Annotated in this window: 45 protein-coding genes, 3 pseudogenes, 2 CRISPR repeat arrays and 1 riboswitch (1 of these 51 running past the window's edge); of the genes and pseudogenes, 28 read left to right on the forward strand and 20 right to left on the reverse strand. The window is 60.5% G+C overall.

Annotation, left to right across the window (positions count from 1 at the left end):
* Nucleotides 1-26: 26 nt before the first annotated feature.
* Nucleotides 27-776: direct repeats of the CRISPR family, unit length 37 nt; unit sequence AGTTCGCCCGCCAGCAATGGCGGGCGCGGATTGAAAC.
* 395 nt (nt 777-1,171) lie between these two features.
* Nucleotides 1,172-3,711: a CRISPR direct-repeat array (repeat unit 37 nt; unit sequence AGTTCGCCCGCCAGCAATGGCGGGCGCGGATTGAAAC).
* Between the two features lie 56 nt (nt 3,712-3,767).
* A complete protein-coding gene (locus BLL52_RS06560; protein ID WP_075585919.1) occupies nt 3,768-4,820 on the reverse strand; it encodes an SPFH domain-containing protein in 1,053 nt (350 codons plus the stop codon).
* Between the two features lie 105 nt (nt 4,821-4,925).
* Here BLL52_RS06560 and BLL52_RS06565 point away from each other — a divergent pair, with 105 nt between their 5' ends.
* From BLL52_RS06565 to BLL52_RS06600, 8 genes are all read left to right on the forward strand, one after another.
* A complete protein-coding gene (locus tag BLL52_RS06565; RefSeq protein ID WP_075585920.1) occupies nt 4,926-5,732 on the forward strand; it encodes a DUF2189 domain-containing protein in 807 nt (268 codons plus the stop codon).
* 70 nt (nt 5,733-5,802) lie between these two features.
* Nucleotides 5,803-6,636: a nucleotidyltransferase family protein gene (locus BLL52_RS06570; RefSeq protein WP_241839058.1), complete on the forward strand. Its 834-nt coding sequence runs from the start codon at nt 5,803-5,805 to the stop codon at nt 6,634-6,636.
* 122 nt (nt 6,637-6,758) lie between these two features.
* Nucleotides 6,759-8,150: an aminopeptidase P N-terminal domain-containing protein gene (locus BLL52_RS06575; protein WP_075585922.1), complete on the forward strand. Its 1,392-nt coding sequence runs from the start codon at nt 6,759-6,761 to the stop codon at nt 8,148-8,150.
* Nucleotides 8,151-8,438: 288 nt separating this feature from the next.
* A complete protein-coding gene (gene paaK / locus BLL52_RS06580) occupies nt 8,439-9,764 on the forward strand; it encodes a phenylacetate--CoA ligase PaaK (RefSeq protein WP_075585923.1) in 1,326 nt (441 codons plus the stop codon).
* 26 nt (nt 9,765-9,790) lie between these two features.
* Nucleotides 9,791-9,970, forward strand: a complete 180-nt coding sequence (locus BLL52_RS06585; protein ID WP_075585924.1) for a hypothetical protein — start codon at nt 9,791-9,793, stop codon at nt 9,968-9,970.
* A 42-nt stretch (nt 9,971-10,012) separates the two neighbouring features.
* Nucleotides 10,013-11,665, forward strand: coding sequence for a thiamine pyrophosphate-dependent enzyme (locus BLL52_RS06590; RefSeq protein ID WP_075585925.1), 1,653 nt, complete (start codon nt 10,013-10,015; stop codon nt 11,663-11,665).
* Complete coding sequence (locus BLL52_RS06595; RefSeq protein WP_075585926.1) at nt 11,662-12,456, forward strand: indolepyruvate oxidoreductase subunit beta; 795 nt, start codon at nt 11,662-11,664, stop codon at nt 12,454-12,456. The genes BLL52_RS06590 and BLL52_RS06595 overlap by 4 nt, the downstream gene beginning before the upstream one ends.
* Nucleotides 12,457-12,499: 43 nt before the next feature.
* Nucleotides 12,500-13,861 carry a glutamine synthetase family protein gene (locus BLL52_RS06600; RefSeq protein WP_075585927.1) on the forward strand — a complete coding sequence of 454 codons (1,362 nt, stop codon included), beginning with the start codon at nt 12,500-12,502 and terminating at the stop codon, nt 13,859-13,861.
* 200 nt (nt 13,862-14,061) lie between these two features.
* Here BLL52_RS06600 and pip read toward each other — a convergent pair.
* Nucleotides 14,062-15,042: pseudogene (gene pip / locus BLL52_RS06605) on the reverse strand (prolyl aminopeptidase).
* 258 nt (nt 15,043-15,300) lie between these two features.
* Here pip and BLL52_RS06610 point away from each other — a divergent pair.
* The 3 genes from BLL52_RS06610 to BLL52_RS06620 all read left to right on the forward strand — a co-directional run bounded on the left by BLL52_RS06610 (nt 15,301) and on the right by BLL52_RS06620 (nt 18,667).
* On the forward strand, nt 15,301-17,628 hold the full coding sequence (locus tag BLL52_RS06610) for an NADP-dependent malic enzyme (protein WP_075585928.1): 2,328 nt from the start codon (nt 15,301-15,303) through the stop codon (nt 17,626-17,628).
* 221 nt (nt 17,629-17,849) lie between these two features.
* A complete protein-coding gene (locus tag BLL52_RS06615; RefSeq protein ID WP_241839050.1) occupies nt 17,850-18,185 on the forward strand; it encodes a guanyl-specific ribonuclease in 336 nt (111 codons plus the stop codon).
* Between the two features lie 32 nt (nt 18,186-18,217).
* Nucleotides 18,218-18,667, forward strand: a complete 450-nt coding sequence (locus BLL52_RS06620) for a barstar family protein (protein ID WP_241839051.1) — start codon at nt 18,218-18,220, stop codon at nt 18,665-18,667.
* Nucleotides 18,668-18,916: 249 nt separating this feature from the next.
* Here the strand turns inward: BLL52_RS06620 and rsmA are convergent, their stop codons facing one another.
* From rsmA to BLL52_RS06635, 3 genes are read right to left on the reverse strand one after another with little or no spacing between them, the layout of a single operon-like run.
* Nucleotides 18,917-19,684 carry a 16S rRNA (adenine(1518)-N(6)/adenine(1519)-N(6))-dimethyltransferase RsmA gene (gene rsmA, locus BLL52_RS06625; protein ID WP_075585931.1) on the reverse strand — a complete coding sequence of 256 codons (768 nt, stop codon included), beginning with the start codon at nt 19,682-19,684 and terminating at the stop codon, nt 18,917-18,919.
* A 30-nt stretch (nt 19,685-19,714) separates the two neighbouring features.
* Nucleotides 19,715-21,070 carry a peptidylprolyl isomerase gene (locus BLL52_RS06630; RefSeq protein WP_075585932.1) on the reverse strand — a complete coding sequence of 452 codons (1,356 nt, stop codon included), beginning with the start codon at nt 21,068-21,070 and terminating at the stop codon, nt 19,715-19,717.
* Nucleotides 21,071-21,076: 6 nt separating this feature from the next.
* Nucleotides 21,077-23,503 (reverse strand): LPS-assembly protein LptD, encoded by a 2,427-nt coding sequence (locus BLL52_RS06635; protein ID WP_083633824.1) that lies wholly within the window; start codon nt 23,501-23,503, stop codon nt 21,077-21,079.
* A 73-nt stretch (nt 23,504-23,576) separates the two neighbouring features.
* Here BLL52_RS06635 and BLL52_RS06640 point away from each other — a divergent pair, with 73 nt between their 5' ends.
* From BLL52_RS06640 to BLL52_RS06660, 5 genes are all read left to right on the forward strand, one after another.
* Nucleotides 23,577-24,683 carry an aminoglycoside phosphotransferase family protein gene (locus BLL52_RS06640; protein WP_075585933.1) on the forward strand — a complete coding sequence of 369 codons (1,107 nt, stop codon included), beginning with the start codon at nt 23,577-23,579 and terminating at the stop codon, nt 24,681-24,683.
* Nucleotides 24,684-24,748: 65 nt separating this feature from the next.
* Complete coding sequence (locus tag BLL52_RS06645) at nt 24,749-25,519, forward strand: 16S rRNA (uracil(1498)-N(3))-methyltransferase (RefSeq protein ID WP_075585934.1); 771 nt, start codon at nt 24,749-24,751, stop codon at nt 25,517-25,519.
* 59 nt (nt 25,520-25,578) lie between these two features.
* Nucleotides 25,579-25,884 (forward strand): hypothetical protein, encoded by a 306-nt coding sequence (locus BLL52_RS06650; protein ID WP_075585935.1) that lies wholly within the window; start codon nt 25,579-25,581, stop codon nt 25,882-25,884.
* A 151-nt stretch (nt 25,885-26,035) separates the two neighbouring features.
* Entirely contained in the window at nt 26,036-27,139 is a 1,104-nt protein-coding gene (locus BLL52_RS21330; protein ID WP_083633825.1) for an ATP-binding cassette domain-containing protein, read from the forward strand.
* Nucleotides 27,140-27,226: 87 nt separating this feature from the next.
* Nucleotides 27,227-27,649, forward strand: a complete 423-nt coding sequence (locus BLL52_RS06660) for a hotdog fold thioesterase (protein ID WP_075585937.1) — start codon at nt 27,227-27,229, stop codon at nt 27,647-27,649.
* Nucleotides 27,650-27,708: 59 nt separating this feature from the next.
* Here the strand turns inward: BLL52_RS06660 and BLL52_RS06665 are convergent, their stop codons facing one another.
* Nucleotides 27,709-28,995, reverse strand: coding sequence for an iron-containing alcohol dehydrogenase (locus BLL52_RS06665; protein WP_139313327.1), 1,287 nt, complete (start codon nt 28,993-28,995; stop codon nt 27,709-27,711).
* A gap of 119 nt (nt 28,996-29,114) precedes the next feature.
* Here BLL52_RS06665 and BLL52_RS06670 point away from each other — a divergent pair, with 119 nt between their 5' ends.
* Together BLL52_RS06670 and BLL52_RS06675 are read left to right on the forward strand one after the other, a co-directional pair.
* Entirely contained in the window at nt 29,115-31,250 is a 2,136-nt protein-coding gene (locus tag BLL52_RS06670; RefSeq protein WP_241839053.1) for a dehydrogenase, read from the forward strand.
* A complete protein-coding gene (locus BLL52_RS06675) occupies nt 31,231-32,589 on the forward strand; it encodes an ABC1 kinase family protein (RefSeq protein WP_075585938.1) in 1,359 nt (452 codons plus the stop codon). Before BLL52_RS06670 ends, BLL52_RS06675 begins: the two co-directional genes overlap by 20 nt.
* Before the next feature lie 182 nt (nt 32,590-32,771).
* On the opposite strand, the gene BLL52_RS06680 is transcribed toward BLL52_RS06675, so the two are convergent.
* Nucleotides 32,772-32,927 carry a PIN domain-containing protein gene (locus tag BLL52_RS06680; protein ID WP_320060517.1) on the reverse strand — a complete coding sequence of 52 codons (156 nt, stop codon included), beginning with the start codon at nt 32,925-32,927 and terminating at the stop codon, nt 32,772-32,774.
* Nucleotides 32,928-33,655: 728 nt separating this feature from the next.
* On the opposite strand from BLL52_RS06680, the gene BLL52_RS06690 reads away from it, so the two are divergent.
* Entirely contained in the window at nt 33,656-34,132 is a 477-nt protein-coding gene (locus tag BLL52_RS06690; protein WP_075585940.1) for a hypothetical protein, read from the forward strand.
* Nucleotides 34,133-34,195: 63 nt separating this feature from the next.
* On the opposite strand, the gene dbpA is transcribed toward BLL52_RS06690, so the two are convergent.
* Nucleotides 34,196-35,584 carry an ATP-dependent RNA helicase DbpA gene (gene dbpA / locus BLL52_RS06695; protein ID WP_075585941.1) on the reverse strand — a complete coding sequence of 463 codons (1,389 nt, stop codon included), beginning with the start codon at nt 35,582-35,584 and terminating at the stop codon, nt 34,196-34,198.
* Nucleotides 35,585-36,007: 423 nt separating this feature from the next.
* Between dbpA and BLL52_RS06700 the strand changes: the two genes are divergently transcribed.
* On the forward strand, nt 36,008-37,492 hold the full coding sequence (locus BLL52_RS06700) for a M48 family metalloprotease (RefSeq protein ID WP_075585976.1): 1,485 nt from the start codon (nt 36,008-36,010) through the stop codon (nt 37,490-37,492).
* A 203-nt stretch (nt 37,493-37,695) separates the two neighbouring features.
* Nucleotides 37,696-38,850 carry a M14 family metallopeptidase gene (locus tag BLL52_RS06705; RefSeq protein WP_075585942.1) on the forward strand — a complete coding sequence of 385 codons (1,155 nt, stop codon included), beginning with the start codon at nt 37,696-37,698 and terminating at the stop codon, nt 38,848-38,850.
* Between the two features lie 79 nt (nt 38,851-38,929).
* Here the strand turns inward: BLL52_RS06705 and BLL52_RS06710 are convergent, their stop codons facing one another.
* The 6 genes and pseudogenes from BLL52_RS06710 to BLL52_RS06735 all read right to left on the reverse strand — a co-directional run bounded on the left by BLL52_RS06710 (nt 38,930) and on the right by BLL52_RS06735 (nt 43,953).
* Nucleotides 38,930-39,199 carry an oligopeptide/dipeptide ABC transporter ATP-binding protein gene (locus BLL52_RS06710; protein WP_420852621.1) on the reverse strand — a complete coding sequence of 90 codons (270 nt, stop codon included), beginning with the start codon at nt 39,197-39,199 and terminating at the stop codon, nt 38,930-38,932.
* Nucleotides 39,190-39,432: pseudogene (gene oppB / locus BLL52_RS20310) on the reverse strand (oligopeptide transporter permease); the annotation flags it as partial. The gene BLL52_RS06710 and the pseudogene oppB, both read right to left, overlap by 10 nt.
* Before the next feature lie 115 nt (nt 39,433-39,547).
* Nucleotides 39,548-40,963, reverse strand: a pseudogene (locus BLL52_RS06720) (peptide ABC transporter substrate-binding protein).
* Nucleotides 40,964-41,131: 168 nt separating this feature from the next.
* Nucleotides 41,132-42,694: a glutamate--cysteine ligase gene (gene gshA, locus BLL52_RS06725; RefSeq protein WP_075585943.1), complete on the reverse strand. Its 1,563-nt coding sequence runs from the start codon at nt 42,692-42,694 to the stop codon at nt 41,132-41,134.
* A gap of 112 nt (nt 42,695-42,806) precedes the next feature.
* Nucleotides 42,807-43,352 carry a cache domain-containing protein gene (locus tag BLL52_RS06730; protein WP_198930607.1) on the reverse strand — a complete coding sequence of 182 codons (546 nt, stop codon included), beginning with the start codon at nt 43,350-43,352 and terminating at the stop codon, nt 42,807-42,809.
* Between the two features lie 40 nt (nt 43,353-43,392).
* A complete protein-coding gene (locus tag BLL52_RS06735; protein ID WP_075585945.1) occupies nt 43,393-43,953 on the reverse strand; it encodes an acetate uptake transporter in 561 nt (186 codons plus the stop codon).
* A gap of 160 nt (nt 43,954-44,113) precedes the next feature.
* Between BLL52_RS06735 and BLL52_RS06740 the strand changes: the two genes are divergently transcribed.
* Complete coding sequence (locus BLL52_RS06740; RefSeq protein WP_075585946.1) at nt 44,114-45,628, forward strand: AMP nucleosidase; 1,515 nt, start codon at nt 44,114-44,116, stop codon at nt 45,626-45,628.
* Between the two features lie 60 nt (nt 45,629-45,688).
* On the opposite strand, the gene purT is transcribed toward BLL52_RS06740, so the two are convergent.
* Nucleotides 45,689-46,930 carry a formate-dependent phosphoribosylglycinamide formyltransferase gene (purT, locus tag BLL52_RS06745; RefSeq protein WP_075585947.1) on the reverse strand — a complete coding sequence of 414 codons (1,242 nt, stop codon included), beginning with the start codon at nt 46,928-46,930 and terminating at the stop codon, nt 45,689-45,691.
* An 84-nt stretch (nt 46,931-47,014) separates the two neighbouring features.
* Here purT and BLL52_RS06750 point away from each other — a divergent pair, with 84 nt between their 5' ends.
* On the forward strand, nt 47,015-47,938 hold the full coding sequence (locus BLL52_RS06750; RefSeq protein WP_075585948.1) for an ATP-binding cassette domain-containing protein: 924 nt from the start codon (nt 47,015-47,017) through the stop codon (nt 47,936-47,938).
* A 97-nt stretch (nt 47,939-48,035) separates the two neighbouring features.
* The gene (locus BLL52_RS06755) at nt 48,036-48,797 is read left to right on the forward strand and encodes an ABC transporter permease (RefSeq protein ID WP_241839059.1); all 762 of its coding nucleotides are present in this window, start codon (nt 48,036-48,038) and stop codon (nt 48,795-48,797) included.
* A 28-nt stretch (nt 48,798-48,825) separates the two neighbouring features.
* On the opposite strand, the gene BLL52_RS06760 is transcribed toward BLL52_RS06755, so the two are convergent.
* From BLL52_RS06760 to BLL52_RS06770, 3 genes are all read right to left on the reverse strand, one after another.
* A complete protein-coding gene (locus BLL52_RS06760) occupies nt 48,826-49,203 on the reverse strand; it encodes a bacteriohemerythrin (RefSeq protein WP_075585949.1) in 378 nt (125 codons plus the stop codon).
* 97 nt (nt 49,204-49,300) lie between these two features.
* Entirely contained in the window at nt 49,301-50,293 is a 993-nt protein-coding gene (locus BLL52_RS06765) for a dipeptidase (RefSeq protein ID WP_241839054.1), read from the reverse strand.
* 135 nt (nt 50,294-50,428) lie between these two features.
* Nucleotides 50,429-52,030 carry a GMC family oxidoreductase gene (locus BLL52_RS06770; protein ID WP_075585951.1) on the reverse strand — a complete coding sequence of 534 codons (1,602 nt, stop codon included), beginning with the start codon at nt 52,028-52,030 and terminating at the stop codon, nt 50,429-50,431.
* A 169-nt stretch (nt 52,031-52,199) separates the two neighbouring features.
* Between BLL52_RS06770 and BLL52_RS06775 the strand changes: the two genes are divergently transcribed.
* Nucleotides 52,200-53,285 (forward strand): serine/threonine protein kinase, encoded by a 1,086-nt coding sequence (locus tag BLL52_RS06775; protein ID WP_075585952.1) that lies wholly within the window; start codon nt 52,200-52,202, stop codon nt 53,283-53,285.
* 111 nt (nt 53,286-53,396) lie between these two features.
* Here the strand turns inward: BLL52_RS06775 and BLL52_RS06780 are convergent, their stop codons facing one another.
* Entirely contained in the window at nt 53,397-53,840 is a 444-nt protein-coding gene (locus BLL52_RS06780) for an FKBP-type peptidyl-prolyl cis-trans isomerase (protein ID WP_083633828.1), read from the reverse strand.
* 292 nt (nt 53,841-54,132) lie between these two features.
* On the opposite strand from BLL52_RS06780, the gene BLL52_RS06785 reads away from it, so the two are divergent.
* Nucleotides 54,133-55,701 (forward strand): bifunctional aminoglycoside phosphotransferase/ATP-binding protein, encoded by a 1,569-nt coding sequence (locus BLL52_RS06785; RefSeq protein ID WP_075585979.1) that lies wholly within the window; start codon nt 54,133-54,135, stop codon nt 55,699-55,701.
* A 114-nt stretch (nt 55,702-55,815) separates the two neighbouring features.
* Nucleotides 55,816-56,052: riboswitch (cobalamin riboswitch) on the forward strand.
* Nucleotides 56,053-56,128: 76 nt separating this feature from the next.
* On the opposite strand, the gene BLL52_RS06790 is transcribed toward BLL52_RS06785, so the two are convergent.
* Nucleotides 56,129-56,314: a hypothetical protein gene (locus BLL52_RS06790; protein ID WP_139313328.1), complete on the reverse strand. Its 186-nt coding sequence runs from the start codon at nt 56,312-56,314 to the stop codon at nt 56,129-56,131.
* Between the two features lie 162 nt (nt 56,315-56,476).
* On the opposite strand from BLL52_RS06790, the gene BLL52_RS06795 reads away from it, so the two are divergent.
* Together BLL52_RS06795 and cobW are read left to right on the forward strand one after the other, a co-directional pair.
* Complete coding sequence (locus BLL52_RS06795) at nt 56,477-57,154, forward strand: energy-coupling factor ABC transporter permease (RefSeq protein ID WP_075585980.1); 678 nt, start codon at nt 56,477-56,479, stop codon at nt 57,152-57,154.
* Between the two features lie 224 nt (nt 57,155-57,378).
* On the forward strand, nt 57,379-57,671 hold the beginning of the coding sequence (cobW, locus tag BLL52_RS06800; RefSeq protein WP_075585954.1) for a cobalamin biosynthesis protein CobW. It continues 772 nt past the right edge of the window; the window shows 293 of its 1,065 coding nt (coding positions 1-293); its start codon is at nt 57,379-57,381; its stop codon lies beyond the right edge, outside the window.

Below are 57,671 nucleotides of genomic sequence, written 5' to 3' on the forward strand. Positions count from 1 at the left end.
GCCATCTGCCCACCAGGCATCCGCAAAGTTCGCCCGCCAGCAATGGCGGGCGCGGATTGAAACACATTCGGCTCGCAGGAGTGAGCAAAAGGCAATCAGTTCGCCCGCCAGCAATGGCGGGCGCGGATTGAAACCCTGTGCTGACCAGTGCGGTGGTGGCGACTACTAGTTCGCCCGCCAGCAATGGCGGGCGCGGATTGAAACACGCCCTTGCGCCAATGATGGGCCATTGCGCCGAAGTTCGCCCGCCAGCAATGGCGGGCGCGGATTGAAACCAGATACCGCCCCTCGCTGATCGCAATCGCCGGCAGTTCGCCCGCCAGCAATGGCGGGCGCGGATTGAAACAGGCGGGGGACATTCAAGGCAAGATGTGCGGGTAGTTCGCCCGCCAGCAATGGCGGGCGCGGATTGAAACCAGCTTTCCGGCGCGCCTGCCACCGCCATATCTCAGTTCGCCCGCCAGCAATGGCGGGCGCGGATTGAAACACCCGGCGCTCACTGTGGCGGCGCACGGTGCCTTCAGTTCGCCCGCCAGCAATGGCGGGCGCGGATTGAAACCGCCGGAACAATGCCCCGGTCGAGCAGCGCCTCGAGAGTTCGCCCGCCAGCAATGGCGGGCGCGGATTGAAACAGAAAACACCCAGTAGCCGCCCGGCTGACGCAACAGTTCGCCCGCCAGCAATGGCGGGCGCGGATTGAAACCCGTCCTACGCCTTGACCAATAACAACGCCAATATAGTTCGCCCGCCAGCAATGGCGGGCGGCGGATTGAAACGACCACGTCTGGCCCGCGACTGCCACGGCAAATCACAGTTCGCCGCCAGCAATGGCGGCGCGGATTGAACCATGTAGTTCTGCCGCCCACACACCGCCGAGCACGTTCGCCCGCCAGCAATGGCGGGCGCGGATTGAAACTCCTTGGTAATTTTGGAAGTGGATAGGTTGACCCCAGTTCGCCCGCCAGCAATGGCGGGCGCGGATTGAAACGGCACTACAATCGACTGGCGCTGCGTGAAGTGCACTGATAGTTCGCCCGCCAGCAATGGCGGGCGCGGATTGAAACATCCTGGCCATGGATGATGCGTTGGCTGCTACCAAGTTCGCCCCGCCAGCAATGGCGGGGCGCGGATTGAAACAGTCGCATGATGGGTGTCGAGGGCTCAAAATCCGAGTTCGCCCGCCAGCAATGGCGGGCGCGGATTGAAACACTTGTGTAGCCAGGTTGTCTGGTAGACAGCAGGTAGTTCGCCCGCCAGCAATGGCGGGCGCGGATTGAAACGGCGTTACAGAAACCAATCTTTGGGCGGGGCATCAGTTCGCCCGCCAGCAATGGCGGGCGCGGATTGAAACTCAATCGTCTTGGAGTACTAACATGATGCATTACAGTTCGCCCGCCAGCAATGGCGGGCGCGGATTGAAACGTCCGTATGCCATCTGCCCCACCAGGCATCCGCAAAGTTCGCCCGCCAGCAATGGCGGGCGCGGATTGAAACACATTCGGCTCGCAGGAGTGAGCAAAAGGCAATCAGTTCGCCCGCCAGCAATGGCGGGCGCGGATTGAAACCCTGTGCTGACCAGTGCGGTGGTGGCGACTACTAGTTCGCCCGCCAGCAATGGCGGGCGCGGATTGAAACACGCCCTTGCGCCAATGATGGGCCATTGCGCCGAAGTTCGCCCGCCAGCAATGGCGGGCGCGGATTGAAACCAGATACCGCCCCTCGCTGATCGCAATCGCCGGCAGTTCGCCCGCCAGCAATGGCGGGCGCGGATTGAAACAGGCGGGGGGGACATTCAAGGCAAGATGTGCGGGTAGTTCGCCCGCCAGCAATGGCGGGCGCGGATTGAAACCAGCTTTCCGGCGCGCCTGCCACCGCCATATCTCAGTTCGCCCGCCAGCAATGGCGGGCGCGGATTGAAACACCCGGCGCTCACTGTGGCGGCGCACGGTGCCTTCAGTTCGCCCGCCAGCAATGGCGGGCGCGGATTGAAACCGCCGGAACAATGCCCCGGTCGAGCAGCGCCTCGAGAGTTCGCCCGCCAGCAATGGCGGGCGCGGATTGAAACAGAAAACACCCAGTAGCCGCCCGGCTGACGCAACAGTTCGCCCGCCAGCAATGGCGGGCGCGGATTGAAACCCGTCCTACGCCTTGACCAATAACAACGCCAATATAGTTCGCCCGCCAGCAATGGCGGGCGCGGATTGAAACACCACGTCTGCCCGCACTGCCACGGCAAAATCACAGTTCGCCCGCCAGCAATGGCGGGCGCGGATTGAAACCATGTAGTTCTTGCCGCCCACACACCGCCGAGCACGTTCGCCCGCCAGCAATGGCGGGCGCGGATTGAAACTCCTTGTAATTTTGGTAAGTGGATAGGTTGACCCCAGTTCGCCCGCCAGCAATGGCGGGCGCGGATTGAAACAGGCAGGGCCAACTGCGCGCCGTGGCGGCCGGTGAGTTCGCCCGCCAGCAATGGCGGGCGCGGATTGAAACATCTGGATGCTCCTTTATTGTCGGTTTCGGTCAAAGTTCGCCCGCCAGCAATGGCGGGCGCGGATTGAAACATAATGCCGCCGCCTGCACAAACAGCGCATCAGTGAGTTCGCCCGCCAGCAATGGCGGGCGCGGATTGAAACATGGCATCGCTCTCGACATGGGACGTATTTGGGCAAGTTCGCCCGCCAGCAATGGCGGGCGCGGATTGAAACACGCTGGATTTGTTTGAGGAAGCACCGGCCACCAGAGTTCGCCCGCCAGCAATGGCGGGCGCGGATTGAAACAACTGCATGGCCGAAGGCCATCCAGCATTGAGGCAGTTCGCCCGCCAGCAATGGCGGGCGCGGATTGAAACGGCCTTCGGGCTGTTTTGCCCCCCAAACCTTGCTAGTTCGCCCGCCAGCAATGGCGGGCGCGGATTGAAACTTCGTTGCCATTCCTTAACCTCCAAGTAAGGCGCAGTTCGCCCGCCAGCAATGGCGGGCGCGGATTGAAACTTGTTCACGAACGCCGTGGCGTAAGGGGAAGCGCTGGTTCGCCCGCCAGCAATGGCGGGCGCGGATTGAAACAAACCAAATCAACCTCTAGACCTTGAGGAACAATGGTTCGCCCGCCAGCAATGGCGGGCGCGGATTGAAACCAACACACCATGACACCAGCGCAAGCCCTGGACAGGTTCGCCCGCCAGCAATGGCGGGCGCGGATTGAAACTTGCCACTGCGTTGTCGCGTTGCGGGGGTCGTACGGTTCGCCCGCCAGCAATGGCGGGCGCGGATTGAAACAGGCCAAACACCAGCGCATCGTCCCAGCCGCGCATGGTTCGCCCGCCAGCAATGGAGGGCGCGGATTAAAACACCAGCGCCGTGGCAGACTCAAGAAGCGCGCTACGGGGGGTTCGCCCGCCAGCAATGGCGGGCGCGGATTGAAACATCGCGAAGCCGTTGTAATAAACAGTGCGACCCTGGTTCGCCCGCCAGCAATGGCGGGCGGTGATTGAAAAACCCTGACGCTGGCTGACGGGCTGCCCGTTGAGGCGGTTCGCCCGCCAGCAATGGCGGGCGCGGATTGAAACCGCATTACATCAAGTGCGAGCCGTCGCTGTTTCACGGTTCGCCCGCCAGCAATGGCGGGCGCGGATTGAAATTTAAAACCCTTGGAGTAAATGCACCATGACCCACGGTTCGCCCGCCAGCAATGGCGGGCGCGGATTGAAACCACCTATGACGTGCCCATTGGCAAGTGGGTTGACGGGTTCGCCCGCCAGCAATGCTCTAAACCAGTTTCTTCAACAGCTCAACCTTCTTGCCGTCAAACTCTTGCTGCGTCAGGATGCCTTTGGCCTTGAGTTCGCCGAGTCTTTCCAGCGTGGCAATCACGTCTTCGGGCTTGACCTCGGCCACAGCCGCTAGCGGTGCCGCGGCACTGGTGGCAGAGGCCTGCAACCCGGCGGTCAGGTTTTGCGCCATCACTTGGCCCAGCGCCACACCCGCGCCCAGGCCCATCGCATCACCGGCGATGCCGCTACCGCCACCACCGCCACCTGCCCCGCCTTCGGCGAATTTTGGGATGGCCTGCGCGGTTTGGTACTGCATGAACTTGCCCATGTCGTTGCCGACCATACCCATGCCGATTTTCTGGTCGAGTACTTTTTGCAGGTCTTCAGGCAGCGAGACGTTTTGTACCGTCATGCCTTCGAGCTTGAGGCCGATTTTCTCGAACTCGGGCGCCAATTGCCTGGTCAGGGCCTGCGCAAAGCTCAGCTGGTTGGCCGCCAGGTCCAGAAAGGCAATGCCGCTGCCCGCCACCGCATTACTGATGTTTTGCAGCACCAGGCCACGCAACTGTCCGTCGATGTCTTGCACGTCATAACTCTCGCGCGTGCCCGTGATTTCGGTGTGAAACAGCTTAAGGTCGGCCACACGGTAGTTGTAGTTGCCAAAAGCGCGCAGGCGCACCGCGCCAAAGTCGGCGTCGCGAATGGTGATGGGTTGCGGCGTGCCCCATTTCTGATCCAACTGCTGGCGCGTGCTGAAAAAGTACACGTCACTTTTGAACGGTGACTCAAACAGTTTGTCCCAGTTTTTCAGGTAGGTGAGCACTGGCAGCGTCTGGGTGGTGAGCTTGTGGGTGCCTGGGCCGAACACATCGGCGGCTTTGCCCTCGTTGACAAACAGCGCCATCTGCGATTCGCGCACCACCAGTTGCCCGCCGTTCTGGATTTCCATACCGGCCATCGGAAAGCGCCAGGCCAGCGTGCCGTCGCCCGGCTCGGTCCATTGAATGACGTCAATAAACTGCTTCTTGATGAAGTCCATCAAAGCCATGTTGCGCTCCTGTTGGTCAATGTCAGGGCATGATACCCGCGCTGTTTCTTGGGTTTAACCCGAGTGATGTTGCAGCACCAGCGCCGTTAACGTTAACGTTGACGTATGAGCCAAGACATTGACGAACCACCGCCGCCTTATGTGCCGCCGCCCTCAGAAGCGCCACTCAAAGAGATCCTGAAGCTGCCCACTTTTGCGGCACTGCGCTGGCTGCAACTGGGCTGGCAAGACTTTCGCGCTCAGACCGGCATCAGCCTGTTCTATGGGGTGGCGTTTTGGGCCATGGCGATGGTCATGGGCATGGTCTTCAGAAACAAGCCTGAATACACCATGACGCTGGTTTCGGGCTGTCTGCTGGTGGGACCATTTCTTGCGTTAGGGCTGTACGAAGTCAGCCGCCGCCGCGAAACTGGACAGGCGCCCAGTTTCATCAGTTCACTGACGTGTTGGAAGACCCGCCTGCGCAGCATGGGCTTGCTGGTGGGCGTATTGGTTGTTCTGGAACTGCTGTGGGGCCGGGTCTCGCTGGTCGTGATCGCGCTTTTTTTCAATTCTGGCATGCCTTCATCGGTGGGGGTGATGCAGGCGCTCACCAATCCGGAAAATCTGGAGTTTGTGCTTGCCTACTTGGTTGTCGGCGGCATCTTTGCCGGGCTGACGTTTGCCATCTCGGTGGTGTCGATCCCGATGATTCTGGACCGTGACACCGACGCCATCTCGGCGGCCATCACCAGCATTGCGGTGGTCCTGCAAAACACCGGCGCCATGCTGCTGTGGGGCGCTGTGATCGTGCTGCTGATCGGTATGTCACTGCTGTTGCCATTGAACGCGGGCCTGCTGCTGGCCGGGCCGCTTCTGGGACACGCCAGCTGGCATGCCTACCGGGGCTCAGTGCACTGGCTGCAAGCCTGAAACATGGCGTGATGTGCACAGCTTGGCGGTGCTGGGCTGCTATTCTCAGAGGCTGATGAGTCCCAGACCCATGCCCGTGACGCCGTTCAAATCAATTCATCCTGCTGCCCAGCCTTCTCCCGTGCCCGCCATGCTGCTGGCTGCCGGCCGTGGCGAGCGCATGCGCCCGCTCACCGACACTTGCCCCAAACCGCTGTTGCCCGTGCAAGGCAAGCCGCTGATGCAATGGCATCTGGAGGCCTTGCAGCGCGGCGGCTGCCAGCAGGTGGTGATCAACACCGCCTGGCTGGAAGACCTGATTGTTCAGACTTTTAATGGTCTTTTTGGCATCCAGCCCTTATGGAATAAGCGCGAGCAGCTATCAAATTCATATAAGATGACGTTGCAGTACTCCACCGAAGGCCGCGACTTTGGCGCCGCGCTGGAGACCGCGGGCGGCATCTGCCGCGCCTTGCCGCTGCTTTTTCCGCCCACCGATGGTGTGGGCCGGGGCGTTTTCTGGGTGCTGGCGGCTGATGTTTTCACGCCCGGTTTTGTTTTTTCGAGCGACGCGGTTGAACGTTTTGCCGCCAGCGGCAAACTCGCGCACCTCTGGCTGGTGCCGAATCCGGCGCACAACCCACGCGGCGATTTTGGTCTGGATGCCGCCACCGGCCTGGCGTTGAACCTGCCCAAAGATGACCCACAGCCGCGCTACACCTATTCCACCATCGGCCTGTACCACCGTGCGCTGTTTGCGCCACCCTGGTGCGATGTTGTGCCCGGCAACTCTCAGGGCGTCAAAGCCGCGTTGGCGCCGTTGCTGCGCGCAGCGATGGACCAGGGGCAGGTGTCTGCCGAGCTCTATGCCGGCGCCTGGACCGATGTCGGCACACCGGAGCGGCTGGCGCAGCTCAATGCGTAAATAGCAACCCTTGTAGCAACCCTTGTGCCTCGCGCACGGCGTGTCAGTCGCACAATGTTGGCTTTTGAACCCGCGCTGATGCCAGGCACCCGCCTCAACCGCTCCTTCACTCATCAACAGCCATGACCACCCAAACCGCCCTCTACGCCCAACGCCGCGCCGCACTCGCCAAACACATCGGCCCCGGTGGCGTGGCCATCCTGCCGACTGCGCCAGAGCAACAACGCAACCGCGACAGCGATTTTTTATTCCGCCACGACAGCTATTTCTACTACCTCAGCGGCTTGACCGAGCCCAAGGCCTGGCTGGTGATCAGCGGTGATGGCAAAACCACGCTGTTTTGCCAGCCCAAAGACCTGGAGCGCGAAATCTGGGACGGTTATCGCCTCGGGCCAGATGCCGCGCTTGAAGCGCTGGGTGTCGATGCCGCGTTTTCGGTGACTGAGCTGGACAAACAACTGCCTGCATTGCTAGATGGTGCTGAGTCGGTCTGGTACCCGTTTGCCACGCATACCGGGCTGGAGGGTCGCATTGACGGCTGGCTGGGCACGCTGCGTGCGCGGGTGCGCTACGGCACGCTGTGCCCACAGCAGCAGCGCGACCTGTGTGGCCCGTTGGACGAGATGCGTTTGTTCAAGGACGCGCATGAGCAGAACGTGATGCGCCGCGCCTGCAACATCAGTGCGGGCGCCCATGTGCGCACCATGCAGCGTTGCGCGGCCATGCTGCGCGCTGGCCAAGAGGTGCGTGAATACCACCTGGACGCCGAACTGCTGCACGAGTTTCGCCGCCACGGCTCGCAATACCCGGCCTATGGCTCCATCGTGGCCGCGGGCGCCAATGCCTGCGTGCTGCATTACCGCGCCGATGCTGGGCGCGTGCAGAGCGGCGAGCTGGTGCTGATTGACGCGGGCTGCGAGTTGGATGGCTACGCCAGCGACATCACCCGCACCTTCCCGGCCAACGGCACCTTCAGTGGCGCGCAAAAAACGCTGTATGAGCTGGTGCTGGCCTCGCAAGAGGCGGCCATTGCTGTAACAAAGGCCGGTGCCCGCTTCACCGACCCGCACGACGCCACCGTCAAGGTTCTGGCGCAAGGCATGCTGGATGTGGGCCTGCTCGACAAAAACACCGTTGGCACCGTAGACGACGTGATCGAGAAGCGCAGCTACTTTCAGTTCTACATGCACCGCACCGGCCACTGGCTGGGCATGGATGTGCACGACTGTGGCGCCTACACCGAGCCGGGCGAGATCGGCCAGGTCAGCACCCGAAAAGACGCCCTCACCGGCGAACTCATCAAAGACCGCCCGGCGCGCATCCTGCAAGCGGGCATGGTGCTGACGATTGAGCCCGGCCTCTATGTGCGCCCGGCACCCGGCGTGCCGGAGCACTTTCACAACATCGGCATCCGCATCGAAGACGATGCCATCGTGACCGAGGCCGACTGTGAACTCATCAGCCGCGGTGTGCCGGTCAGCGTGGTTGACATTGAGGCACTGATGCGGGCTTGACTTATGCTTGGGTAAGCCCAGGATTGGCCGCCCCGATGGCCTGCGGATGTCGGACGCAGTCAACCGTAAAATTCCAACCCTTTGAGCAACGCAGGAAATAAAAAATGTGTGGGGGAGACTTCCAAATCGAATCCGGGTGCGTCAATTTTGCAATGCACCGCAGCTAATGCTCTCTCCGTTTGCGCCACTGCTGTTTTCCGGCATCACCGTCTGGGCAGACTATGCCTTTGGCGGCTCTGGGCTTCACCATGGGTGAGTGCGGACAATTTTCCATAGGAAACCACCCGAATGACCTTCCAACGATCTGAGCCCGGCGTGCTTGAGCCCATCGAAACCGCCAGCCGCGATGAAATTTCTGCTTTGCAACTGCAACGCCTGCAATGGTCGATCACGCACACCTACAGCAATGTGGCGCATTTCCGGGAAAAGTGTGACAACCTGGGCGTGCATCCGCGTGATCTGACAAAGCTGAGTGATCTGGCCAAATTTCCGTTCACCACCAAAGTCGATCTGCGCGACAACTACCCATTTGGGCTGTTTGCCGTGCCGCGCGAACAGGTCGTGCGGGTGCACGCATCTTCCGGCACTACGGGCAAGCCGGTGGTGGTGGGCTACACCGCACAGGACATTGACACCTGGGCCAACTTGATGGCGCGCTCAATGCGTGCCGCTGGGGCGCGCGCGGGTGACATCTGTCATATTTCCTACGGCTACGGCATGTTTACCGGTGGTTTGGGCGCGCATTACGGCGCCGAGCGACTGGGCTGCATGGTGGTTCCGGTGTCGGGCGGCCAGACTGAAAAGCAGGTGCAACTGATTCTGGATTTCAAACCCGACATCATTATGGTGACACCGTCGTACTCTCTGGTGATTGCCGAGGAGTTTGAGCGCCTGGGCATCCCGCCCGAAGAAATATCACTGCGTATCGGCATGTTTGGCGCCGAGCCCTGGGGCGAGGCCATGCGCGGCGAGATTGAGAAAAAGCTCGGTATCCATGCCATCGACATCTATGGTTTGACCGAAGTGATTGGCCCGGGTGTCGCAAGCGAATGCATCGAGTCCAAAGACGGCCCGGTGATCTGGGAAGATCACTTCTATCCGGAAATCATCAACCCCGATACCGGCGAAGTGCTATCCGACGGCGAGCAGGGCGAACTGGTGTTTACCTCGCTGTCCAAACAGGCTATGCCGGTGATCCGCTACCGCACCCGCGACCTGACCCGCCTGTTGCCACCCACCTCGCGCAGCTTTCGGCGCATGGATCGCCTGACCGGGCGCAGTGACGACATGCTGATCATTCGCGGTGTCAACCTTTTCCCGACCCAGATTGAAGAGCAAATTTTGCGGGACAAGCGGCTGTCGGGCAACTACCAGATCGTGGTCACTCGCGATGCCCACCTGGACAACCTAGAGGTGCGTTGCGAGCTGCAGCGCGACGCTTCGGCGCAGATGCAGGTGGCGGATCTGTCCTTGATCAGCAAGCAATTGCAATACCACTTTAAAACCGTGATAGGCATATCCACCCGCGTGACGGTATTGCCGTTTGACTCGATTCCCCGCACGCTGGCCGGTAAAGCCAGGCGGGTGATTGATGAACGCCCAAAAATGACCTGATTTTTTACCCATTAGAAGACAAGCCGATGGTTACTGTCACTACCCTGCGGCTCGACCTCGTCAACCTGTCGGCTGCCAACCACATCGGCCTGGATCTGAGCGCTTTGTGCCCGCTAAAGATCAAGGGCGCTGAATGGGCGCTGGCAAAATACTCTGCTCTAGCGGCGTTAGCGCTGAATTGCAGAACCCGTGCTAGCCTAGCTTGACGTGCGGGCGAGATTCAGCTTTTTTTTGACATTGGAATACTCATGACCAAAACCATCCTGCTCGGCGACGAGGCCGTGGCCCGCGCTGCCATCGACGCCGGTATCAGCGTGGCTTACGCTTACCCGGGCACGCCGTCCACCGAAATTTATATGGCCATTGAGGAACAAGTCAAGGAACGTGGCCTGAATGTGGGCGGCATGTGGTCCACCAATGAAAAGGTGGCCGTTGAGCAGGCTGTGGGGGCCTCTTACGCCGGTGTGCGTGTCCTGGTGTCGATGAAGCATGTCGGTCTGAACGTGGCGGCTGACCCGTTTATGAACGCGGCCGTCACCGGCGCCCACGGCGGCTTGGTCATTGTGGTCGCCGACGACCCTGGCATGCACAGCTCGCAAAACGAGCAGGATTCGCGTTACTTTGCCGATTTTGCGATGCTGCCCTGCCTGGAGCCCGCCGATCAGCAGCAGTGCTACGACTTCACCCGCGCGGCGTTTGATTTGTCCGAGCAGTTTCAGGTGCCGGTGCTGTTGCGCTTGGTCACACGCCTAGCGCACAGCCGCTCGCAAGTGACGTTGGCACCGGCGCGCCAGCAGAACCTGCCCAACTATGTGAATGACGCGAGCCGCTTCACACTGATTCCGTCCAACGCCCGGCGCGCCTACAGCCTCCTCCTGGACAAGCAAAGCGGCATGCAAGCTGCCTCCGAAGCGCATGCCAGCAACGCTTTGACTTTGCATGGCAACGGCTTGCCCGGCATTCTGGTCAGCGGCTTGGCCTGGAGCTATCTGCAAGAGGCGATGGGCGACCAATTGCATGGCTTCAACCTGCTGCGCATTGGCATGTATCCGCTGCCGTTCCAGAAAATTCGCGAACTGCTGGACGCCTCCAGCGAGGTGTTGGTGATTGAAGAAGGCTACCCATTCATCGAACGGCTGATCAGCGCGGGTGGCTTGATGCGTGAGAAGACCATTCGCGGCAGGCTCACCGGCGCGCTACCGCGTGCTGGCGAGCTGTGCCCGGATGCCATCAAAAAATGCTTTGGTTTGCCAACCGCGGTCTCGCTGCAAATCAAGGGTCTGGCCGAGGTGCTGGCCGCCAGGCCACCGAGCATGTGCGACAAGTGTCCGCATACCGACTCCTACATCCTCATCAAAGAAGTGATTGCCGAACTCAGCGGCGAGGTGCGCGTGATGGGTGACATTGGCTGCTACTCGCTGGGCTATATGGAGCCGCATCAGGCGATCCACTCATGCCTGTGCATGGGCGCCTCCATCGGCATGGCCATGGGTTTGGCGCACGCCGGCATGAACCCGGCCATCTGCGTGATTGGCGACGGCACCTTTACCCATTCCGGCTTGGCCCCGCTGCTTGACGCCGCCAAGGACAACACCAACATCAAGGTGTTCATTCTGGACAACAGCATCATTGCCATGACCGGTGGCCAACAGACCAGTGCCACCAATGAAGAAGTGCTGAGCCTGGTCGCGGGCATGGGTGTGCCACGCGGGCACATTCGCATCATCGAGCCGACCACGCACAAAAAAGAGCAAAACCTGACCGTCATCCGTGAAGAACTGGCCTATGTGGGCTTGTCGGTGATCATTGCTCGGCGCATCTGCATCACCTATGCGCGCGAGATCAAGGCGAACCAACAGATCAAAGACGCCAAGCGCGAGACGCAGGAGGTGAGCGCATGAAGTTCGATCTGGTGATTGGTGGCGTGGGCGGCCAAGGCGTGCTGTCCATTGCCTGGGTGCTTGACCATGCCGCAAACGAGGCTGGTTTGTATTTGAAGCAATCCGAAGTGCATGGCATGGCGCAACGCGGCGGGGCCGTGTCGGCTTTTGTGCGCCTGTCGGATCAACCCGTGGCGAGTGTTCTGATTGCTGAAGGCTGTGCAGACATGGTGCTATCGGTGGAGCCGCTGGAAGCCTTGCGTTACACGAAGTTACTCAAGCCCGAGGGCTGGATCGTCACCGATGTCACGCCAATGGTCAATATTGGCAACTATCCGGACACGGCGGCTTTGTACCCAGTGTTGTTCTCGGTGCCGTATCTGGTGGCGCTGAATGCCACCCTGCTGGCCAAAAAGGCAGGCAATGTCAAGGCGCAGAACATGGTGGTGCTGGGCGCCGCTGCTATGCACTTGCCACTGCCGGCTGAGTTGCTGGAGAAGCAGATCAATGCGATGTTTGCCAGCAAGAGTGAGCGCGTGGTCAAAGCCAATATCGACGCTTTTCGCATGGGCGACTCGGCCAGCCGTTTTGCCGCCGCGTTGGTGGCCAGCGGTGTCGGCTCGGAGGTGGTGGCCCAGGTGGTGTCACGCATCCATTTTCCGCCGCATCCGGTGTCACCTGCATTGGTCGATGCGTGGACCGCTCGTCTGTTGGCGCCAGACGCCGCCCAGTTCGCGCAAAGCTTGTTTGACGAGGGCGAAGTTGTGGCTATCGACGAGGTTGCCGCTGGGTCGGAGCAAATGTCTGCATGAGCCGCCAGCCAGGCAGCAGCTACCCATTTGGAAATTTGGCTTGATGTCCCCTAACATTGCTGGGGCACAACACAGCCCCGATCAAATCAGCGCCTTTTTTCAGCAGCACGGCGTGCGCGACGTGGAGTGCCTGTTTGCCGATATTTCCGGCTACCCGCGCGGCAAACTAATGCCTGCCGAACGCTTTGCTGCGGGAGCCGAGCTGCGCATCTGCCAGGCCATCCCCATGCAGGCGGTCACCGGCGAGTATTCATACAACCCGGTTTTCCCCGACTCGGATCCCGATGTGCGCATGCTGCCCGACTATCACACGCTCACCCTGGCACCCTGGGCGAGTACGCCGCGCGCAGTGGCGGTACACGATTGCGTGGAGCTCGACGGCGAGTTGTGCACCTTTGCGCCACGCAGCACCCTGAAACGGGTGCTGGCCGACTACACCGCCCGGGGCCTGACCCCGGTGGTGGCCCCGGAAATCGAGTTTTATCTGACGGGCGCCAATACCGACCCGGCCCAGCCGCTGGTGCCGCCAACTGTGCGCGGTGGCCGTGCCGAAGTCGGGCAAAGCGCCTTCAGCCTGAACATGCTCAACGAGCTGGCGCCGTTCTGGGACGAGTTTCGCGCTGCGCTGGTCACCCTGCACATCGACGCTGACACCTGGATTCACGAGGTTGGCCCCACCCAGTACGAAATCAACCTGATGCACGGCGACGCGGTGGCGGTGGCTGATCAGGCTTTCTTGTTCAAATACGCCGCCCGCGAAATCGCCCTGAAACACGGCCTGAACGCGGTCTTCATGGCCAAACCCATCGCCGGCAGCGCTGGCAGCTCCATGCACCTGCACACCAGTGTGGTGGATGCCTTGGGTGCCAATGTGTTCAGCTTGCCTGACGGCACTGAGAGCGCCTTGTTTGGCCAGTTCATCGCCGGGCTGCAAACCTACGGCCCGGAGCTGATGCTGATGTTTGCGCCCAACGTCAATTCCTACCGGCGCTATGTGGCCGGTAGCCAGGCCCCAACCAACATGGCCTGGGGTTATGACAACCGCACCACCGGTTTGCGCGTGCCGACCAGTGCAGCAGTGGCCCGTCGCGTGGAAAACCGCGTGGCCGGGGCAGACGCCAACCCCTACCTGGCCATCGCCGCCACGCTGGCTGCCGGTCTGGCGGGCATCCAAGAGCGGCTGCAGCCGTCTGAGCCCTTGAGCAGCAACGGCTACGACGAGGCCTACGGCCTGCCGCGCACGATGGATGAATCGCTATATAAAATGCAGCATAGTATGCTTGCTATACAAGGGCTAGGGGCTGATTTTGTTACGGGTTATTGCGCGGTGAAGGCGCTGGAATACAAGCATTATTTAAACGAAATCAGCGCCTGGGAGCGGCGCTTTTTGCTGCCGCAAGTCTAAGATGCGGCTGTCGCGTTGGAGGCTGACGGGGCACAAAAGCGTTACCACTGCTTACCAGCGACCTGGGGTCGTGCACACTTAAATTTCCGGCACGAACACAAACCTGCGAAACCACTGACACCATGGCGGTCACATGCCCAAAACGTACCGACGAGTCAACTGACTTCCGCAGGCAACAGCCGTTGATCAATGCGCGGTGTTCACAGCGTATGAGTCAGTTTGAAGCGCTCGGTGGCAGCCACCAGCGCACTGGAGATGCCAGGCTCGCAAGCCGCGTGGCCAGCATCGTCCACCACCTGAAAACTTGCGTTTGGCCAAGCCTGCCGCAATTGCCAGGCAGTGCGGGGTGGGCAAAGCACATCGTACCGGCCCTGGATGATGACGGCTGGCAGGTGCGCGATGCGGTCCATGTTGTCAATCAACTGACCTTCTGTCAAAAACATCTTGTTGCAAAAGTAATGTGCCCCCAAGCGCCCAACACCCAGCGCCACACAGGCGGCACTGAACATGCGGGTCACCTCCCGGCGTGGCAGCAGGTGCAGGCAATTGGCCTCATAGCGGCTCCAGGCCTGGGCGGCACGCAGACTCACCACCGGGTCGTCGCCAAACAAACGCTTCATGTAGGCCCCAAGCAGGTCACCGCGCTCATCTTCGGGGATCAGGCTGACAAACTGGGCGTGCTTTTCCGGAAAGAACAGCGGCATCCCTTGCATAAACCAGTAGATTTCGGCTTGGGTGCCGAGAAAAATACCGCGCAAAATGAAGCCCGTGCAACGGGCTGGGTGCACCTGCCCGTAGGCCAGTGCCAGTGTGGAGCCCCAAGAACCACCAAAAATCAGTCATTCTTCAATACCCATCATCTCGCGCAAGCACTCAATATCGGCAATCAACAGTTGAGTGCTGTTCTGACGCACCTCACCCAGCGGCGTGGATTTGCCTGATCCACGCTGATCGAACAGCACAATGTGGTAATGCGCCGGGTCAAAAAATTGCCGGTGACTTGGCGCGCTTCCAGCACCGGGGCCACCGTGCAAAAACAGCACCGGAACGCCTTGCGGATTGCCGCTCTGTTCCCAATACAGCGTGTGCAAATCGTCTACCTGCAGATATCCAACACGAAAGGGCTTCACTGGCGCAAAGATGCCGCTAGGAACAAAGGAGTCGGTTTTGTAGTCGCGCACTTTGGTCAGATCTCTGGGTTGAAAAATTCAGGCTGTCTGTGAGCCGTCCAACATATAAGCCCATTGTCATGTCATGTGCGCTCAAAGTGAAACATGGCTACAGGGGCTGCGAATAATTCATCAAATTCAACGGCTTAGGTCGTAGGTTGCGTGGTGCGGTCCAATCGGCTTGCCGCACCCGCCAAGATATGCACAGGCCTACAATTCGCGACCTTTCCCTCCACTCAGCGCGGCATCTCCCCGCCGCCAGAGACACGTATGACCCATAACAGCCCCGAAGAAAAAAGCGCCCAGCTACGCCGTGCCGCGTTGGATTACCACCAGCTTCCTTCGCCCGGCAAGATCGCCATCGCTGCAACCAAACAACTCACCAACCAGCACGATCTGGCGCTGGCCTACTCGCCTGGCGTCGCCGCCCCCTGCGAAGAAATCGTCAAAGACCCGAACAACGCTCATCGGTACACCAGCCGGGGCAACCTGGTGGCCGTCATCACCAACGGCACCGCCGTGCTGGGCATGGGCGACATTGGCCCGCTGGCGGCTAAGCCGGTGATGGAAGGCAAGGCCGTGCTGTTCAAGAAGTTTGCAGGGATCGATGTGTTTGACCTCGAAATCAACGAGAAACACGACCTTGACAAGTTGGTGGACATCATCGCCTCGTTGGAGCCGACTTTTGGCGGCATCAACCTGGAAGACATCAAGGCACCAGACTGCTTCTATGTTGAGCGCAAATTGCGCGAGCGCATGAAGATCCCGGTCTTCCACGATGACCAGCACGGCACCGCCATCGTGGTCGGCGCGGCCATTCTCAACGGCCTGAAAGTGGTGGGCAAGGACCCAGCCAAGGTCAAATTGGTCACATCCGGCGCAGGTGCTGCGGCGCTGGCCTGTCTGGGCTTGCTGGTCAAACTCGGTATTGCCCGCGAAAACATCTTTGTCACCGATCTGGCAGGGGTGGTCTACGAAGGTCGCACCGAGCTGATGGACGACGACAAGGCTTTTTTTGCGCAAAAAACCAGCTTCCGCACGCTGGATGAAGTCATGAAAGGCGCCGACGTTTTCTTGGGCCTGTCGGCGGGCGGCGTTCTTAAGGGTCACATGGTCGCCAAAATGGCCGCCAACCCTCTGGTCTTTGCCCTGGCCAACCCGACGCCCGAGATCCTGCCCGAGGAAGTCAAGGCGGTGCGCAGTGATGCCATCATTGCCACCGGCCGCACTGACTATCCGAACCAGGTCAACAACGTTCTGTGTTTTCCCTACATTTTCCGGGGCGCGCTGGATGCCGGTGCCTCCACCATCACGCTGGAGATGGAAATTGCCGCCGTGCATGCCATCGCCGAACTGGCCCGTGCCGAACAAAGTGAGGTGGTAGTGGCAGCTTACGCGGGTGAACGCCTGACGTTTGGCCGGGAGTATCTAATTCCTAAACCGTTTGACCCACGTCTGATGGTGGTGATTGCCCCAGCGGTAGCTAAAGCTGCGGCTGACAGCGGTGTGGCCACCCGCCCGATTGGCGACTTCACCGCCTACCGGGAGCAATTGCAAAGCTTTGTGTACGCCTCTGGCACGATGATGAAGCAAATTTTTACTGCTGCCAAGAAAGCCGCGCACAAACGCGTGGCCTACTGTGAGGGTGAAGAAGAGCGTGTGCTGCGCGCCTGCCAAATTGTGGTGGATGAAGGCCTGGCGCGTCCGACGCTGATTGGTCGTCCAGCAGTGATCGCCCAGCGCATCAAGAAATTTGGCCTGCGCTTGGAAGAAGAGCTGGATTACGACGTGGTCAATGTTGAGAAAGATGACCGCTACCGCGACTTCTGGCAGAGCTACCACCAGATGACCGAGCGCAAAGGCGTGTCGGTGCACGCCGCCAAGATTGACATGCGTCGACGCCTGACGCTTATCGGCTCGATGCTGCTGCACAAAGGCTATGTGGACGGCATCGTCTGCGGCACCTGGGGAACCACCCAACTGCATCTGCATTACATCGATCAGGTGATTGGCAAACGCAGCCGCTCCAGCCTCAACAGCACGCAGGATGTCCAGATTTATGCCTGCATGAATGGCCTGATGCTGCCAGACCGGCAGTTGTTTTTGGTGGACACCCATGTCAACTACGACCCCACCGCCCAGGAGTTGGCCACCATCACCGTCATGGCCGCTGAGGAAATGAAGCACTTTGGCATGCACCCGCGCGCTGCCTTGCTGAGCCACTCCAATTTTGGCTCCAGCAACCAGCCCAGCGCGGTGAAGATGCGCCAGACACTGGAACTGCTACGCGTGCAAGCGCCCTGGCTGGAGGTGGAAGGGGAAATGCACGGTGACCTGGCGCTGGACAGCGCCGCCCGCCACGCAATGATGCCGCACAGCACGCTGGCTGGCGATGCCAACCTGCTGGTGCTGCCCAACATTGACGCGGCCAACATCGCCTACAACCTGCTTAAAGTCACTGCTGGTGGCAACATTGCTGTGGGCCCGGTGCTACTGGGCGCTGCCAAGCCAGTGCACATTTTGACGGCCAGCACCACCGTGCGGCGCATTGTCAACATGACCGCCCTGACCGTGGCAGACGCCAACGCCAACCGCTAGAAATAGCGGCGCACAAATATGGGTTGCACGCCCTGGCGGTGTGTTAATCCCACACAGCGGCTGCTTATTGTTTGAGCAATTGCTTGCGTTTTTCTGGCAAATCACGGACACTAGCTGGCTTAGAGATTCGGGTTTACCCTAGGACCAAAGAGGAAAAGCCGTCCATGTCGCGATTTGATAAATGTAAGTTAGTGTTTGCTGGCTTATGTCTGAGCGCGGTGATGGCAACGAGCCCGGCGCTGGCCAGAGCGCCGGTGTCGGCAGATATTCAGGCGACCGTCCGGCTACCGGAATTGCCCCGACAGGGCGAACAGGTCTATTCGTTGATTCTTCAGGGTGGGCCGTTCGCAAGTGAGAAAGATGGCACCGTTTTTGGCAATCGGGAGCGGTTGCTACCGCCCTACAAGCGCGGGTATTACAGGGAATACACCGTACCGACCCCAGGCTTGGCCCACCGGGGAGTTCGTCGGATCGTTTGCGGCGGGCAGCCCGCCAAGCCCGATATTTGTTACTACACCGCCGATCACTATGCGAGTTTTCGCAAGATCGTGCCCTGAATTTGAATTGTTACTTTGTACGAAAAGAGAAAATGAATATGTTACTTGACCAGGCAACCCTCAAGCCGACGGCCGCATTAGCCGACGAGCCGTTACGAGGTGTGCGCCCAAATATTGTCCAGTCGATCCGTGCTTTTCGGGTACCCGACCTGCAGGCAGCAGCGCAGGTTTTGGGTCATCATTTTCTGTATGCCAACCTGGCACAGGCCCAATCCAAGCAGGATGTGCTCGATCTGATCAGCCAGCAGTTCATGCTGGCGGTGAGTGTCGGCAAGAACTTTGACTCGCTGTACGACAGCATGACCGACCCGGTGCACAAATCTGGCCCACAGCCTGGTTTTGTGGTGGTGCTGGAGCACGTTCCTGCCAACGTGAAGTTTGACAAGGAAGCACGCGAGCAATTGCTGGACATTTTCCGCGACACCGCCGACTACTGGGGGGACCGGAAAATACCCTTCAGGTGCTTCTATTCTTTTCCGTAGCCCGTTCTGCACACACCAGCCAAGCAGAACGGGCTAACGAGGCAAACAGCGGTGCGACAACTGTCAATGGGCACGCCATTGAAGTTCACACCGACAACGGCGAAAAAATGCCAACCGACAAACTGTTGGACATCTCGCCGCAGGCGCTGCGTATGAGCAGCCCTTTCAACGCAGAGTATTGGACAGCCAGCTAACTTGCAGGCCGGTTGCCCGATAGAAAAAGCCCGCACTCGCGGGCTTTTTTACGTCTCAAAGCTGGCTGAGGGCCAGCGCCAGGGCGATGTACTCGTCCACTGGCACCTCTTCAGCGCGGCGCTTCACATTGAACTCAGCCGCAAATGGCTTGCTTTGCAGCCACTGGCCCAGCGTGTGACGCAGCAGCTTGCGGCGCTGGCTGAAGGCCACCTGAACGAGTTCGCTGAGCAGGGCCACGTTCACCGCCGCCGGGTTGTTACGCGGCACCATCCGCACCACGGCGCTGTCCACCCGGGGCGGCGGCTCAAAGCTCTGCGGCGGCACCAGCAGCACGTTCTCCATGGCATAGCGCCACTGCAGCATGACACTCAGACGGCCGTAAGCGGCGGTGCAGGGGCGCGCCACCATGCGGTCGATCACTTCTTTTTGCAGCATGAAATGCTGGTCTTCAATAACATCCACGTACTGCAGCAAATGAAACAGGATGGGGGTAGAGATGTTGTAGGGCAGGTTACCCACTACTCTGATATTAGTAGCATTCATCCCTTGTGCTACCTGCGCAAAGTCTACTTTTAACACATCAGATTCGATCACTGTGAGCTGGCCGTGCGCGCGCAGGCGTTGCGCCAGATCACGATCCAGTTCAATCACGGTCAGGCTACCGAGCCGCTCCACCAGCGGCTGCGTCAGCGCCGCCAGCCCGGGCCCGATCTCGACCATAGCCTGGCCCGGTTGGGGGTTAATCGCCCCGACGATGGCATCGATAATGTTGCCGTCGGTCAGGAAATGCTGGCCAAAGCGCTTACGCGCAATATGTTTCATGGACAACGTTGAGTGGTGCCTGTTTTGGTGCTAAACCGGTGGCTCGCGCAGTTCCACATAAGCACGGGCGCGCACATCTTGAGCCCAGCTCTGGTAAGCCTCCTCAAGCTTCTTCTCGCGCAGCATGGCACGAACTGCCTCGCGTTGCTGCTCGGTGGTCAGGGTGGCCTTGCGGCGCTCCAGCAGCTGAATAAGGTGCACACCAAAGCGCGAAAGCAGCGGGTCGCTGACCTCACCAGGCGCCAGCCGGTTCATGGTGGCCTCAAACTCGGGCACAAACATGCCGGGGCTCGCCCAACCCAAATCACCGCCAAGAGCTGCGCTGCCGTCTTGCGAGTTCTGCCGGGCCAGGGTGGCAAATTCGGACTGGTTGGTGACCACTTGCTTTTTGAATTCGGCGAGCTTGCTTCGCGCCTCAGCCTCGCTCAAGCGGGCGTTGGGCACCAGCAGAATATGCCGCGCATGGCTTTGTGTAACCGCCATGGTCGGCAGGCCGGGCCGGATTTTTTCCACCACTTTGAGCACATGAAAACCAGCCGGTGAGCGCACCAGCTCGGCCACATCACCCACCGACAGCGGTGTGGTGGCCCGCACAAACAGCTCGGGGTAGCGGGTGGTGCTGCGCAGGCCCAGCTGGCCTGCGCTGGCCAGGTCGGTGGCGTCTGAAAACTCACGCACCAGAGTGGCAAAGTCTTCCCCCTTGCGGGCACGCTCCAGCGCGCGCTGCGCCCGCAATTTCAAGGCATCAACCTGCTGCGCGTTGGCGACCTCAGGCACAGCAATCAGAATTTGGGCCAGATTGATCTGTGTATCACCCTTGGTCTCGGCCGCTGGCTGCTCGCGCAAAAACTGGTCAATGTCCTGCTCAGTGATGCGCACGCGCGACTCCACGTCACGTTCACGCAAGCGCTGCATCAGGATCTGGTCGGACAACTGGTCACGAAACTGGATGACCGACATACCGTCACGCGTGACGCGGAGACGCAGTTCGGCAACATCAACCTGGTTTTGCACGGCAATGGACTGCTCGGCCTGGTCGATGGCGGATTCTTCTACCCGCAGCCCGGTGTCACGCGCCAGCTGCAACTGGGCCTTGCGGTTGATCAGACCCTCCAGAATTTCGGGCAGCAAGGCTTGCACATCAGGTGGCGCGCGACGCTGTTGCACCAGTTGCTGGTATTCACGCTGCGCCTCGCGATACACCTCGCGGTTGGTGATAGGTTCTGAATTCACCACCGCCACGATGTAGTCTGCCTGCGACTGCGCGGGGGAGGCGACAGGCGCCAGAACCCGGTTGGCAGGCAAACTTAAACCCTGCGCTTGTGCTTGCAAGCTGGCAGCAAGCGCCAGCATGGTCACAGTGAAAGTCTTTAGGCGATGGGTCATGGTGGTTCAATCGTAATTGCTGAAACGGCTGGGCTCGCCCGCAGGTGCGTGCAAGATCTGGTAGCCGGGGACATTGTCTTTGAGCGTCTTGAGCGGACTCACACCCAGACGCGAGAAACCGACAAACTCCAGCTGGAACATGATGCGTTGGGTGGCGGTGGCAGTGCTGGTTTGCAGCCGCTCAAACACAATGCGCCCTAGCCAGCAGTCCGCATCGTACTCAAAACCCAGTACGGTGTTGACCATCTGGGATTCGTTCATGCTGTAGTTCAGGCGCCCAACGCTGTACCAGCGGCCTGCGCCCCGAGCCTCACCCGCGTCAGAACGCCCACTACGCCACATATTGGCCAGCGGCCATTGCCAGCCCAAGTCGATCTGTTCGCTGCTGTTGCGCTGGAAGCGGTAAGCCGCGGTCAGGGTGCGGTAGCTGCCTGGGCGGTAGCTGGCGCCCACGGTAGAACGCACCGAACGGCCAATGTCAGGGTTGTATTGAATGGTGCCGTTGACGTTCCAGTGCGGGGTCCAGTTGACAGAGCCGCCCAGCAGCACGTCACTCAGCCGGTCGGTCAAGGGGACGCCGCCGGGCAGAGTCACCTTCTGATCATCAAACAGCAGGCGTTGCGCGATACCAAAACGCGCCGCCTCGGCGCCAGTGTCGGGGTCCAGCAGGCGGCTGGTCACGCCCAGCGTCAGCAGGTGGCTGTCAGAGATGCGGTCATTGCCGACAAAAGCGTTTTCGGTGTAAACCGTGGAGATGTTGAAATCATTCGCGCCAGAGTCGTAATTGGGCAGCAGGCTCTGATCGCGGTAAGGCGTATGCACGTAAAACGCTCGTGGCTCAAGCGTCTGGCTCAGAGCGCGCCCAAAAAACTGCGTATCGCGCTCAAACACCAGACCGCTGTCCAGACTGAAAGTGGGCACGACGCGGCTGACCTGGGTGGCGCCATTGCTCAAAGGCGCGTCAAACTGGTACTGGGTGGCATGCAGCTGCAGCTTGGGCGTGATGAACCCCTCAGGCGCCCGCCAGGTGCGGCTGGTTTGCAGAAGTGAAAAAATGCGCTGGGCGTTGGCCTGTTTGGTGAGTGTGCTGTCAGAGTGAAACTGCGTGTAGTCCACATCGGCTGACAGGTTCAGGTCTTGCGCGGTGGTCTTGGCATAACGCGTGGCGATTTGGGGCATGCGGTCATACGGCGGCACGATCGCCGCGGTGGCGTCTTGCAGGGTTTGCCACTTCAGGGTGCGCACCATGCTGCTAAAGGGGCCGTTGGCCCAGGCCAGCCGGGCATCATTGGCCAGCAGGCGCTGGGTCAGCAGGGTATTGGCGGCAAACAGCGCTGTTTCGGTGGCCGACAGCAGCTGGGTGCTTGACCCACCGGCACGCGTGAAGTCGCGCCAGTAGTCGTTGTCACTGACACGGTTCAGGCTCAGGTTCAGCGCCAGGCCGCTGTCGGTCCAGCCGCTGTCAATGGTGCCCTGATGGGTGGCGTTCAGGCTCCAGCGCTTGTCGTCGCGCAGCTTGTCGGACGGCATCCAGTCCAGCTCTGTGGCACCTGAGTAAGTAGGCTCCAGGTAACGAAACTCAACGCCCAGATTGACCCCGCGCCTGGTCATCACCGTCGGGGTGAAGGTGGCGTCGCGGTTGGGCGCAATGTTCCAGTAATACGGTAGAGCCACTTCAAACCCATTGACGTTGTCAACCCCCAGGGTCGGCGGCAACAGTCCTGACTTGCGCTCACTGCTCAGCGGAAAGGTGAGGTAAGGAATGGGCAGCAGCGGCACCCCTTTGAAGCTGAGCAGCGCGCCCTCGGCAGCGCCCATGTCCTCGACATTGTCGATACTGAGCTGGGTGGCCTTCAAAATCCAGGCAGGCATCCAGTCCGGGGCGCCTTGGCGCTTGCAGGTGGTGAAGGTGGCGTTGTGAATCACGGCCCGCTGGTCGTCCAGAAAATCGATCTGGTCGGCCTGGCCATGGGCGCCGTTTGCAAGGAAATGGTAGCTGGGCTGGTTAAAAAACCCTTCAAAGGCATCCACCCGCAGTTCCATCAGCGGGCCCTCATACACATTGCCAGCCTTATTGATTCGCACATGACCGCTGGCGCGCGCCAGGTCAGTGGGCTGGTTGTAGTCGAGCCGATCGGCGCGAATCACCATATCACCCTTGCGCAACATGGCGTGGCCCTGCACCACGGTTTCCAGATCGGTGCGGCCGGTAATCAGGTCGCCTGAGACGAAAGTAGGCAGCAAGCTGCGGGTGAGCGGGCTGATGGCTTGCTCCAGCGCCGCGCTGTTACGCAGTTGCAGCGTTTCTGGCGGCACCTCGCCTTGTGCGAGAGCCAACGCAGGTGCCAGCAAGCCAGGGCTCAATGCCAGGCCCAGCTTGCGCCAGCGAGCAAGCGCCGCCATGGTCTGAGGGACAAGCTTCAGGAAAAACATGAAATGCAGGTAGGAAAGGCCATGAAAGCGGGGAGTTAAGCGGGCGAAATCGGGTTAGTAGAATCGATTATCCATGAGCCACGCCCCCCCCTACCCAACCCTCACCCCAGGCGTCCCGTCTGCGGCCTCTGACATCACCTGGACAGACCCACAACGTGGCCTATTGTTTGACCAGTGGCTAGCAGCTACCGCCCCCGCGCACGGCCTGCGGACTGGCACCTTGCGGCTGGCCAGTGCCGATGCCAGCTTCCGGCGCTATTTCCGCGTTGATACGCCAGCCAGCAGCCGCATCATCATGGACGCACCGCCGCAGCAGGAAAACTGCCAGCCGTTTGTCAAAGTGGCGCAACTCATGCACGACGCTGGCCTGTGCGCGCCCGGAGTACTTGCCTGGGACGAGCCGCTGGGCTTTTTGCTGCTGAGCGACCTGGGCGGCCAGACCATGCTGCAGGTCATCGACAAAAGCAACCCGCAGGCGAATCTGCCGCTGTACCTGCAGGCGGTGGACGCGCTGATTGCCTGGCAGTTGGCGTCCAAACCTGACGTGCTGCCGCCGTATGACGAAGCCCTGCTGCGCCGCGAGCTGGAACTGTTTCCCGACTGGTACTTGGTGCAGGACAAGGGTTTGACCATCGACGAGACGATGCGTTTCACACTGGACAACGCGTTCAAGCAGATCATTGCTGTCAACCTAGCGCAGCCCAGCGTCTATGTGCACCGTGATTTCATGCCGAGGAATCTGATGGCCCCCACAACCCCCGGTGGCGCTCTGGGCGTGCTGGACTTTCAAGACGCGGTGTACGGCCCCATCACCTATGACATCGCCAGCCTGATGCGCGACGCGTTTTTAAGTTGGGACGAAGACTTTTGCCTGGATGTCACCGTGCGCTACTGGGAAAAAGCCCGCAAAGCCGGGCTGCCGGTGGGCGATGACTTTGGCGAGTTTTACCGGGGCGTGGAGTGGATGGGCCTGCAGCGGCATCTGAAAGTGGTCGGCATCTTTGCCCGCCTGACGCTGCGCGACGCCAAGCCGCAGTACCTGGCTGACACGCCAAGATTTATCACCTACATCCGCAGCACCTGCGCCCGCTACCGCGAGCTCAAACCCCTGCTGCGGCTGGTGGACAAGGCCGAAGGCATTGTCGAGCCAGACATCTTCGGCTTTGGTCGTCAAGCATAAAAATGGCCTCTAGCCCTTATAGATAAAGCGGCAGAAGCTACTAAATACATAGTAATTCTAAACCGATGCCCCGCTTCCATTGCCCCACCGCCCTGAGCTCCAGCACCGTGCTTGAACTGCCAGCGGGCGCGGCGCGCCATGTGCAAGTGTTGCGCCTGCAGCCCGGTGACGCCATCACGCTGTTTGGCGGCGACACCTCGGGTGAGTTCCACGCCACCGTGACCCAGATGGGTCGCAGCAGCGTGCAGGTGCGAGTGGGCGACTTTGCGCCCACCCAGCGGGAGCCAGCGTTGCGTGTGCACTTAGCGGTCGGCATGCCGGCCAATGAACGCATGGACTGGTTGGTAGAAAAAGCCGCCGAGTTGGGTGTTGCCAGCATCCAGCCTTTGACAACCGAGCGCAGTGTGCTGCGCTTGAGCGGCGAGCGTGCCGACAAAAAGGTGGTGCACTGGCAAAGCGTGGCAGTAGCGGCTTGCGAGCAATGTGGCGGCAACCATGTGCCGCTGATTCTCCCGGTGAAAACGCTGGCGCAATGGGTTAAATACCGGGGCGAGGCTGCGGGGAGCGCCGTGCCGGGTCTGCTGCTGTCGCTGCGCGCGAACGCGCTGGCGCTGCGCACTGCGGCAGCGACATTTATTGAGCCGTCCGCCTTGGCCGCGCCCGGTACAAGTGCCAGCCGCTTGGGCGTCACCTTCTTGTCTGGCCCCGAAGGCGGGTTGAGCCAAGGTGAAGAAGACGCCGCGCTGGCCGCCGGCTTCACACCCGTCACGCTGGGCCCGCGCGTGCTGCGCGCCGAAACCGCGGCGTTGGCGGCTTTGGCTGCCTTGCTGGTGTAGATCAAGCGACTTCCGACTCGCAAGTCCACCTGACGCACATCAGCGTATCCTTAAGCACCATGCTGCGCCTTCAACAAGCCCCCAATCTCGCCATCGCCACGCTGTGGGCTGACGCGCTCATTTTTGAAGGGATTGACGCCAGTGTGCAGCGTCAATACCTAAGCGGTGTGGTCGGTGGTATGCCGCCGGACCAATGTCTGCCAGAGGTCTGGATTCAACACGACAGGCAGGCGGCTCGGGCGCGTGAACTGCTGCACGCTCTGCAGCACGTGCCGCAGCGTCTCTGGCAGTGCGCTTGTGGTGAGTTGGTGGAAGGCGGCTTTGAGCAGTGCTGGAACTGCGCCGGGCTGATGCCACGCGAATGAGCCGGTGTTGGAGCCGAAGGGCTCCAGCCCAACGGGTCGCATCACTAAGTAGAAACCCAGTGGTGCGGCTTAGCGCGACTCACTACTGTTGTGCATTCAGTGTTGCGTGCCTAGACAGCCAACAATTCAACCCATTGAGCCGGAGCGTCATTTGTCAGCGCAATACATTCTAGAAACGCGTGGGTTGACCAAAGAATTCAAGGGGTTCGTCGCCGTTAACCAGGTGGATTTAAAGGTCAACCGCGGTCATATCCACGCGCTGATCGGCCCCAATGGCGCGGGCAAAACCACTTTTTTCAATCTGCTCACCAAGTTTCTGACCCCAAGCAAGGGCAGCATTGAATTCAACGGCGTCGAAGATGGTTACTTCTTCCTCGACCAGTGTCGCGACATTCGAAACAATTTTTCAGCGGCCCACCTTGACGTCGGAAAACTCGATGACCATGAATTTATAGGCTTTTCCAATCGCTGCGCCAAGTACGCGTTAGGCGACGAACACAACCTGATTGGCGTTAACCTTTGCGCATTTATGGTCGCGATCAAGGGCGGAAAGTTCTCCTCGGAGCAGAAGGACCAATGGGTTCATCGGATTGGGAAAACGCACGAAGCGCAGCAGTATCTAATCTTCGGCTCGCTTCACGGGATTTACCGCGATCCCGCTAATAGTGAAGAAGCTCGGGTCAATTCGCTTTCTGTTGCAACGGAGTTCGCGCCGCACTTCACGCCCCGGGCGCGCTCAGACCTCATCAATAGGCATCGCGATTACATCGCGAAGGGGGATGAGAAGCGCCGCAAAGCATCTAAACAGTTCTTTGAAAAGTTGGGAATGCAGACATCGCTCGGCGAGCATGAGGTTCACTCGTTGCTGTTCAACGCGTGCAAGCGCCCCATGGCGGTACATCAATCATTCGACAACTTTTATAACGAACCTCCTTTTGCAGAACGTCTCCTGCAACTTTCCGGGCAAGTGGCAACACCCGATACCGTTAAGGATGAACTCGTGGAAACCGTTGTGACTTGCGCTACGGGAAACCAATTCGGGGCATCAAACGCTGCGCTAGCCTACTTGCATAAGATGATTAAGAGCTTCTCGCCTAATGAAGTCGAAATTATGTTGACCCAACCGACAAAGAAGGGAATTTTGGGAGAGCGGCTCAAGGCAAGCTCTGCTTGTCGGACACGATACAAGAGACTGGTGCAACTGATTGACGTATCCACGGTCCCGGCGAAGTCTGCCGCCGCCTACTCGCACTAGACGAAGTAGCCGTAGGAATACGGCGAAATCGCTTTAACAAAATTGAAGCTTGTCTAGTGCACGTCCTATCCGTCTTCAAGGCTTTCCATGCCCCTCTGGCAACACCCCATCTCCATCGACACCATCACCGCCATGTGCGTCAACACGGCGGTCAGCCACCTGGGCATTGAATTTGTCGCGGTGGGCGACGACTTCATCAGCGCCCGCGTGCCGGTGGATGCGCGCACGCGCCAGCCGTTTGGGCTGCTGCACGGCGGCGTGAGTGTGGTGCTGGCGGAAACACTGGGCTCGGTCGCTGCCAACTACGCCTGCCCGGTGGGGCATCAGGCGGTGGGGCTGGACATCAACGCCAACCACCTGCGCGGTGTGAAAAGCGGCTGGGTTACCGGCACGGTGCGCGCGGTGCACATTGGGCGCACCACCCAGGTCTGGCAGATCGACATGTGCAACGAGGCCGGTGAGGTGAGCTGTGTTTCACGCATCACCATGGCGGTGCTGGCACCCAAGTAGTTATAAGCCTTTTTGGCCTCTAGCCCTTATGCATCAAGCGCGAGCAGCTATGAATTTAGTTAAGCCGCAGGCAGTGATTTGACCGCAGGCCGGCGCGTTTTGCGCTTCAGCATTAGCGGTTGCGGCGCCAGCACCTGGCGGATCACGCCCTCGCAATCAGCCTGCGTCAGATAGACCGGTACCGGGTAGTTGGCCTCAGCTTCCTGACAGGCGGCGCGTGCCAGTGCCGGGATGTCTTCTTCGCGCAGCGTGGCGAGGTGCGTCGGGATGCCCAGTCGGGTGTTCATGGCGTCAATGGCGTCCAGAAAGTGTTGCGCCAGGGCGGCTTCTGAGTCGCCTTTCTTGCCCAGCTTGGCCCGGCGTGCCAGCTTGGCGAGTTGCGGCTGGATGGCCGGGCTTAAAAAGCGCAGCACATGCGGCAGCAGGATGGCGTTGGCCAACCCATGTGGGGTGCGGTACAGGCCACCGACCTGGTGGGCGATGGCATGCACATAGCCCACGTTGGCGCGGGTGAAGGCTTGGCCAGCGTAGTTGGCGGCCAGCGCCATTTTTTCGCGCGCCGCCACGTTTTGACCGCTGGCATAGACCACCGGCAGGGCTTCAAAGATCATGCTGACGGCAGACAGCGCCATGCGGTCAGTGAAGGCGGTGCGCCAGTGGCCAATGTAGGCTTCGATGGCGTGGGTAAGGGCGTCCATGCCGGTGGCTGCGGTGATGTCAGGCGGCAGGCCGAGCATCAGGGTCGGGTCCAGCGCGGCCATGCGCGGCACGATGCGGGTGTCGGCAATCACCAGCTTGCGGTGGGTTTCGGGGTCAGAAATCACGGCGGCCACGGTCACTTCTGAGCCGGTGCCGGCAGTGGTGGGCACGGCGTAAATGGGTGCTGGCGCGCGCAAGCCCTTGAAATAGCCGGCCAGCTGAGCCGGGTGCTTGTGGTTGGCGGCGCACAGGGCAATGGCCTTGGCCGCGTCCATGGCCGAGCCACCGCCAAAGGCCACGATGGCGTCACAGCCTTTGCTCTTAAACAGGGCGACGCCCTTTTCGATCACGGGAATGGGCGCGTCCGCAAGCACCTTGTCAAACACCACATAGGCGGTGCCACCGGCCTTGAGGGCTTGCAGCAGGGGCTGCGTCAGGCCCAGTTTGGCCACCACCGGGTCGGTCACGATCAAAACCCGCGTGTGATCAAAGTCACAGATGGCCTGACCCAGGCGCGCGCTGGCCCCAGGGCCGACTAGCATCGTAGGTTGCGCAATGGGCAGCAGCCGGGTGGCCACGCCCACCACCCGCATCAGCGACGACAAACCCACTGACCGAACAGACCCTGTGAAAAGATTGGCCAACATCATGAAAGTCCTTTTGCTGAAAATGCGCCTGGTGTTAACCCAGCGCAAGCTGCCATGATGCACCGCGTGCAAGCATCGGTGTAGTTGCTCCTCTCCAAATCAGCCCTCAAAGGTTCTCCATGAAAACAGTGATCGGTATCAGCCTGGGCGCCAGTAGCCAGGATTTTGAATTCAAAACGACCTTGTTGGGTGAAAAACTGCTGGTGAAGCGCCTGGGCACTGACGGCAGCCTGGCCAAAGCCACCAAGCTGGTCAAGTACTGGGACAAGCGCGCTGCCGCCATCGGCCTTGGGGTGCTCAAGGACAAATACAAGGTCGGCGCCCACCGTTTTGTCGATAAAGACAGCGCCAAGCTTCAGGCCGCAGCCACCAAAGTGCCGGTCACCACGGGTGGCCAGTTGGGTGACATTTTGCGGGAATGGTCGGTGCGCCATGCCCAGGTGGAGCTGGGCAACTATTTCAACAATGCCAAGGTGCTGTTTTTTTCAGGGCTCAAAAATTACAAGCTCGCGGTGAGCATGGCAGATTACACCGACAACCTGCAGTTTGCCGACCCGCTCAGCCAGCTCGGCGTGCCCAAATTGTTGACCAGCCTGCAGGCGCTGCAGCTCTACGCCAGCGGCGCGCATTACGTGCGCGACTGGACACTGCCCGCCGCGCTGGCCAACGGCCCGGTCAAAGAGTGGACACGTTTTTTGCTGCGCAAGGCGGCGCAAAAAGCCAGCGTCATCGTCGCACCCGTGCATGAGCTGGATGAATGCACGCTCGAAGAGCTGGCTGGCAAAACCATCGTCACCTCCACCGTAAATGATGAACGCATGGCACAACTCCAGGCCAAAGGCGTACATCTGGTGATTGACGGCGCGCCGGTGCTGCAGGGCCACACCCTGGGCCCGGATTTGCTCGACGCCATGATCTGCGCGGCCAGCGGCAAGGCGCCCGAGGAGCTTCTGGAAGACGACTATCTGGAAATCATCCACGCGCTGCAACTGCAACCCCGCCTCATCTACCCCAACGGCTTCAAACGGGTGAACCGCTTTGCTTTCGTCATCCACCCGCTGTCGCAGGAGTATTTCAAGCAGATCAAGCCGATTGAGCTGCTGTCGCAGGTGTCGCCGCCAGTGCTGATGAACTCGCTGGAAAAAATCATGGCTTACGCGCCACCGTTTGTGTATTCGCACGTCACCGGCATCCAGTCGCCCACAGGTGTTGAGGTCGAGGGCTGGCTGATCTCGGTGGGGGGCACGCCCAAGGAAATCATGCGCCACAGCCCGGAGTTCACCTATCGCCGCTTGCTTGATGCTGCTGCCATGTCTAAAAGTCTGGGCGCGCAGATCATGGGGCTGGGCGCCTTCACCAAGGTGGTGGGTGATGCAGGCGTCACCGTGGCCAAACGTTCGCCGCTGCCGATCACCACCGGCAACAGCTACAGCGCCTCGGGCGCGTTGTGGGCGGCGCATGACGCGTTGTTGCGGCTGAACCTGCTGCCTGCGCCCAAAGGCAAAGAGCGCATTAAGTTCAAGGCCATGGTGGTGGGCGCCACCGGTGCCATTGGCTCGGTGTGCGTGCGCCTGATTGCCAAGGTGGCAGACGAGGTGTACCTGGTGTCACCCGAGACCGCCAAGCTACTGGCGCTCAAAGCCTCCATCCTGAAGGAAACGCCTGATGCCAAGCTGTTTTTGTCTGCCAAGGCCGATAAAGACATAGCTGACATGGACATGATCGTCACCGCCACCAGCGGTGCGGGCAAGAAGGTGCTGGACATCATGCAGGTCAAGCCCGGCTGCGTGATTACCGACGTGGCGCGCCCGCTGGATCTGCCCGCCAGCGAGGTGGCCAAGCGCCCCGATGTGCTGGTGATCGAGTCTGGCGAGATCCAGCTGCCCGGCGAGAACATTCACATGAAAAACATCGGCCTGCCCAAAGGCGTGGCCTACGCCTGCCTGGCAGAAACCATTGTGCTGGCGCTGGAAGGCCGCTTTGAAAACTTCACCGTGGGCCGTGCCATCAAATGGGAAAAGGTGCGCGAGATTTACAAGCTCGGCCTGAAGCACGGCATGAAGCTGGCCGCCATCAGCGGTGTGAATGGGCCGTTTTCCGATGAAGACATTGCCCAGGTGCGTGAACTGGCGCTGGCCGCACGCGCCAGAAACCGGCGCAGCCGAACCAAATTGACAAAACCGCCTCTAATTGAGGTAAAGAAGCGCACTCGCGCCCCTAGAAAGACATCCACCCATGCCACATCGCAAATTTGAATCCAAAGGCGTAGCCGTTCCCAGCGGTCGTTTTTCCCGCCTGGCGCGCTTCGGCGGCATGGCCGGAGGTATTGCTGGCGGCATGCTGCTCGACGGTGCCAAGCAACTCGCCAAAGGCAAGCGCCCGTCCGTCAGTGACTTGCTGCTGACGCCGGCCAACGCGCTCAAGGTCACCACCCAACTGGCGCAGTTGCGCGGTGCCGCGATGAAAGTCGGGCAACTCATGTCGATGGACGCGGGCGACATGCTGCCACCCGAGATGGCCGAGATTCTGGGCCGCTTGCGCTCAGACGCACAGCACATGCCGCAAAGCCAGTTGAAGGCTGCGCTCAACGCGCACTGGGGCGTGGGCTGGCAAAAGAAGTTTGCCGAGTTTTCTTTTGCGCCGATCGCCGCTGCCTCCATCGGTCAGGTGCACCGCGCCAAAACGCTGGATGGGCGCGATCTGGCCATCAAAATCCAATACCCCGGTGTACGCCACAGCATTGACAGTGACGTGAACAACGTGGCTTCCCTCATGAAACTGTCGGGCGTGCTGCCCAAAACACTGAACATTGCGCCGATGCTGGCGGAAGCCAAGCGCGAGCTGCACCAGGAGGCGGATTACAAACGCGAGGGCGAGTACCTGCACCGCTTTGCCGGGCTGCTGGCCGACTCGGCCGAGTTTTTGGTACCCAAGCTGCACCCCGACCTCACCACACTGAGCGTGTTGGCCATGGACTATGTGGAAGGTGTGCCGGTGGAATCGCTGGTGGATGCGCCGCAAGAGGAGCGTGACCGGCTGATGACCCTGCTGGTGGGCCTGCTGTTTCGCGAGCTGTTTGAATTCAAGCTCATGCAGACCGACCCCAACTTTGCCAATTACCGCTACAACACGACAACCAAGCAACTGGTGCTGCTGGACTTTGGTGCCACCCGCGAGTTCCCCGCGGAGATGCCGCAAGACTACCGCCGCCTGATGAACGCCGGCCTAGCTGGCGACCGCGAAGCCGCGCGCCAGGCGATGATCGACATCAGCTTTTTCACCAAAGACACGCCTGCGCACTACCAGAGCGCGGTGATGGATATGTTTGAGCTGTCACTGGACCCGCTGCGCGAAGACGCGCCATTTGACTTTGGCAGCACCGACATCGCCCTGCGCCTGCGTGACGGCGGCATGGCCATCGGGCAGGAGCGCACTTTGTGGCATATCCCGCCGATGGACACGCTGTTCTTGCAGCGCAAGTTTGGCGGCATCTACATGCTGGCCAGCCGCCTGAAGGCGCGCGTCAACGTGCACGCGCTGATGATGCCGTACCTCACGAGCGCACCGGCCGATGCGCCAACAGTGCAAAAATGATAGCTGATCGCGCTTTATTCATAAGGGCTAGAGGCCGATTTTGTATGTAACTTTTCACGATCGGTGATGGTTGCCAACTTCGGCAGTGTGTGGGCCGACGGCTGGTCGTGATGCATGTCAGTGGCTGTTAACCCAGTTTTCGACAGCCTCCCCAGTACAGCCTGGTTGGCGGCTGGGTCACCTCAGCAGGCAATGCCGAATTCGAGTTCAGCCAAGGTCATGGCTGAGATCACGACGGCGCCGACAAAGCACGCGTCAAACCGTGCACGGGCCTCGGGCGGCTGGTGCTTCATCAGGTAGATGCCTATATGGGTGTCAAGCATGGACTTCGGTTTCATCAAAAACTGATCCTGGTTTGAAACCTCCCCCTTCAGGGGGATAGAATTCATTTGGGAGAGGGGTAACCTCTTCCAAATTCGCCCCGTAAGGGGCGTGGATTGAAACATAGTGCCTTGCGCTCACTTTCAATGCTTTGGCCACGGCCCTCTGCCATGAAGTCTGGGGAGAACTTGGCCAATTTGCCCAGCATATCGTCCCTGCGCCGCTGGGCCGGTCGGATACGCAACTCATCACCTTGGCGCTCAATGACCAGGTCAGTTCCCCACGAGCCATAAGCCAGCTCTGAAGGCGTGCGAACGGCCTGCGAGATGCCAGTTTGGCAATGCTCTGTCTGGAGCCAACTGGGCGCTTGTATGCACGCAACACAGTTTTCCAACAGCGCCAGCAGACGATATTCAAAAGGGAATTGACGGACGTTGACCGTGTTGGCAATGGGAAACCCCTCATTCCCGTGAGTGACTTCTGGCAGCTAAATGCCGGTCGCGTTCTTCCTCGATACCGGTTATTGGATTGGCAAAAGCAAACATTGATGGGCTGATGGATAGGTTGCCACCTCTGAGCCAAAAGAACAAGCCGACATCTGATTTTTGGCGTATCAATGAAACGACCATAAATTCGACACACTGACGGTCGGTTGCGTCCTACAGGGGATCGAGTGCTTTGCCCCTGGTCGCAGGAAGCAGGATCAAGCAAGATGCTTCGCTCGGTATTTCTTAGGGGATAAAACATGAAAGTTCGCGGACTTCTTTTCTCTGCCCTGATCGGTGCGGTTGCCAGTGCACGATCCATGACGCCAATGGCCACTATTGCGGCGCCGCGGCTTCTGGATCAGCACACGCCGGGGCGACTTGTTTTGCTGAATCTCCCTTTGGTTAGGGTTGGCGCCTTGGCCATGGGCATTGGTGAATTGTTCGGCGACAAGATGAAAACCGCGCCTGACCGCACTGTGCTTTTGGGAATGTTGGCGCGTGTCATGAGCGCAGGTATTGCCGGCGCCGCATTGGCTCCCCGCGGTCGCGAGTCGGCCGGCGCTATAACCGCGGTTGCAACCGCAGTACCTCTTGCCTACCTGACTCTGGTCGGCCGTAAACGCGCCATAGCGCGTATGGGTCAGACACGCAGCGGTTTGATCGAAGACGCGCTGATGGTTGCCGCCGGTGTGACGATTGTGGCGCTGGCGATCAGGCCAAGAAACGGTTTGTGATCCCATCACGCGCAGAGGGCCTGCCTGGCGGGGGCGTCCTGAGCCAGCTTGAGTGCTGCCTCTTTAAAGCAACCGCACCTTCACACTTTTGCCCTTGACCTTGCCCGCGTTGAGTTTTTGCATGGCTTGCAGCGCAATGTCGCGGTTGACGGCACAGAAGGTGGTGAACTCGGTCACGTTGATCTTGCCGATCTGCTCGCGGCTGTAACCGGCGTCGGCGGTGAGGGCGCCCAGCACGTCGCCGGGGCGGATTTTTTCTTTGCGACCACCCAGAATTTGCAGCGTCACCATCGGCGGCAGCAGTGGGCCTTTGCCGGTGGGGGTGAGCGCGTCCACCTTGTACCAGACGGACGGCTGCTTCTGGTACTGCTCAATCTTGCCGACCGCGCCCATCTCGTACATGGCTGCCAGGCTCAGGGCCAGCCCGGTCTCACCGGCGCGGCCGGTGCGGCCAATGCGGTGCACATGCACCTCGGGGTCGGGGGTGATGTCGACGTTGATCACGGCTTCGAGTTCCTTGATATCGATGCCACGCGAAGCCACGTCGGTCGCCACCAGAATGGAGGTGCTGCGGTTGGCAAACTGCGCCAGCACCTGGTCGCGCTCGCGTTGCTCCAGCTCGCCGTACAGCGCCAGGGCGTTAAAGCCTTGCTGCTGCAAATACGTCACCAGATCTTTGCACTGCTGCTTGGTGTTGCAAAACGCCAGCGTGCTGACCGGGCGGAAGTGGTTCAGCAAAAGGGCCACCACCTCAAAGCGCGTCGGGCGGGTCACTTCATAAAAACGCTGCTCGATCAGGCTCGCTGTTTCGGGTGGTGCCACGGTGATGCGTTCAGGCGCGCGCATGAACTGTTTGGCCAGTTTGTCGATGCCTTGCGGGTAGGTGGCCGAAAACAGCAGGGTTTGGCGCTCTGGCGGGCACTGTTTCGTTACCGTGGCAATATCGTCGAAAAAGCCCATGTCGAGCATGCGGTCAGCCTCATCGAGCACCAGCGTGTTCAGCGCTTGCAGGTTCAGGTAGCCGCGCTCCAGGTGGTCCATCACACGCCCAGGCGTGCCGACGATGATGTGCGCGCCGTTTTCCAGACTGGCGCGCTGGCCGCGCAGCGCCACACCACCGCACAGCGTCACCACCTTGATGTTGTCCATGGCGCGCGCCAGGCGGCGGATTTCTACCGTGACCTGGTCGGCCAGCTCGCGCGTCGGGCACAAAACCAGCGCCTGCACGGCAAAGCGGCGTGGGTTCAGTCGCTCCAGCAGGGCCAAGCCAAAGGCGGCGGTTTTGCCACTGCCGGTTTGCGCCTGGGCAATCAGGTCAATGCCCGCCAGCGCGGCAGGCAGGCTGGCAGCCTGGATCGGGGTCATGCTCAGGTAGCCAAGCTGCGTCAGGTTGTCCAGCGTGGCCGGGTTCAGGGGCAGGGTGTTGAACAGGTTGGGGTCGGTGTGGGTCATGGGGGGATTATCGTTACTGACCTCCTCTGACGCTGTTTTGTGCGTTGCAGCTATTGCCGTCGTCACCAAGGTTTTTTTGCGCGCAGGTTAATTGCTCGCGCTGCCACGCCGACAGCGTTGGCAGGCGGACGGTTTTGGGGAAATGTGGACTTGGTGTTAGCCAATTCGGTACGCCAACCACAATCATGCGATGCGCCATAAACGCCAGCGAGGCAGGGCCTTGGGGTGGCTGACGATTTCTGGTACTCCAATATGAGGAAGCTGCCCCAAGGCCCTGCCTGGCGGGTCGCACCCAACGAGCGGAACTATTCAGTTGCCGATCAACGACCGCCTTAGGGGTGATACCTCCCAAAGCCGAAGCCAAGGCCATCGAAAAGCCAAGGTGTGCAAAATGCAAGTCATTTACTAAAGAAGATGACCACCATGCGCAAAACCCTGCTTCCCCTGATGTTCGCCGTCGCCCTGCTGACAGGCTGCGGCAGCCCCGTGCTCAACCCGGTCACTGGCCAAACCGAGCGCTCGGTGATGAGCGAGCAAGACGAGGTGGCCGAGGGCGCCAAGGCGCATCAGCAGGTGCTGCAGGAATATGGCGTGGTGAAAGATGCCAAAGTGCAGGCCTACGTTACCAACCTGGGTCAGCGCCTGGCCAAACTCTCGCACCGCGACCACCTGCAATGGCACTTCACGGTGCTCGACAGCCCGGAGATCAACGCCTTTGCATTGCCCGGCGGCTACGTCTATGTCACCCGCGGCATCATGGCTTACCTGCAGAGCGAGGCCGAGCTGGCCGGGGTCATCGGCCATGAGATTGGCCACGTCACCGCCCGCCACGGCGCCCAGCGCGCCACCCGCCAGCAGGACGCGGGCCTGGGTGTGCTGGCGGCCACGCTTTTGGGTGCAGTCCTGGAAAGCCAGGGCATGAGCGGTGCCGGGCAACTGGCCAGCCAGGCATCGCAAACCGCCGCGGCGGGTTACATCGCGTCTTACGGCCGCGAGCAGGAGCTACAAGCCGACGGCTTGGGTGCCGAATACCTGGCGCGCAACGCCTACAACCCGCGCAACATGGTCCGGGTGATTGGCGCTTTGAGAGACCAGGAGCGTTTTGCCGTGGATCAGGCGCGCGCCGCTGGCCGGGCCGCACCTGCGGGCAGCAGCTGGCTTTCCTCTCACCCCAGCAACGACGCCCGCCTGCAGCAGATCAACCAGTTGGCGGCGCAGTACCAGGGCAGTTACAGCGACGAAGGGCGTGAGCGCTACCAGCAAGTGCTGCGTGGCCTGACCTTTGGCGACAGCGCCGAGCAGGGGCTGGTGCGTGGCCAGAATTTCTATCACCCCGGCTTGGGCATCGCGCTGACCGCCCCGTCAGGCTGGCAAATTCAAAACGATGCCGAGCAGTTGGCCCTGTTCAGTAGGGCGGGTGATGCTGCGCTGCTGGTGCAAGTGGCCCCAGCCAGGGCGGGCAATACGCATGACGAGGTGATTCGCAGCCTGCTCAAACCCAGCCAGGGCAACACCCAGCGTCTGAACCTGAATGGCTTGCAGGCGACACGTTTTGTGGGTAGCCGCGCTACCGCCCAGGGCCAGAGCCAGTCGCTGGATGTGACCTTGGTCAGTGGCCCCAAAAATACCATTTACGTCCTTAGGCCGGTGGCGAGAAATGCTGGGGTGCTGCGCTCTGCTGGTGGCGCATTGGCCCAGGCGCAAGGCAGTTTCAGGCCCTTGAGTGCGGCTGAGCGCGCAGCAGCAAAACCCTGGACGATCAAGACGGTGGCTTACCCGCGCGGCGGCTTTACTGAGCTGGCCCGCCCCTCGCCGTTGCCCAGTGCCGAGCAGCAACTGCGCCTGATCAACGGCTATTACAGCGGTGGTGAGCCCAAGCTGGGGCAGCTGGTGAAGGTGGTGGAGTGATTGATTTGCTACGAAATAAATAGTGTTTTGCGCTTGCTATGAAAGGGCTAGAGCCCTATTTGCCTTTTAACCCACGCCAAGCCGTTGACCCATGTGCTGACACTGCCGCTGGCAGCCAACGCCGCTGCTCTGGTGCAGCGTCTACAGCAGCGTGCGCAGCTTGAACTGCCCGACTTTTAGAATGGACAGATTTGAGGCCCTGCATGAATCCCATCCATATCTCCAGCACCTTTGACGCCGGTGCCATCGACGTTGTCAGCGTTGCTGACCCGCAAGACATCCAGCTCAACATTCGCCGCGACAACGCCAGTGACTTTGCGCAGTGGTTTTACTTCTGCCTGCACGGTGCTGCAGGGCAGCCGGTGCGACTGAACTTCATGAACGCCGGGCAAAGCGCCTACCCCAAGGGCTGGGCGGGTTACCGTGTGGCGTGCAGCGAAGATCACCAGAACTGGTTTCGCCTTGACACCGACTTTGATGGCGAAGTCATGAGCGTGGCCTTTACGCCAGCCAGCAACCGTGTTTATCTGGCCTATTTCGAGCCTTATTCGCATGAGCGCCATCTGGACCTGATTGGCTCGGCTGGCGCGTCGGAACACGTCACGCTGGAGCGCCTGGGCAGCACGCTTGACGGCCGCGATGTGACGCTGCTGCAGATCACAGACGCTGCATCCACCACGCCGCAGGCGCAGAAAAAGAAGGTCTGGCTCATCGCCCGCCAGCACCCCGGTGAAACCATGGCCGAGTGGTTTGTGGAGGGTTTTCTGGAGCGCCTGCTCGACGAATCGGACCCGGTGGCACGCGTCCTGCTCGACCAATGTGTGTTCTACGTGGTGCCCAACATGAACCCCGACGGCGCCGTGCGCGGCAACCTGCGCACCAATGCTGCCGGGGCCAACCTGAACCGCGAGTGGGCCGCGCCCAGCCAGGAAACCTCTCCCGAGGTGTATGCCGTACGCCAGAAGATGCTGGAAGTGGGTGTGGACCTGAGCCTGGACGCGCATGGCGACGAGGGCATGCCCTACAACTTTGTCGTCGGCACCGAGGGCACACCCGGCTGGGGCCCGCGTCGGCAAGCGCTGGAAGAAGCGTTTAAGACGGCCTGGCTCGCCGCCAGCCCGGACTTCCAGACCACCCACGGTTACCCGCGTGGGGGCCGTGAAGAAGCCAACATGACGCTGGCCACCAACTGGATCGGTCAACTGTTTGACTGCCTGGCGTTCACCATCGAGATGCCGTTCAAGGACAACGCCGATTTGCCCGACTTGCAAGTGGGTTGGAACGGTGAACGCGCCAAGCGGCTGGGTGCCAGTGTGTTGCAACCGGTGCTGGCCGTGTTGGCTCAGTTGCGGTCCTGAACTGGTCACACGGTTAGTATCAAATTAATAGCTACTGGCGCTTGTTCCATAACAGCTAGAGCCCTATTTGGCTCATAAATCAAGCGAAAAGACAAGCCACTTGCAAACCCGCACCGCTGGCGTGCAACTCTGGCACCGTCTGGGCGCACTCGGCTTGCGCCTTGGGGCAGCGGGTGCGAAACACACAACCCGAGGGTGGGTTCATCGGTGAGGGCAAATCGCCTTGCAGCAACTGCACCACCTTACCGCGCTCCAGCTCAGGGTTGGGAATCGGAATGGCCGACAGCAAAGCCTGGGTGTAGGGGTGGCGCGGGTCGGCGTACAGCGCGCGCTTGTTTCGTAACGGAATGAGGCCCCCAGATCGCCGTGCAGCAGGCTGTTGAGGTAGCGCAGATACTGTTTTCACAAGGGTTCGTCAAGGTGGTATTTGGCTTGCAAATTGGCCAGCACCGCCTTGGAGAGTTTGCGCTCCGAGGCAAACGGCCCGCCGGGGGTCAGGTGCAGCAGCAGATAGCAGACGGTGATGACCGCCAGCAGGGTCGGAATTGCCGCGAGCAGGCGCTGCAGGGTATGGGTCCACATCAACCAGTCTCCAAAAAACAAAAAGCCGTCGCGGTGCTTGTGACACGCCTTGGCCAGACCACCGCCGCCAGCAAGGGTGTCATGCTGGCGGTGGCAAAGAGATGTCAAGCGTGTTTCAGTGCTTGATGATCAGGAAGTCTTTGCCGCGATAGCGGTCCATACTGTTGGTGTTGCTGTAGCCGCCAACATAGGATTTGACCAGGCGCGGCACGGTGTACTGCAGCAGTGGCAGCATCGGGTAGTCGTCCATGATCAGTTTGGCAGCTTGCGTCAGCAGTGCCTTGCGTGTGGGCGGGTCCATGCTTTGGTTGCCTTGCTCGATCAGCGCGTCAGCCTTGCGTTTGCAGGATTTTTGCGCGTTTTGGTCTGAGTCACACTGCACCAGCGCTAGAAAGGTGGTGGCATCGTTGTAGTCTGCCACCCAGGCGTTGCGGGCAATCTGGTAATCGCCGTCATTGCGCTTTTTGATCAGCACCTTGAATTCCATGGCTTCAAGCTCAACCTCAATGCCGAGCTTGCTCTTGCACTCGGAGGCCATAAAGATGGCCATTTTCTTGTGGTCGTCGTTGGTGTTGTCAGCGAACTTGAGCTTGGTGCCCGCGCTCACACCGGCTTCGGCTAGCAGCTTCTTGGCTTCAGCCACACGCTTGTCCATGGGCCATCTGGCCCAGTCGTAGCGGGTGGGGTCTGCGCCGGCCACCCCTGTGACTGTGACGCCGTAGGCGGGGGCTTGTCCGTCTGCGGTCACGCGCTGGGCCAGAATGACGCGGTCAATCGCCATTGACAGTGCCTTGCGCACCCGGATGTCTTTCAGCACCGGATCGGTGTTGAGGAAAGAGTAATAACGCAGCCCCAGCATGGGCGAGTTGCGAATTTCTTTGGGGAACTGCGTTTGGTATTTTTTGCAGGTGCCAGGTCGCAACTGGGCAACAAAGTCGTTTTCGCCCGATTCATACAGCTTGACGTCTGCATTGCCGTCTTCCACTGACAGGTAGGTGAACTTTGTCGGCTGCACATTTTTCGTGTCCCAGTCGGTCGGGCTTTTAGCCAGCACGATCTTGCTGTTGAGGTCCCAGGTTGAAAGGGTGAACGCAGCGTTGCCGACGATGTTGCCCGGCTTGGTTCAGTCCTTGCCAAATTTTTCCAGCGTGGTTTTGTCCAGGGCCTTCACGCCGAGTTCGCTCGGCGGCATTTTGCCTGCCGCGATCTCTTTGCCGTTGACCAGGAAAACACCAAAACTCGACGCATATTCCGAAGCGGTTTTGGGGTCGACAAAGCGCCGCAAGGCATACACAAAGTCGTCAGCGCTGACAGCGTCGCCTTGAGACCATTTCGCGTTTTGGCGCAGCTTGAAGACCCAGGTGGTGGCGTCTGTCTGCTTCCAGCTTTCGGCTACGCCAGAGACGATTTTGCCGGTGCTATCGGATGCCGTGAGGCCCCCGAACAGTTCGCAGATGACGTTGTTGGCGGGCACGCTCTCTGCGCGCGCGGGGCCCAAGGTGTCGGGCTCAGAGCCGTTGTTGCGCAACATTTCTTGCTTGGCTGCCAGTTGAACGCCAGCCGGGAGGGTGGCAGCCACAGAGGCTGCACCGAATGTGATCAGCAGGGCTGGCGCCAGGGTGGTTTTTGAAAAAAACGCGATGCGATCATGAATCAACTCCTTGAATTTTGAAATAAATCAAAGATTTTAGAACCCGGTTCAAGCGTAATACGCCGCCACAAAGTCTTCAAACAGACCTTCTGGCGTGGCGTCAATCTTGGCCTGTTCTTCAAGCGAACGTTGCACACTGGCTTTGAATGTGGCGTTTGTCGCCTCAGTGAGCGCCACTGCCTGCAGGCTCTGGGTGTGGGTTTTGGACATCTCGAAGGCAAAGTTGAAATAGCCGCCGTGTTGCTTGACGGCCTCGATCACCTGGGCTGACGGCGTCAGCTCTGGTTGGTCAATGCGCTGTCGCAGGGTCAGCAGCGCCTGGTGGCAACGCTGGCCGCCGTAAGCGGTATCGAGCATCGCCGCAAACGGTGCCATGTCGTCAAACAGCTCGTGGGCCAGCGCGCGCAAGGGTTGCTCGCGGTTGTGCACCAGCAACTGCAAATCAGGCTGGCGCCCGCGTGTGACGACGCGGTGTTTGTTCTCGTCGTTTTCGCCCTGTTCGCGGCTGGTGATGGGTGGGCTGTCGCGAAACAGGCACATCAGCAGCAGCGCATCGGCAAACAGGCTCTGCTCGGGGGTGATACCAATGTCGACGAAGGGGTTCAGGTCAAACAGCCGCATCTCGACATACTGTACGCCGTAGGTTTTGAGCGCCAGCGCCGGGCGCTCGCCACCCAGGCCCACGCGTTTGGGGCGCATTGGGGCGTAAAACTCGGCTTCAAGCTGCAGCAGGCAGTCGCTCAACTGCTTCCAGGTGTCGCCCTCACGCACGCCCATTTCGGCGTAGTAGGGGTCTGGCGTGCGGATGGCCGCCTCCAGGCCTTGCGCGTAGTCGGCCAGCGTATTGAAACTGATGGCCAGCTTGTCCTGCGCATGATTTTGGTAGCCCAGGTCGCTCATGCGCAAGCTGGTGGCAAAAGGCCCGTGCAGCGTGCCTGGCGCCAGTTCGGTCAGATCAGAGGGATGGTCTTGCAGAAAAGACTTGCACACCGCCGGTGACGCACCAAACAGGTAGGGCACCAGCCAGCCGTAACGTAAAAAGTTGCGAATCAGCCCAAAGTAGCGGCGGTTGATGAAATCGGGCAGGTTTTCCTGGCTGTTGCAGCAGTCGTGCAGTAGGGGCCAGAAGGCGTCGGGCAGCGACCAGTTGTAGTGTGCGCCGGCAATGGTCTGCATGGCACGGCCATAACGCAGGCCCAGGCCCTCGCGGTAGACCTGCTTGAAGCGCGCGGCGTTGGAGCTGCCGTAGTTGGCAATGGCGATGTCGGCGTCCGGGCCAATGCGGCAAGGCATGGATCCCGCCCACAGAAACTCGCCGCTGAGCTGTTGTGCGCTGAAGCGGTGAATGTCTTGCAGAAACGCCAGCGGGTAGGCCGGGTCGGTGGAGGGCGGCGTGATGAATTCCAGCAAGGCCTCAGCGTAATCGGTGGTGATCCACGGGTGCGTCAGCTTGGCGCCCAGCGCGCTGGGGTGGGAAGAGTGCGCCATCTGGCCGCTGCGGTCAACCCGCAGGCATTCGCGCTCATAGCCGCGCTGGATGCCGCGCAGCACTTGGGCCTGCTCGGCTTCGGAAAACTGACGGACTTGGTTGCAGCAGGTAAATTTCAGCATGGGTGTTCAGGGCATCGGCAAAACGGCCCGCAGTATGGCAGTTTTTGCGCTGCTGTTGTGTTGGCCCAGCAGCTCCCACGCTCGGCCTGCACCGGCGTGGCAGGCCCAGGTCTCAGTGCGAGGGGTATTTAGCCGGGTCGGCCAGCTGCTCGGTCAGTTTGACGAGTTCGGGCACCGTCAGCTTGTCGTCATAGACGCCTGCTGCCACGTGGATGCCGGTAGAAAAAGCAATGTCTGCCGTCACCGCGTAGCTCAGCTTGCGCGAGGCTTTGCCATCACCCGGCTTGGTCCAGACGTAATCGACCCAGCCACCGCGCGGCTGAGCACCGGCCTTGCACAGCTCTTTGAAGATGAATTTGCCGTTGTTGTCAGTGATCTGCATGATGGAGCGGCCCACCAAGTCCGGGCGCATCGGGTGCGCCACCATTTTGTCTAGGCGGCAGTCAAAGGCGAACACATAACTGTCCTTCCAGACCCAAATGCCGTCCTTGCTGTTGAGCGAGGCAAACCCCGACACGCCTTTGTCTTGCAGAAATTTGGTGGCCGACCACACTTTGGTGACCACCTCCTGAGATGTGGCCGCTTCGTCAGCGGCGCTGGCCAGCCCGCTACCCGTTGAGACTACTAACGCCAGGGCGCAACTTTGGAGGAATCGCATGTTCATGTCTCCCAATCTTTTAAAAGGTATTCGTTTAGGCTCAAAACCAGGGCTTGCCCACCGGCAGCACGTCGCGACCAAACACATCGGCAAACACAATGTGCGCCATGATGTACCAAGCGCTAGCTGCTGTCACCATCAGCTCATAGCCAGCGACCACCGTCAGGCCGGGGTAGCCAAAGTGCGCCAAGTCCAGCAGGATAAAGCCGATCAGCAGCAGTGTGAAAGTAATGGCCAGCGCGTTGCTGATGCGCATGGCGCCCACCCACAGGATGGCGGTGAACATGGTCCAGCCGACTAGGAACCAGCCCACGTCGGTGGTGCTGGAGGTGTAGATGTTGAAGTGGTTGCCCAAAAACATCAGCACCAGCGCGATCCAGAAGCAACCGTAGCCGGTGAAAGCGCAGTAGCCAAAGTTGTTGCCGCTTTTCATTTCCTGCAGACCGGCCATCATCTGCGCAAAGCCGCCAAAGATCAGCCCGATCCAGATCACCGGCCCCAAGCCCATCCAGCCCACGTTGTGAAACTGCAAGACCATGGTGGCCAAGCCAAACCCGCCCAGTCCGACCACTGCCGGATTTCCCAATTTTTGTTCTGCCATGCTGTTGACCCTGTTGATTGATAAGATGGTTCGTTGACCCCGTGACGCAGTTCCGTGGACTGGGGTGATACATCCTATTCATTAAGCTCGTCGCAATTCTTACAAATGACAATAGATAATTTCTTTTGTAAAAATTCCACAGCCCCGGAGCCCCTGTCGCATGCCTTACCTGCCCGAATTCATTGCCCCCCTGCGCTTTACCGACCCGATAGCTGCGCTGGCCCAGGCCCACCTGATTTATGACAACAGCATCCATCATCTGCGCCAAGCCATGCAGCGTTATGTGGCGGGTGAGGAACTGCCGGGCCATGTGCGCGCCTGCTACCCGTTTGTTCGCGTGCAGACCGACACCATGGCGCGCCAGGGCTCAGGAGATGTCACGCGGCTGAGTTACGGTTTTGTATCGGGTGCGGGCCGGTTCGAGACCACCCTGACCCGCCCGGACCTGTACGCCAAGTACTACCGTGACCAATTTGGGTTGCTGCTGGAAAATCACCAGGTCGAACTGGAGGTGGGCACCAGCACCCAGCCGATCCCGGTGCATTTCTCGTTTGCCGACAACGAGCACGTTGAAGGCAGCCTCACGGCAGAGCGCCGCGCCCGCATGCGCGACGTGTTCGACCTGCCCGACCTGGCCGCCATGGACGACGGCATTGCCAACGGCACGCATGTGCCGCATCGTGGCGAGGCGCAGCCGCTGTCTCTGTTCACCGCGCCGCGCGTGGACTACTCGCTGCAGCGCCTGCGCCACTACACCGGCACCGGCCCGGAACATTTTCAAAACTTCTTGCTGTTTACCAATTACCAGTTCTACATCGACGAATTCATCGCGCTGGGCCATGCCGCCATGGCAGATGCAGCGAGTGAATACATCGGATTTGTGGAGCCGGGCAATGTGATCACCCGGCGCATCGCAGCACCAGGGTCGCCCCCCGATCTGTCCGATGCTGCCTCTCTGGTGAGTGGCACGCCGCCGCCGCGCCTGCCGCAAATGCCCGCCTACCACCTCAAACGTGCGGACGGCAGCGGCATCAGCATGGTCAACATTGGCGTGGGCCCGGCGAATGCCAAGACCATCACCGACCACATCGCCGTGCTTCGCCCGCACGCCTGGATCATGCTGGGCCACTGCGCCGGTTTGCGCACCACCCAGCAACTCGGCGACTACGTACTGGCGCATGGCTATGTGCGCGAGGACCATGTGCTTGACGAAGAACTGCCGCTGTGGGTGCCGATCCCCGCACTGGCCGAAATTCAGGTGGCGCTGGAATCCGCCGTGTCCGAGGTCACCCGGCTCAAAGGTGCGGCGCTTAAAAGCATCATGCGCACCGGTACCGTGGCCTCTACCGACAACCGCAACTGGGAGCTGCTGCCCGACAACGGCCCGCAGCGCCGCTTCAGCCAGAGCCGCGCGGTGGCGCTGGACATGGAGTCCGCCACCATTGCCGCCAACGGTTTTCGTTTCCGGGTGCCCTACGGCACGCTGCTGTGTGTGAGCGACAAGCCGCTGCACGGCGAGATCAAGCTGCCCGGCATGGCGAATCATTTCTACCGCGAGCGGGTGGACCAACATCTGCGCATCGGCATGCGGGCGCTGGAACTGCTTCGCGCGCAAGGTGTAGACCAGCTCCACAGCCGCAAACTGCGCAGCTTTGCCGAGGTGGCGTTTCAGTAAGAAATTGGTGTCTAGCCCTTGTGCGTATTGCGCTAATAGCTATTAAAGTAATAGCGATGGTTAGGCCGCCCGAGGCTTGACCAAAGACGCCGCCAGCTTGGCATTGCTGCGCGCCACCGCCACATCGGCATCAAATGCCAGCGCCACGCCCATGCGGCGTTTGGCAAAGCTCTCGGGCTTGCCAAACAGGCGCAGGTCGGTGTTGGGCACGCTCAGGGCCTGCGCCACGCCGTCAAACACGACACCTACCGCGTCCACGCCGCCGTAAATCACCGCGCTGGCGCCGGGGCTGCGCAGGGTGGTGTTCACCGGCAGGCCCAAAATGGCGCGGGCATGCAGTTCGAACTCGCTTTGATGCTGGGTGACCAGCGTCACCAAACCGGTGTCGTGCGGGCGCGGCGAGACTTCGCTGAACCAGACTTGGTCGTCCTTCACAAACAGTTCCACGCCAAACACCCCCAACCCACCTGGCTGGCCGTCTAGCGTCATGCCCAGGTCATCGGTCACCGCTTTGGCAATCTGGCGTGCTTTTTCCAACGCTTGGGGGCCCATCGGGTGCGGTTGCCAGCTTTCCACATAGTCGCCGTTGACCTGAAGGTGGCCCACGGGTTCACAAAAGTGGGTCTCGATGGCGCCGTCTGCACCGCGTGCGCGCACGGTCAGCAGGGTGATCTCGTAGTCAAAGTCAATGAAGCCTTCCACGATGACGCGGCCATGGCTGACCCGCCCGCCTGCCATAGCATGCTCCCAGGCGCGGGCCACGTCAGCCGGGGCGTTGAGCTTGCTTTGACCTTTGCCAGAGCTGCTCATCACCGGTTTGACGATGCAGGGGTAGCCAATGCCGGGCTGGTTATTCGCGCCCTCAATCGCCGCCTGCAACTCGGCCAGCGAGTCGCAAAACTGGTAGGGGCTGGTGGGCAGGCGCAGGGTTTCTGCGGCTAGGCGGCGGATACCTTCGCGGTCCATGGTCAGGCGGGCGGCGCGCGCGGTGGGCACCACGCGCACCACGCCGGTGGCTTCCAGCACCTCAAGCATCGGCGTGGCAATGGCCTCAATCTCGGGCACCACCAGGTGCGGCTGGTCGTACTCAATCTGTTCGCGCAGCATGGCCGGGTCGGTCATGGTGATGGTGCGGCTGTGGTGCGCTACCTGCTGGCCGGGCGCGTGTTCGTAGCGGTCTACCGCAAAGGTTTCCACGCCCAGGCGCTGCAGGGCAATGATGACCTCCTTGCCCAACTCGCCACTACCCAGCAACATGACTTTGGTGGCGTTGGGGGACAGGGGCGTGCCAAGAGTGGTCATGGTGGTTTGCCGGGGGCGACCGGTGTTTGGGTTAAAAGAACGAGTTTATTTCAGGCAACTGCCAGCTCGGTCACAATTTGACCCATGAGCGACCCCATTTTTTCCGTCCACGGCTTGGTCAAACGCTATGGCGACGCCACCGTGGTGAACGACATGTCTTTCGAGATTGCCCCCGGCGAATGCCTGGGCGTGATTGGCCCCAACGGCGCGGGCAAAACCACCACCATCCGCATGTGCCTGGGCCTGACCGTGCCCGATGCGGGCACGGTCACCGCGTTTGGCCTGCAAATGCCGCGCGATGCACTGGCCATCAAGGCGCAGCTTGGCGTGGTCAGCCAGATCGATACGCTCGACCCCGACTTCAGTTGCGCGGAAAACCTGTTGGTGTATGGCCGCTACTTTGGCATGAAAGACGCGCAGATCCGCGAGCGCGTGCCGAGTCTGCTTGAATTCGCTTCTCTGACCGCCAAGGCCAAGGCCAAACCAGGGGAGCTGTCGGGCGGCATGAAGCGGCGCTTGAGCCTGGCGCGCGCACTGGTCAACAACCCGCGCCTGCTGCTGCTGGACGAACCCACCACCGGGCTGGACCCGCAAGCGCGCCACCTGATGTGGGAGCGCCTGCAACAGTTGCTGCAGCAGGGCAAGTCGATTTTGCTGACAACACACTTTATGGACGAGGCCGAGCGCCTGTGCAGTCGCCTGCTGGTGCTGGACCATGGCAAGAAAATTGCCGAGGGTCGCCCGCGCGACCTGATTCGCCAGCATCTGGAGTCTGATGTGGTGGAGGTTTATGGCCGCGGCGCACTGGCGCTGGTGGATTCGCCCCTGGCGGCGCTGGCCGCGCGCATCGAGATCAGTGGTGAGACGGTATTTTTTTACACCGCCGCCGCCCAGCCAATGTTGGATGCGCTGGACGCGTACCCCGACCTGCGCACGCTGCACCGGCCCGCCAACCTGGAAGACTTGTTCCTTAAACTCACCGGTCGGCAGATTCGGGAAGAAGGCTAATACTATGCAAACCATAGCTACTACCTCTGAAGATCAAGGGGCTACAGGCCAAAAAGGCTATCAAGTTCTGTCGGTCTGGCGGGCGCCGGAGTTGTCCATGCGCTGGTGGCCGGTGTTTTTGCGCAACCTGCTGGTTTGGCGCAAGCTGGCCATTCCCAGCCTGGTCGGCAACATTGCCGAGCCGCTAATGTGGCTGCTGGCCTTTGGCTACGGCATGGGCGCGCTGGTCGGCAAAATCAAGGTGGACGGTATTGAGGTGCCCTACATCCTGTTCCTCGCCAGCGGCAGCATTTGCATGAGCGCGATGAACGCGGCGAGTTTTGAGGCGCTGTACTCTGCGTTCAGCCGCATGCATGTGCAGAAAACCTGGGACGGCATCATGAACGCGCCGATCAACTTGGACAGTATTGTGCTGGCCGAAATGCTGTGGGCCGCCTTCAAGGCGATCTTCACGGTGACGGCGATTCTGGGCGTGATGCTGGCTTTGGGTATCAGCTACAGCCCCAAGCTGCTAATCGCCTGGCCGGTGCTGCTGGGCGTGGGCATCACCTTTAGTTGTTTGGCGCTGATCTTCAATGCACTGGCCAAAGGGTATGACTTTTTCACCTACTACTTCACGTTGTTTCTCACCCCCATGATGTTCCTGAGCGGTATCTTCTTTCCGCTGGAGCAACTGCCGCCCTTGGTGCGCGCCATCTCGCAATGGCTGCCATTGACCAACGCCGTGGCGCTGGTGCGACCGATGTTCATGGACCAGTGGCCTACCGATTGGCTACGGCCCCTGCTGGTTCTGACGACCTATACGGTGGGCGGTTTTTGGCTAGCGCTGGCGCTCACCCGCAAGCGGTTTCAGGGGTGAGCGCCATGCGCGCTGAGCTGCTGCATGTTTACGATCCGATGTGCGGCTGGTGTTGGGCGTTTCGATCGGTCTGGACCGCGCTGGTGGGGCAGTGCCTGCAGGGATGATGGTGCTGGCCGTTGCTGTCGAGTTCCTCCTTGACCTGCGCGTACTTGACCAGCAGGGCTTCATGGGAGATATGCATCTTGTCGGAATCGGGAAAACCAGCCGCTTTGGCCACCAGCTCCTCTCGCGCGAAATGGATCCTGGCGTAGCTCGCCAGATCTTGCAGCACACTGTCTAGGTCGACCCTGTTGCGGGATTTCAGGCTTTGCTCGGCACGGTTGACCAGACCGATCAGGTGTTTGTGATCGACATCAATCAGGTCATTGCCGACACTTAATTGTTCACACCATTCCAGTGACATACAGGCTCCTACGGAAGTTTTTCGACACTCTTTTCCCCCATAACACGCTAGCAAATCCTGGCAACTTTATTGCTGAGTTTGACCCATTTATATGGCATCAGGCGGGTTGGCCGTGCCATACCTTGGTGGCTACACGCAACATATTTCCGCCCAGCACGCTGTCTGTCTCTTCGGCGCTCAGGCCCACGGCCTGCAGGGCCTGCGGCAACTGCTGCCAGGTGTCAATGGGCGCATAGCGCATGTCGGCAATGGCGTTGCCATAGCCAGCGGAGGGCGGCCACCAGTAGCCCGCATCAAAGTCGCCGGGCGGCGTGTCGTCCAGCTCGGGCTGCAAAAACCCGTTATCCAGACCGATGCCGACATGCTCAACGCCCACCAGGTCAGCCACATAGGCTACATGCCGCGCCACGTCGGCGGCAGTTGGTTGCGCCACCCCCAGAAAGCCTGACACGCCCGAGATACACACCACGCCGCCAGTGGCCGCGCAGGTGCGTATCTGTTCGTCGGTGATGTTGCGGCCATGTTCCACCAGCGTTAGTGGGTTGGCGTGGCTGAAGATCACTGGCTGACTTGATTCGGCCATGATTTCCAGAGTGCAGGCGCGCCCGGTGTGCGAGCAGTCCATCAGCAGCCCGGCGGCGTTCACCGCTGCCACCATGCGCCGCCCCAAAGGGGTTAGGCCGCGCACCACGTCGTGGCAGCCGTCGGCCACGGGGTTGTTGCGGTTGTAGGCGAAGTGGATTTGGCGCACACCCAACTGGGCGTACAGCGCCACCATGTCGGGTCGCTCCAGCAGCGGCAGGGCGCCTTCCAGGTCAAAAGCTATGCTGATCTGCCCGCCAGCTTTGGCACGGTAAATGTCGGCGACGGAATTGACCTGCACATATTTATCCGGGTGCGCGGCGATGGTGGCGCGGTAACCGGCCATCACCGCCATGATCTGCGCCACCGGGTTCATGTCCATGCCGACGTTGATCGATACATGGTTCAGCCCGCAGGCGCGCAGTTGGTCTATCGGTGCAAAACTGGCCTGCGGATGCAGCGCCAAGCACATGTGGGCGTCCCAATGAATCATGGTCTTATCAGGCAAGGTGTGGCGGTGGGGTGATGTTAGCGGCTGACCGTTATCAGTCCAAACCCGCAGCCGCCGCACAGCGGCGCATCGGATGCTATATATAACGTAGCTTCTGGCGCTTATTACAAAAGGGCTAGAGGCCTATTTGTCTTAAATCGACAGAGCCTGATCCGCCTTGATCAGGTCCGCGACTTTCTCGGCAATCATCATCACCGGCGCATTGGTGTTGCCGCTGACCACGTTAGGCATGATGGACGCATCCACCACCCGCAAGCCCTGCAGGCCATGCACGCGCAGTTGGGCATCGACCACGTCAAGCTCGCCCGGGCCCATGCGGCAGGTGCCCACCGGGTGGTAAATGGTGTCGGCGTAGTTGCGGATCACTTGCTCGATCTGCTCGTCGGTCTGCGCACCAGCGGTGGCGGGCAGCTCACGCCCGCCAAATTTGGCCAGCGCGGGCTGCTGCAGGATCTGGCGCATCAGTTTGAAGCCGCGCACCATGCGGTCCACGTCGTCGCGGTCGCTCAAGAAGTTCGGGTCGACCAGCGGCAGCACTTTCGGGTCTTTGCTGGCCAGCTTGACGCTGCCCCGGCTGCGCGGGCGCAGCAGGCAGACGTGGCAAGAAAAACCATGCCCCCGGGTAAGGGTGCGGCCGTGGTTGATGAGCTTGCCAATCACAAAGTGCAATTGCAGGTCTGGCGTGGCCTCATCTGGCTGGCTTTTGATGAAGCCCCCGGCCTCGGCAAAGTTAGTGGTGAGCATGCCGGTGCGGTGCTGACGCCATTGCACCGCCCCTTTGAGCGTGTTGATGCCACCCGCCACCGACAGGCCAAACAGCTCGGTATTGGCCGGCACATGGACCACCTGCACCACGTCGGGGTGGTCATGCAGGTTCTGGCCGACACCGGGCAGGTCGTGCAGGGTGGCAATGCCGTTTTCGACCAGATGCGCGTGCGGGCCAATGCCCGAGAGCATCAGCAGGTGGGGCGACTCAATGGCCCCGGCGCACAACAGCACCTCGCGCAGGCAATTGAGCTGTTTGAGCTGGCCTTCGTGCTCAAACTCCACGCCCACAGCGCGTCTTTTCTTCAGCAAGATGCGCGTGGTGTGCGCGCCGGTAAACACTTTCAGGTTTGGGCGTGACAGCATCGGCGTCAAGTAGGCCTTGGCGGCGCTGCAGCGCTCACCGTTTTTGTGGGTCACCTGGTACAGGCCGACGCCTTCTTGCTGCGCACCGTTGAAATCCGGGTTGATGGTGTGACCCGCCTGCGCACCGGCTTGCACAAAACGCAAGCCAAAGGGGTTGGGGCTGTGCAGATCGGCCACGTTCAGCGGACCACCGCTGCCATGCAGGTCGTCCGCGCCGCGCTCGTTGTGCTCGGACTTCTTGAAATACGGCAGCACATCATTCCAAGCCCAGCCGGGGTTGCCCAGCGCCGCCCAATGGTCGTAATCCTGCTGCTGGCCACGGATGTAACACATGGCGTTGATCGAACTGGAGCCGCCCAGCACCTTGCCGCGCGGCTGGTAGCCGCTGCGCCCGTTCAAGCCGGGTTGCGGGGTGGTGTTCAGGCCCCAGCCGGCCAGGCTGAACTTGGCCAGCACCGCCAGGCCCGCCGGGCAGTGGATCAGCACGCTGCTGTCGGGTGGCCCGGCCTCCAGCAGTGCCACGGTGATGTTGGGGTCTTCGGTCAGGCGCGCGGCCAGCACACAACCCGCAGAGCCGGCGCCGATGATGAGGTAGTCAAACATGAAATATCTCCCGGCACATACTGAGTCTGGTTTTAGCGTCAGAGGAATGGCCGTGGGTTCAGGTTATCGCAAAAGCAACTGTGGGTTTAGAGGCTGACCCCAAAGCTGGCGCAGCGGTGCCGCTTTCGGGCATGATGCAGGCGTGAAAACGCATCTCCCACCCCTCTCCATGCCAGTCAGCACCGCCGCTGGCCACCCCTATCAGGCCCTGACGCCCGACGTGGTGCAGGACGCGCTAGCCAGCATCGGCTTGTATGGCGATGGCCGCCAGATGGCCCTTAGCTCTTATGAAAACCGCGTCTACCAGTTGCACCTGGAGGACAGCAGCGTGGTGGTGGCCAAGTTTTACCGCCCTGGCCGCTGGAGCGAGGTGCAGATTCTGGAAGAGCACGCCTTTGCGGCAGAGCTGATGGCCGCCGAAATTCCGATGGTGGGGCCGCTGCTGGTGCAGGGTCAAACGCTGCACCACTTTGGCGGCTTTGCCTTCAGCGTCAGCCCCAGCCGGGGCGGCCGCGCGCCTGAGCTCGACGACCCCGACGTGCTGGAATGGGTGGGCCGCTTTCTGGCGCGCATCCACACCGTGGGCGAGGGCAAACCGTTTGCCGTGCGCCCGGCGCTGGATGTACAAACCTTTGGTATCGACTCGCGCGAATGGCTGCTAGCGCACGACAAAGTGCCGTTGGACGTGCAATCTGCCTGGGAAAAGGCCTCTGCAGTTGCACTTGATTTGATAGCTACCAGCGCTTTATGCATGAGGGCTACAGGGCTAAAAGGCTTAAAACCTTTGGCGCGAGATGATGAGACGGACGACGAGCAGCCCACAGACGCCTTGCGCAGCCTGCGCCTGCATGGCGACTGCCATCCGGGCAACATCTTGTGGACCCCGCTGGAAGCGCCTGCCAGCAGCTTGCCGGGGCCGCACTTTGTGGACCTGGACGACGCACGCATGGGCCCGGCAGTGCAAGACCTGTGGATGCTGCTCAGCGGCGACCGCCAGCAGCGCACCCGGCAATTGGGGGCGCTGGTGGATGGTTACGAACAATTTCGCCGGTTTGACCGGCGTGAGCTGGCGCTGATTGAGCCGCTGCGCACCTTGCGCCTGATCCATTACAGCGCCTGGCTGGCGCGGCGCTGGAGCGACCCGATTTTTGCCATCAACTTCCCGTGGTTTGGGTCGAGTGATTACTGGACCGGCCAGGTGCAGATGCTGCACGAGCAGATCGAAGCCATGCAGGAAGTGCCGCTGCTGGTGTGAGTCGCCGGCGTTTTGGTAGCTCGCGCTTTGAGGCGTTTTACGCAATGGTGCGTTTCTGCGCCACGTTGGCTGCCAGCTTTTTCGGCAGGGTCAGGGGCAGCAGCCGCAGGTTTACTTGCCGTTGATGCCCAGCAACTCCACCTCAAACAGCAGCGTCGCATTGGGCGCAATCGCGCCGCCCATACCGCGTGCGCCGTAGGCAATCTTGCCGGGGCAAGTCAGCTTGGCTTTGCCGCCCACTTTCATGCGCTGCACGCCCTCGGTCCAGCAAGGGATCACGTTGCCCAGCGGGAATTCGATGGCTTGGTTGCGCTTGTACGAGCTGTCAAATTCGCGCCCGTCCGGGAAGGTGCCACGGTAATTGACCTTGACCACATCGGCTGCTTTGGGGCTGGCGCCGGTTCCCTCGGTAAGCGAGCGGTAGACCAGACCGGTGGCGGTGACGACGGCGCCAGGCTCTTTGGCCGCCGCGTCCAGTGTGGCATCAGCGGCCCAGGCCGCGGAGAAGGTGCTGAGCAGGGCGACAAAAGCTGTGCGGCGAATAGCAGTTTTCATCAAAAACTGATCCTGGTTTGAAACCTCCCCCTTCAGGGGGACAGAATTCATTTGGGAGAGGGGTAACCTCTTCCAAATTCGCCCCGTAAGGTGCGTGGATTGAAACATATTGTTGGGAGAAGTGTTAGTCAAAAGGTGCGGCATTGTCGCAGCCCACCGCGCGGCCAAGGACACGTCGCCAAACGCTGGGGTTTGACATGACTTGACATTGCGTGACTTGGCGTAACTTGGCCTGATTTGGCGTGGTTGCGGGCAGTCGTAGTGTGGCGACCGGTCTGGCATGATGGGCTCTATGAAAGAAGACTTGCCTGACCTGATCGCCGCGCTGCTCTCGCCACAGGCTTACGCCCATAGCGTGGCGCAAGTGAGCTTGGTGCAAACCCACATCTCATGGGTGTTGCTGGCTGGTGACTTTGCCCACAAGATCAAGAAGCCGCTGAAGCTGCCTTTTCTGGACTTCAGCACGCTGGCGCTGCGCCACGCTTTGTGCTGTGACGAGTTGTGGCTTAACCAGCGCTTTGCGCCTGACATTTATCTGGACGTCGTGCCCATCACCGCCGGGCCCGCAGGCCCGCAATTCGGTGGTTCGGGCGAGCCGCTGGAGTGGGCTGTGAAAATGCGCCGCTTTGACGAGGCTGCGCGGCTAGACCATGTTTGCGAGCAAGGTGAGCTGGTGCCCGCACACTTGAGCGGCCTGGCGCAGACGCTGGTGGCTTTTCACCAGTCTGCCGCGGTGGCACCGCCCGGGTCACCTTATGGCTGCGCCGAGCTGGTGACCACCCAAGCGCAGGACAATTTCACCGATTTACTGCGCCTGTGTTCCGGCGCAAAAGTGCAGACGCGCTTGCTGGCGCTGCAGCGCTGGACTGAGAAGCAGGCAGAGCAACTGGCCAGCCTCATGCAAACCCGCCAGCACAGTGGCTGGGTGCGTGAGTGCCACGGCGACCTGCACCTGGCCAATCTGGTGCTGCTGAATGGCCAGGTGCGGATGTTTGACTGCCTTGAGTTCAGCCCCGAATTGCGCTGGATTGATGTCACCAGCGACATCGCTTTCACCTACGCCGACCTGCTGGCGCATGGCCGCAACGGTTTGGCCAACTGGTTTGTCAACGAAGTCTGGAGCCACAGCGGTGACTATGAGGCTGCTGCGCTGCTGCGTTTTTATGCGGTCTACCGTTGCCTGGTGCGCGCCAAGGTGGCGGCCATCCGCAGCCAGCAGACGCATGCCGACGCTGCTGATACTGCTGACGATGCTGACGATGCTGACGATGCTGACGATGCTGACGATGCTGACGATGCTGACGATGCTGAGGTCTTGGCCGCCATCAGCCTGGCAGAATGTTTAGCCGCGCCGCAGCGGCTGCAACTCAGCATCACCCACGGGCTGACAGGCAGCGGCAAAACCTGGGCCAGCAATGGTCTGCTGCAAAGCGACACACGGGCACCCACCATCCGCCTGCGCTCTGATGTGCAGCGCAAGCGGTTGTTCGGCTTGGAACCGCTGGCAAACAGCGGTTCCGGTTTGGCGAGCGGTATCTACGGGCCGCAGGCGCACAGTCAGACCTATACCCATCTGCAACAGCAGGCGCGGCAGTTACTGGGCGCGGGCTGGTCGGTGCTGGTCGATGCCGCCTTTTTGCAGCGTGGCGACCGCGATGCGTTTGCGGCCTTGGCTGCAGAGCTGAGCGCTGACTTTGCCATCCTGGCACCGCAGGCCACGCCGGAGCAACTGCGCGAGCGCATTCTGGCGCGCCAAGCTGGCGCACAGGATGCGTCTGAGGCCACGCTGGCCGTGCTGGCGCAGCAGCTGCGTGTGCTGGAGCCCCTGGCGGACGAAGAAGTTGATGTTTTAGTGCTCTAGCCCTTAATTTAAAAGCGCTAATAGCTATCTAATAAATAGCATTGCGTCATGCTCCAAGGCGGCTTTGACAACTCCCGATTGAACGCATGAGTGTCTCAATCGGCCTAAATCTGCCATTAGAATCACGCCGTTGGTGCTCGCGGCGTGGTTCACACGGCGCAGTTCAACGGGAAGCAGGAGGGTCTCGCTGACAACAGCCAACCTAACCTGCGCTGCCCCCGCAACGGTAAGTGGACGAATCTTCTAGATTTAGCTCCCATCAAGGCCACTGAGTGTTCTGTATAGACACTTGGGAAGGCGATGGAGGTTGCATCCACCAGCCCGGATACCGGCCAACAAGGTGGCTGCATGCTTGCATGCAACCGTGATGCTCAAGCACTGTCGGGGACGTCAGTGAGAGTTGTTTGCCGGTTCATCCTCTTATGACTCATCGCACCTCTTTTGCGCGCGGCTTCTCCAGGCCATTGGCTTTGGTGCGCGCTTTTCTTGTCCTTTGCCCCATGACTTCTCTCTTGCGCGCTGGTCCCGCACTGCCACGGCATTGCGGGATCAGCATGCGGGTTGACCGCGCCGTCGCGCCGTCGCGCTGACCGCTCAGGTCAGCCCGCTTCATGGTGCCGCTCGCGTTGATGAATTCGCACACTTGCGCTCGTCCTTTCGGGTCGACATGGCAAGTGTTGCTGCGCCTGCGTCAGGAGGTGCACAACCGCTGCGACCCCAATTTTTTTTTCCGTTTGATCTGTTTCTCAAACCTCTATTTTTCAGGAGTGACACCATGCATATCGAACCTGGCCTTGTAGAAGGCACCAAGATTTTCCTCAGTTACGCGAGCGCTGCGGGAGCGCTCGGTTATGCCGCCAAGTTGTCCGTGGACACCGTTCAAGGTGATGGCCTGATAGCCTTGCTGCTGCGATCCGCCATGGCCACTGCCTTGGTGTTCTGCTTTTTTGAAGTGCTGCCGCACCAGCCCGTGGGTGTTTCCGAGGTGCATCTGATTCTTGGCACCACTTTGTTGCTGATCTTTGGTGTCGCGCCTGCAGCCATTGGTCTGGCCGTTGGGCTGTTGGTTCAGGGTCTGTTTTTCGCGCCCCTCGACTTGCCGCAGTACGGCATGAATGTCACCACGCTGCTGGTGCCGCTGTTTGCCACCGCCGCGCTGGCTGGAAAGATCATCCCCAAGAGCACCGCGTATGTCGACATCAGCTACGCCCAGGCGTTCAAACTGTCGGTGGCTTACCAGGGTGGCATTGTGGTGTGGGTCGGCTTTTGGGCGCTGTATGGCCAAGGTGTGGGTGCCGAGAACCTGGCCAGCGCGGCCAGTTTTGGTGCGGCTTACATGACCATCGTGCTGGCTGAACCGCTGATTGACCTGGGTGTGTTGGCCCTGGCCAAGATGATGCATCGCTTGCGGGGCAGTGTGGCTGTGGACAAACGCCTTTACAGCGCGGCCTGATAACGCATACCCCTGGCACCGACAGGTCGCGGTGCCTGAGCGTCTGAGCACCCTAGACGTGCCAGACCCAACCCGGCCCCTGCCGAGTGCGACGACGTCGGCAAAGCCATTGGCAACTATGCGTTGCCGCAAGAGCGGTATGGCGCGCCAAGCGCCATGGCCCGCCTGAGTGCAATGCCCCTTGACTCACCCTTTCATTGCGTTCGACTTCAAAAGGATCTCCCATGCAAACCCGCAAAATCCCCGCCACCATCGTGACCGGCTTTTTGGGCAGTGGCAAAACCACGCTGTTGCGCCACCTGCTGACCAACGCCCAGGGCCGGCGCATTGCCGTCATCGTTAACGAGTTTGGCGAACTGGGCATCGACGGCGAACTGCTGCGCGGCTGCGGCATTGGCTGCGATGAAGAAGGTCAAGAGACTGGCCAGTTGTTCGAGCTGGCCAACGGCTGCCTGTGCTGCACGGTGCAGGAAGAGTTTGCTCCGGTGATGGAGCAACTGGCTGCACGCCGGGATCA

Origin of the sequence: Rhodoferax antarcticus ANT.BR, assembly GCF_001938565.1 — a bacterium.
GTDB lineage: Bacteria > Pseudomonadota > Gammaproteobacteria > Burkholderiales > Burkholderiaceae_C > Rhodoferax > Rhodoferax antarcticus.

Coding starts and splice junctions, on each gene's coding strand:
- BLL52_RS06640 (WP_075585933.1), top strand. CDS start 23,577: ATGAGCCACGCCCCCCCCTACCCAACCCTCACCCCAGGCGTCCCGTCT.
- BLL52_RS06750 (WP_075585948.1), top strand. CDS start 47,015: ATGAGCGACCCCATTTTTTCCGTCCACGGCTTGGTCAAACGCTATGGC.
- BLL52_RS06620 (WP_241839051.1), top strand. CDS start 18,218: ATGAATATGTTACTTGACCAGGCAACCCTCAAGCCGACGGCCGCATTA.
- rsmA (WP_075585931.1), bottom strand. CDS start 19,684: ATGAAACATATTGCGCGTAAGCGCTTTGGCCAGCATTTCCTGACCGAC.
- BLL52_RS06755 (WP_241839059.1), top strand. CDS start 48,036: ATGCGCTGGTGGCCGGTGTTTTTGCGCAACCTGCTGGTTTGGCGCAAG.
- BLL52_RS06575 (WP_075585922.1), top strand. CDS start 6,759: ATGACCACCCAAACCGCCCTCTACGCCCAACGCCGCGCCGCACTCGCC.
- BLL52_RS06590 (WP_075585925.1), top strand. CDS start 10,013: ATGACCAAAACCATCCTGCTCGGCGACGAGGCCGTGGCCCGCGCTGCC.
- BLL52_RS06700 (WP_075585976.1), top strand. CDS start 36,008: ATGCGCAAAACCCTGCTTCCCCTGATGTTCGCCGTCGCCCTGCTGACA.
- BLL52_RS06615 (WP_241839050.1), top strand. CDS start 17,850: ATGGCAACGAGCCCGGCGCTGGCCAGAGCGCCGGTGTCGGCAGATATT.
- BLL52_RS06780 (WP_083633828.1), bottom strand. CDS start 53,840: ATGAAAACTGCTATTCGCCGCACAGCTTTTGTCGCCCTGCTCAGCACC.
- BLL52_RS06565 (WP_075585920.1), top strand. CDS start 4,926: ATGAGCCAAGACATTGACGAACCACCGCCGCCTTATGTGCCGCCGCCC.
- BLL52_RS06675 (WP_075585938.1), top strand. CDS start 31,231: ATGCCACATCGCAAATTTGAATCCAAAGGCGTAGCCGTTCCCAGCGGT.
- BLL52_RS06610 (WP_075585928.1), top strand. CDS start 15,301: ATGACCCATAACAGCCCCGAAGAAAAAAGCGCCCAGCTACGCCGTGCC.
- BLL52_RS06600 (WP_075585927.1), top strand. CDS start 12,500: ATGTCCCCTAACATTGCTGGGGCACAACACAGCCCCGATCAAATCAGC.
- BLL52_RS06595 (WP_075585926.1), top strand. CDS start 11,662: ATGAAGTTCGATCTGGTGATTGGTGGCGTGGGCGGCCAAGGCGTGCTG.
- BLL52_RS06690 (WP_075585940.1), top strand. CDS start 33,656: ATGAAAGTTCGCGGACTTCTTTTCTCTGCCCTGATCGGTGCGGTTGCC.
- BLL52_RS06760 (WP_075585949.1), bottom strand. CDS start 49,203: ATGTCACTGGAATGGTGTGAACAATTAAGTGTCGGCAATGACCTGATT.
- BLL52_RS06740 (WP_075585946.1), top strand. CDS start 44,114: ATGCCTTACCTGCCCGAATTCATTGCCCCCCTGCGCTTTACCGACCCG.
- BLL52_RS06670 (WP_241839053.1), top strand. CDS start 29,115: ATGAAAACAGTGATCGGTATCAGCCTGGGCGCCAGTAGCCAGGATTTT.
- BLL52_RS06650 (WP_075585935.1), top strand. CDS start 25,579: ATGCTGCGCCTTCAACAAGCCCCCAATCTCGCCATCGCCACGCTGTGG.
- BLL52_RS06635 (WP_083633824.1), bottom strand. CDS start 23,503: ATGTTTTTCCTGAAGCTTGTCCCTCAGACCATGGCGGCGCTTGCTCGC.
- BLL52_RS06680 (WP_320060517.1), bottom strand. CDS start 32,927: ATGAAACCGAAGTCCATGCTTGACACCCATATAGGCATCTACCTGATG.
- BLL52_RS06770 (WP_075585951.1), bottom strand. CDS start 52,030: ATGTTTGACTACCTCATCATCGGCGCCGGCTCTGCGGGTTGTGTGCTG.
- purT (WP_075585947.1), bottom strand. CDS start 46,930: ATGACCACTCTTGGCACGCCCCTGTCCCCCAACGCCACCAAAGTCATG.
- BLL52_RS06790 (WP_139313328.1), bottom strand. CDS start 56,314: ATGAAGCGGGCTGACCTGAGCGGTCAGCGCGACGGCGCGACGGCGCGG.
- BLL52_RS06705 (WP_075585942.1), top strand. CDS start 37,696: ATGAATCCCATCCATATCTCCAGCACCTTTGACGCCGGTGCCATCGAC.
- BLL52_RS06775 (WP_075585952.1), top strand. CDS start 52,200: ATGCCAGTCAGCACCGCCGCTGGCCACCCCTATCAGGCCCTGACGCCC.
- BLL52_RS06795 (WP_075585980.1), top strand. CDS start 56,477: ATGCATATCGAACCTGGCCTTGTAGAAGGCACCAAGATTTTCCTCAGT.
- BLL52_RS06660 (WP_075585937.1), top strand. CDS start 27,227: ATGCCCCTCTGGCAACACCCCATCTCCATCGACACCATCACCGCCATG.
- BLL52_RS06785 (WP_075585979.1), top strand. CDS start 54,133: ATGAAAGAAGACTTGCCTGACCTGATCGCCGCGCTGCTCTCGCCACAG.
- BLL52_RS06735 (WP_075585945.1), bottom strand. CDS start 43,953: ATGGCAGAACAAAAATTGGGAAATCCGGCAGTGGTCGGACTGGGCGGG.
- BLL52_RS06560 (WP_075585919.1), bottom strand. CDS start 4,820: ATGGCTTTGATGGACTTCATCAAGAAGCAGTTTATTGACGTCATTCAA.
- BLL52_RS06665 (WP_139313327.1), bottom strand. CDS start 28,995: ATGTTGGCCAATCTTTTCACAGGGTCTGTTCGGTCAGTGGGTTTGTCG.
- dbpA (WP_075585941.1), bottom strand. CDS start 35,584: ATGACCCACACCGACCCCAACCTGTTCAACACCCTGCCCCTGAACCCG.
- BLL52_RS06585 (WP_075585924.1), top strand. CDS start 9,791: ATGGTTACTGTCACTACCCTGCGGCTCGACCTCGTCAACCTGTCGGCT.
- paaK (WP_075585923.1), top strand. CDS start 8,439: ATGACCTTCCAACGATCTGAGCCCGGCGTGCTTGAGCCCATCGAAACC.
- BLL52_RS06645 (WP_075585934.1), top strand. CDS start 24,749: ATGCCCCGCTTCCATTGCCCCACCGCCCTGAGCTCCAGCACCGTGCTT.
- BLL52_RS06570 (WP_241839058.1), top strand. CDS start 5,803: ATGCCCGTGACGCCGTTCAAATCAATTCATCCTGCTGCCCAGCCTTCT.
- gshA (WP_075585943.1), bottom strand. CDS start 42,694: ATGCTGAAATTTACCTGCTGCAACCAAGTCCGTCAGTTTTCCGAAGCC.
- BLL52_RS06630 (WP_075585932.1), bottom strand. CDS start 21,070: ATGACCCATCGCCTAAAGACTTTCACTGTGACCATGCTGGCGCTTGCT.
- BLL52_RS06730 (WP_198930607.1), bottom strand. CDS start 43,352: ATGCGATTCCTCCAAAGTTGCGCCCTGGCGTTAGTAGTCTCAACGGGT.